This window comes from Microbacterium sp. PI-1, from assembly GCF_004337555.1.
GTDB classification, from domain to species: domain Bacteria; phylum Actinomycetota; class Actinomycetes; order Actinomycetales; family Microbacteriaceae; genus Microbacterium; species Microbacterium aurugineum.
The window spans coordinates 168,739-225,120 of record NZ_SJYZ01000002.1; the positions used below are offsets into that span (position 1 = coordinate 168,739).

Below are 56,382 nucleotides of genomic sequence, written 5' to 3' on the forward strand. Positions count from 1 at the left end.
TGGACCCCGCCCTCGCCTCATCGTCCGTGAGCGACACGGACTCGGTGGGCGGCGTCTGCCCGCGGAGGATACCCAATCCGACAGCCGCCGACAGGACCACGAGTCCCAGCACCACGGCCGCGCCGATGCTCAGCCGCAGCCGACGCCGGAGCGGCGGAGGAGACGGTGCCTGCGGGGATGCCATCCGGCCAAGCTAGACGAGGGCGCGGATCCCCCGAGCGTCCCGAAACATCCACGGTGGACAACCCGTCCCGGGCGTCCACCGTGGAGAAGAGGCGATCAGCCCTTGACGACGAAGCTGACGATCTTGGGCGCCCTCACGACGACCTTCACGATCTCGCGGTCTCCGATGGAACGGATCACACGCTCGTCCGCACGGGCGAGCGCCTCGAGCTCGGACTCGCCGATCCGCGCCGGAACCTCGAGCTGCGCACGCACCTTGCCCCCGACCTGCACGACGGCCGTGACCGTGTCCTCGACCAGAAGCGCCGGGTCGGCGGAGCGCCACGTCACGAGGCCGACAGAGGGCTCGTGACCGAGCATCTCCCACATCTCCTCCGCAGTGTGCGGCGCGATCAGGTCGAGCATCACGGCGATCGTCTCCGCCGCCTCGCGCACGGCGGGGTCCCCTGCACCGGCGGCACCATCGATCGTCTTGCGGGTGATGTTCACGAGCTCCATGAGGCGCGCGACCAGGACGTTGAACTTCGTCTGCTCGACGAGTGCCGGTGCCTCCGAGAGCAACTTGTGCGTGGCACGGCGGAGAGCGGCGTCACCGCCGTCGAAGACCACGTCGACGGGGCTCGACACCTCGCCGGCGACGCGCATCGCGCGTGCCAGGAACTTCTGAGCGCCGGTCGTCGAGACGTCGGCCCAGTCCTTGTCGTCTTCCACGGGCCCGGCGAACGCCAGCCCGACACGCAGGGCGTCGGCGCCGTGGGCGTCGAGCTCCTCCTGGAAGAGCACCAGGTTGCCCTTGCTCTTGGACATCTTCTGCCCGTCGAGCAGCACCATGCCCTGGTTGATCAGGTTCGAGAAGGGCTCGGTGAAGTCGATCAGCCCCATGTCGAAGAGCACCTTCGTGATGAAGCGCGCGTACAGCAGGTGCAGGATCGCGTGCTCGACGCCGCCGATGTAGGAGTCGACCGGCGCCCAGCGGGCCGCCTGCGCGGGATCGAACGCCACGGTGTCGCTGTTCGGCGAGAGGAAGCGCAGGAAGTACCACGAGCTGTCCACGAACGTGTCCATCGTGTCGGGGTCGCGCAGCACCGGGTCGCCCGTCTGCGGGTCCGTCGTACGGACCCAGCTCTCGGCACCGCCCAGCGGCGACGTCCCCTTGGGCTTGAGGTCGAGCCCCTCGACGCTCGGCAGCTTCACAGGGAGCTTGTCCTCGGAAACCGGGATGATGCTCCCGTCCTCGGCATGCAGCATCGGGATCGGTGTGCCCCAGAACCGCTGACGCGAGATCAGCCAGTCACGCAGACGGTAGTTCTTGGCGGCACGGCCGGTGCCCGATGCCTCCAGCTGCTCGATCGCCCGCGCGATGGCGTTGCGCTTGGACAGACCGTTCAGAGCGCCCGAGTTGATCATGCGGCCCTCGCCCGTGAGAGCGATGCCGGTGGCCGCGGGGCTCTGCTCTTCAAGCGCGGCACCGGTGTCGATCGGCACGCCGTCCTCATCGACCTCGATCACGGGCATCGCCCCCGTGACGGGAGCGGTCGTGTCGACGACGACCTTGACGGGCAGATCGAACGCACGGGCGAAGTCCAGGTCGCGCTGATCGTGTGCCGGGACAGCCATGACCGCCCCGTGTCCGTAGTCGGCCAGCACGTAGTCCGCTGCCCACACCGGCAGCTTCTCGCCGTTGACCGGGTTGATCGCGTAGCGCTCGAGGAACACACCGGTCTTCGGGCGGTCCGTGGACTGCCGATCGATGTCGGTCTCCTTCTGCACCTGCTCCAGGTACGTCTGGAAGCGCTCACGCACATCCTCGGAGGCGCCGGCGGCGAGCTCGGATGCCAGGTCGGAGTCGGGTGCGACCACGAAGAACGTGGCGCCGTGCAGCGTGTCGGGGCGCGTCGAGAACACCGTGACCGGCTCCTCGCGACCCTCGATCAGGAAGTCGACGTCGGCACCCACCGAGCGACCGATCCAGTTGCGCTGCATCTGCAGCACCTTGTGCGGCCAGAATCCCTCGAGCTGGTTCAGGTCGTCGAGCAGACGGTCGGCGTAGTCGGTGATCCGGAAGTACCACTGCGTGAGCTTCTTCTTGACCACCTCGGCGCCACAGCGATCACAGCGTCCGTCGACGACCTGCTCGTTCGCCAGCACCGTCTGGTCGTTCGGGCACCAGTTGACCGGACTCTTCTTGCGATACGCCAGCCCGCGCTCGTACAGCTTCAAGAACAGCCACTGGTTCCAGCGGTAGTACTCGGGGTCGGACGTGTGCAGCACGCGGCTCCAGTCGAACGAGACGCCGTACGCCTCGAAGCCCACCTTCTGCTGCGCGATGTTCTGATAGGTCCAGTCCCGAGGGTCGGCTCCCTGACGGATCGCGGCGTTCTCCGCGGGCAACCCGAACGAGTCCCAGCCGATCGGATTCAGGACGTTGTGCCCGCGGTGGCGCCAGAAGCGCGCCACGATGTCGGAGTAGAGGTAGTTCTCCGCGTGGCCCATGTGCAGGTCGCCGGACGGGTACGGGAACATCGCGAGCACGTATCGGCGCGGCCGGGTGTCGTCGTCGCCGCCCGTGAGGAACGTGCCGTTCTCCGCCCAGTACTTCTGCCACTTGTTCTGGATGGCGTGCGCCGACGGGGCCTCGTCGTCGGCAGGGGCGGTGGACAGGTTCTCAGACAACGAACGCACGACCAATCTGAAGGGAAAAGCGGGATCAGTTCAGGATATCGGAACGCCAGGACGCAGGCGTTTCCGCACCGAGGGCGGCGAGCGGCGCCCGCGCCTTGATCGCCACCTCGGCGACCTCGGCAGCGGCGATCGAACCCCAGGTGATTCCGCCGCCCGCACCGACCACCGCCTTCTCTCCGTCGAGGAGGATGCTGCGGATGACCATGGCGAGGTCGAGCACCCCGTCCGCGCCGATGTAGCCGAAGCACCCCGCGTACACTCCCCGCGCGCCGCCTTCGAGTTCGTGCAGCCTGGTCATCGCCGAGAGCTTGGGCGCTCCCGTCATACTGCCGGCGGGGAAGGTCGCGTCGAGAAGGGCGCCGACCGTGGCCCCCGGGTCTGCCCTTCCGCTCACGGTGCTCACCAGCTGGTGCACGGCGGGATAGCTCTCGACCGCCCAGAGCCCTTCCACGCGGATCGTCCCGGGCACGCACACCCGCGACAGGTCGTTGCGCATGAGGTCGACGATCATGACGTTCTCCGCACGCTCCTTGCGGTCGCCGGCGAGTTCTGCGGCGAGCGCGGCGTCTTCGAGGGGATCGGCGCTCCGGGGCCTCGTTCCCTTGATGGGGCGCGTCCGGATCACTCCCCCTTCGGCGTGGAGGAACTGTTCCGGACTGGCGCTCAGCAGCGTGTGGTCGCCGATGCGGACGAAACCGCCGTGGTGGGCGGGAGTCGCTCCTCGGAGGCGGTCGTACACGGCGACCGGGTCATGGGTGCCGGGAACGGTGAAGCGTGTGGTCAGGCACAGCTGGTAGGCGATGCCTGCGCGGATGAGGTCACGGCAGCGTTCGATGAGTGCGAGGTATTCGTGTGGGGTGTGCCTGGGCTCCGCAACACGTGGGGCCGCGGCCGCGCCCGCAAAGGATTCCTCACTGCCGGGACGCTCAGCGGCTTCCGTCGCTGCGTGGACCTCGTCCGTCCAGACCTCGAGGTCATCTGCGGAGGAGAGAGCCCAGGTGTGACGGCGTGCATGATCGAAGGCGACGACATGCGTGACGAGCAACCAGGACCCTCCTGGCGTCTCCTCCGGCTGTGCGACCGGTGCGCCGGACGCCGATGCTCCGCTCTCGTAGTCGAGCCAGCCCACCCACCCCCCGGTGAACGGCGGCCGCGACGGGTCGGTCGAAGGGGCGTCGAGAGGCACGTCCCGCGGGAGGCTCGAACGCTTCCCCGTCCCGATGAAGCTCCAGCCTTCCGTCGCCCGCGCGCCGGCATCCAGCCAGAAGACGTCGATGCCCCGCGCCTCGATCATCCGAAACACGGAAGACGGCTCCACCCAGGTGGGAAGCGGATGAGCAGTCAGCGGTTCGGGCACCTTTCCAGCCTAGGACCGGGCTGCTCCCGTATCCTCATGGGGTGGACGACCTCCTGATCTGGCTCCTCGACACCGTGCAGTCGGTCGATCCGGTCGCTCGCACCCTGATCGCCGGACTCGCTGTCATGCTCGAGACGAGCATCCTGATCGGGCTCATCGTTCCCGGTGACACGATCGTGATCATCGCCTCGATGGGGGTGGCGACTCCCCTGGAGGGCATCGCGATGGGCGTCGCGGTCGTGATCGGCGCCTTGATCGGCGAGAGCATCGGATTCTGGCTCGGGCGCTGGCTGGGACCCCACATCCGTGTGTCCTGGCTGGGACGACGGATCGGCGAGCACAACTGGGTGCGCGCCGAGAACTACCTCGAACGCCGCGGCGGCATCGCGATCTTCCTCTCGCGCTTCCTGCCCGTCCTGCATTCGCTGGTGCCCCTGACCGTCGGCATGAGCGAATACCCGTACCGCAAGTTCCTCGCCTGGACGGCACCCGCGTGCGTCCTCTGGGCGACCGCCTACGTGAGCGTCACCTCCCTCGCGGCGGGCAGCTTCCGGGAACTCGTCGACCGCGTGCACTTCGCGGGGTACATCTTCGTCGGTGTGATCGCCGTGTTCCTGCTGCTGATCTACCTCGGCAAGAAGCTGCTGCAGCGGGCTGAGGCCCGTCACCTGAAGGCTCCGGAGACAGAGGCCGACGCCGACGTGAAAGACTGAGGCAATGGCATCCGCTCCCCCGGCGCCCCGGATCCACTGGTTCGCCCGACTCGAACACCGCCTGCATGTCTGGCGTGAAGGTCGCGCGCGCCGTCGTGGCCGCGTCGCGACCATCCTCCCGTTTCCCGGATACGGGGGTCCCGGCTGGGTGCGTGTCGTGGGTCGCGTGCTGATCGTCCCCCCGCAGCGCCGCACACGCGACGGGGAGCCGGCGAGTGTCCGCGGCTGGCGCAGCTTCGTCGGCATCCCGGTGGGTTTCGCCGCGGTGACCGTGCAGATCGGCGACTCCACGCACCAGGTCGTCGCCGATCGTGGCGGGGTGGTCGACTCGACGATCCACGTCGACCTGGAACCGGGTTGGCAGACGTTCACGTTCTCCGTGGAGGCACAGGAGCCCGTGGAGGCACGAGCTTTCGTCGTCGCCGAGGGCACCAGGTTCGGCGTCGTGTCCGATGTCGACGACACCGTGATGGTGACGGCCCTGCCTCGTCCCTTCATCGCTTTCTGGAACTCCTTCGTGCTCGACGAACACGCGCGCCTCCCCGTGCCGGGGATGGCCGTGCTGCTCGACCAGCTGCTGCGACAGCATCCGGGTGCCCCGATGGTGTACCTCTCCACCGGCGCGTGGAACGTCGCCCCGACGCTGTGGCGCTTCCTCGGACGCCATCTCTTCCCCGCGGGTTCCATGCTCCTCACCGACTGGGGACCCACGCACGAGCGCTGGTTCCGCAGCGGGCGCGAGCACAAGCTCACCAACCTGCGACGTCTCGCGACGGAGTTCCCCGATGTCAAGTGGCTCCTGATCGGAGACGACGGACAGCACGACGAGGCGATCTACTCGCAGTTCATGGACGAGCATCCCGATTCCGTCGCCGGGGTGGCCATCCGTCGCCTGCTTCCCGCCGAGGCGGTCCTGGCCGGTGGCCGCGCCGGCCGTGAGCCCCATTCCGAAGACGTCGCCCCCTGGGTGAGCGCCGAAGACGGCGCCGGGCTGCGCGATCTGCTCGGCGAGGCCGGCATCCTGCACTGACATGTCTCTCGCCCGTCAGGACTGGCTGCTCCGTGAAGAGGCGCATCGCGACCGCGCGGATGCCCTCACCGCTGCCCACCGGGATCGTGCGACCAGGGCCGAGAAGCACCCGCTCTGGGATTTCCTGTTCACGTACTACTCCTACAAGCCCGCACAGCTGCGTCGCTGGCATCCCGGAGCGGGTGTCGAGCTGGCCGACGCCGTCGAACGCCTCGACTGGCGCTGGTACTCCCCCGGACGATCTGCGGGGAGCGCTGTGCCCGATGCCTTCGCGTTCGGCCAGGAGAAGGCGGAGCTGGCGGCTCTCATCGAGAAGATGCTCCGCCGCACGGCATCGCGTCCCGGGCAGTTCGGCTGCTTCGGTCTGCACGAGTGGGCGATGGTGTATCGCGCCGAGGAGCACCGCCACGCGGTTCCGCTGCGGCTGGGGCAGGCCGGGACGGATGCCGTGGTCGAGAATCACGAACTCCGCTGCACCCATTTCGACGCCTTCCGCTTCTTCACCCCCGAAGCGGTCCCCCGCAACCGCACCGCGTTGAGCCGCGACGAGCAGCCTCTGTTCGAGCAGCCCGGCTGTCTGCACGCGGGCATGGACCTGTACAAGTGGGCGACGAAGCTCGGTCCCCTGATCCCCGGCGAACTGCTCCTGGATTCGTTCGAACTCGCGCGAGACATCCGACTCCTCGACATGCAAGCGGCACCGTACGATCTCTCCGCGTGGGATGTGGTTCCCGTGCCCATCGAGACACCCGAGGGAAAAGCAGAGTATGTGCGCAGGCAGCGAGTCTTCGCCGAGCGTGGCACCGCCCTCCGCACCGCGCTGCTGAACGCCTGGCTCGGCGACGGAGCACGCGAGGCCGCCTGAGCACCGGTCAGCCCGCCGGCGTGCAATCGTCGCAGACCGCCCACGGTGCCGCGGCCGCAGCGAGCTCCAGCCGCAGTGCGACGACGCGCGTCGCCGCCTCTTCGAGTCGCTCCGCCGGCAGGGTGCCCTTCTCCACCGCCGTGGCGATGCCCGCCGCCATCGCGCCCGCCGTATTCGCATCGGAACCGGCGATCATCAGCACGAGGTCGTTTCCCGCCGCGATCGCGGCCACTCCGTTCGCGACCGGATCCGCATAGGCGGGATCGCCGGATGACAACAGCATTCCGAGATCATCCGTCACCGCGACCCCGTCGAAGCCGAGCTCCTCCCTGGCGATCTCATGCCACTTCGCGGAAAGAGACGCCGGCGATGCGTCGACGGCCGTGTAGGCGAGGTGGCCGTACATCAGGAGGGATGCCCCGGCGTCGATCCCCGCTGCGAAGGGCACCGCCTCGGTCTCGCGCCACTGGTCGAGTCCCATCGTCGTGCTCGGGATCACATGATGCGAGTCGCCGGGCGCTGCACCGTGTCCGGGGAAGTGTTTGAGGGTGGAGGCGACGAACTGCTCCTGGGCGGTGGTCGCGGCGGACACCCGGTCGGCGGCGCTCGCCGGGTCGGTGCCGAGGGCACGTCCGTAGATGAAGGTCCCGGGATCTGCGGTGACGTCGGCGACAGTTCCGAAGTTCACCGTGATCCCCGCGCGCCCGACCAGCGAACCGCGGGCGGTGAACGCCGAGGTCGTCTCGGCGACCGGGAGGTGCTTCAACGACGAGGACGCCGGGTAGTCATCACCGTGCAGGCGCGACACGATGCCACCTTCCTGGTCGACCGCGATCAGCGGAGGCAGCTCGGGATCCACCGTCAGGGCGGTGGTCAGACTCTGCAGTTCGCCCTCGGTCGCCGGAATGTTGGCACCCATGAGGATGAACCCGCCGAGGCCGGACTCCATGTACGAACGGAGCATCGCCGGATCCGTCCCTGCCACATGCCCCATGACCACGGTGGATGCCTGCTCCGCCACCGACATCCCTCGCACGAGCGCGGTCGCGTGGGCGGTCGAGTCACCGGGCTCAGCCGCCGTTGCGGCGACGGTCGGAGTCGTCGTCGGCACAGCGCTCGACGCCGTAGTCGCCGGTGAGACGCAGAGAACCGTGGTCGCGACGATCGCGAGAGCACCGGCGGCCCATCGTCGGGGTCGGGACATGGTGACTTCTCCGCGGCGCCGCCGTGTCAGCAGCCGAGCGCGTCGGCGATGGGCACCGCCGACGCCGGGTCGCCGTTGCCGAAGCGGATCGTCCGCCCGATCGTGCACGGCCCGTGCAGCGATGCGGCGATGACGGCGGCCACATCGGCTCGAGACACCGCACCCCGCCCCGTGGGGTCGATCTGGATCCGTGAGGTCGGTTCGTCGAAGGTGAGCGCGCCCGGTGCGAGGATCGTGCCCTCGAGCCCGCTCGCGCGCAGGTGTTCGTCCGCAGCCCACTTGGCATCGGCGTAGGGGAAGAAGGAGTCGTCCTCGGGAACGCCGTGGTCCGCCGTCGACCCGAGCCACGAGACCATCACATAGCGCCGCACGCCGGCCCGCTCCGCCGCGTTCATGGAGCGCTTCGCGGCATCGCGATCGACCGCGTACGTGCGCTCCGGGGATCCGCCCCCGGCACCGGCGGACCAGACGACCGCGTCGTGACCGCGGATGATCTCGGCGAGTGCCTCGACGTCCATACTCTCGACATCGGCGACCAGCGCTTTCGCCCCGACGGCTTCGACGTCGGCGACATGGGCCGGGTTGCGGATCACCCCCGTCACCTCATCGCCTCGCTCGACGAGCAAGGGAGCGAGCAGGAGGGCGATGCGGCCGTGGCCGCCGAACACGAGGATGCGTGACATGCCCTCACCCTACGCGCCTGAGCTGACGTCGGCTCGGTCCGGAATCGCCGTCCCCGCGATGAGTGCGAGTACTCGCTCCGTCTCGGCGGCATTCCCCACAGTGATCCGGATGCCGGTTCCCAACCGCCGAACCGAGATCGCAGCCTGAGCTGCCCGTGCTTCGAACGCCTCTGCGTCGCGAGCATCGAACCAGACGAAGTTCGACTGGGATTCCAGAGGGGCTTCCCCTGCCGCCGACAGCGCCGCGTGGATCGCGCGTCGCCCCTCGCGAACTTCCGCCACGTGCTCGGCAAGACCCTCGGCGTCTTCGAGAGCGAGCACCGCCGCACGCTCAGCGAGCGCTGTGACTGCGAACGTCGGTCGGATCCGCCACATCGCGTCAGCAAGCAGCGTCGAGACCATCGCGTAGCCGACGCGCAGACCTGCAAGTCCGAAGGCCTTCGAGAAGGTGCGCAGTACTGCGACGTTCGGGTGCGCTTTGAAGGCCGCAAGCCCGTCGAGAGCGGAGGGATCTTCCACGTACTCGGTGTAGGCCTCGTCGATGACGATGAGCACCCCCGGGGGGACACGACCAACGAAGCGAGTGAACTCCTCCTGCCCGATGACGCCACCGGTCGGATTGTTCGGGGTGCACAAGAACACTGCTCTCGTGCGATCCGTGATCGCCTCGGCCATGGCATCGAGGTCGTTCGCCCCGCTGTCCGTCAGCGGAACGGGAACACCAACCGCCCCGGCGACGGACACCAGTATCGGGTATGCCTCAAACGACCGCCACGGGTACACCACCTCCGGTGGCCCAGGCACCGTTTCGTCGCGCCCGTACCCCCGCCATCGCGGAATAAGAGCATCAAGGAGCAATCGCAGGGCTCCGAGACTGCCGCTCTCGGTGACGATCTGTTCGGCAGGTACACCGAGCCGTGACGCGAGGGCCGAACGCAGTTCGGTGTTGACGGGATCCGGGTAGCGGTTGAATCTGACCTCTTCGAGCAGTCGCGCTCGCAGCCCGATGCTCGGTTCCATGCTTCGTTCGTTCGATGAGAGTTTCACGGCGTCGAGGCCCGGCACCGCTGTCGCCGGCTTGCCCGCACGGTACTCGGGCAGGTCGGAGATCTCGGGGCGGGGCTTTGGTTCGCCGATGGCGCTGGTCATGGTGGCTCCTCAAGTGGGGTCGAACATCCGGGGGAATGCGAACTCCGAGGCTCAGTCGTCAGCGCCTGTGATCAGCTCGTCCGGTACGTACTGGGTACGTTTCGCGAGTGGGTAGTAGACCGCTGCGGTGACGACGATCGCGACGATCCAAGAGACGTCAGCCCCACCCATCGCGTTCGCAAGGGGGCCGGTGTAGAGCGCCTGATTCATGAACGGCATCTGTACGGCGACGCCGAGGAAATAGCATCCGATGGCAACCCGATTGAAGGCGCGGTAGGGACCACTCGAATCGTAGAGAGCGGGGATGTTGACACGCTCTTTGGAGATCAGGTAATAGTCGACGAGGTTGATGACACTCCACGGCACGAACACCGAGAGGAGCGCCAGCACGAAATTCCTGAAGGCACCGAGGAATCCGACTTCATTAGCGAGGATCGCGAAGACGACGGCGAGCACGGTGAAACTCACGATGATTCCCGTGCGCACCGATTGCGAAACACGACGCTGCTTGGTCCACGCGGTGAAAATCGTAAGAATGCACATGAACCCGCCGTACGCATTCAGGGAGTTCACGGAGAGCTTGTTCACCACGATGACCACATACATGATGATCGCGATGAGACCGCCTCCGGCGATTTCACCGAGTGTGCCGACCTGGCTGTTGAGGAAGACTCCAGCTCCCACCGAGCCTGCGATCAGCACGCCGAGCGTCATTGCGAGCTGAGCTCCGATGACGGAACCGAGGAAGGTCGTCCAGAACGTCGAAGCCACGGTCGTCTTGCTCGGCAGGTAGCGGGAATAGTCGGCGACGTAGGGTGCGAACGTCATCTGCCAGCCCGCAGCAAGCGCGACGGCGAGCATGAACGATGCACCGCTGAAATCGACTTGACCGAAGGCGCTGGACACGTCGTATCCCAGAAAAAGTCGTATGGCGACGTAGCCGAAACCTACCGCGCCGATCACGGCAGCGATTCGCCCGATCACGTGGATCAGCTTGTATCCGACAACCGCCACGACCGTCGTGAGAGCACCGAAGACGAGCATGCCGATCATCGGGATCTCGAGCCCGAAGATCAGGTTTATCGCTTGCCCGCACAGCACGATGCTCGTGGCCTGGAAGCCCAGATACATCAAAATGGTGAGGAAGAGCGGAAGCGCAGCCCCCTTCACGCCGAACTGAACACGACTCGAGATCATCTGCGGAACCCCGAGACGTGGCCCTTGCGCGGAATGCAGGGCCATCGTGATGCCGCCGATGACGTTTCCGAGGAATAGTCCGATGATCGCGGCCAAGGCTTCGGTTCCGAATGTGACAGCGAGCGCCCCGTCCACGATCGCGGTGATCTGCATATTCACGCCGAACCACAGGCTGAATTGGTTGCTTGGGTTGCCGTGTCTTTCGCTCTCGGGAACTCGTTCGATCGTTCTGATCTCGCGAGTCATGATCCCCGCAGGGGGCGTTTTCGTCGTGCTGATTTCGGTCACCATTGCCCGTTCCTCCGCCTGATTCAGTACAGCCAGACCACACCTTTTTGTGTGACCCGCGCTCCATTTGCTGCAGTATTGCCCACTGCCTGCGACAAATGTCCGATGAGTCACGCGAGATGTCTGGTATCTCAGACGTTCAGGATTTCGGGGTTCCAGACCGAGGAGGTGCTCAACCGCTGGTGACGCGGGCGTCCGACGATCGCAGTGCTCGCTGGACACCCTTCGCGGCCGAGCGACCGGCACGGTTCGCACCGATCGTGCTCGCCGAGGGGCCGTAGCCGACCAGCTGCACGCGGGGATCGACGACAGCGGTCGTGCCTCGCCCGTTCCGGTCGAGCTGGATACCTCCGGCCGCGCTGCGCAGGTGGAGAGGAGCCAGATGAGTGATCGCGGGGCGGAACCCCGTGGCCCACAGGATGACGTCGACCCGCTCGAAACTCCCGTCCGCCCAGCGCACACCGTCGGGTTCGATCCGCTCGAACAGGGGGCGTCGGTCGGCATACGCTCCGAGACGCTCCGCCTCGCGCTCCTGCGGGCGCAGCATGAGCCCGGTGACGCTGACCACGCTCTGCGGAGGAAGCCCGGCCGCGACGCGCTGCTCGACGACGGCGACCGCTGCGGCCCCCGCCTCGGGGGTGAAGTCGTCGTCCCGCCAGACCGGCTCCCGGCGGGTGACCCACAGGGTCTCGGTGATCGGCGCGAGCGCTCCGAGGAACTGCACGGCGGACGCTCCTCCCCCCACCACGAGCACGCGTTTGCCGATGAAGTGCTCCGGCCCCGGATAGTCCACGGTGTGCAGCTGCTCTCCGACGAACGTCTCCATGCCGGGGAAGTGCGGCAGGAACGGGTGCGACCAGGTACCGGTCGCATTCACGAGCGTGCGGCTCGTCCACTCCCCCTCCCGGGCTCGCACGACGAGCACTCCATCCTGGTCTTCCACGCGCTCGACGTGCACCGGGCGGAGCACGGGAAGCGCATGGGTCTTCTCGTATCGGGCGAAGGAGGCGGGCACGGCCTCGTTGGCGCGTGCACCGTCACGCGGCGGCGGAGTGTCGCCCGGGAGCTCCGCGACACCGTGCACGTCACGCATCGTCAGCGCGTCCCATCGGTGCTGCCACGCGCCGCCGGGCCGCTCGTCGGCGTCGAGGACCACGTGCGAGATCCCGAGCCGCGAGAGGTGGAACGATGCCGAGAGACCGGCCTGCCCTGCGCCGATCACCAGACTGTCGAGGATGCTCACGCCGACTTCAACGTCGCGGTCGGTGCGCTTGTTCCTGCACACTCCTCCCGCACACGAGGACGCGCCCGGGATGCTCACCCGGATTGGTGCTCGCGTCGATTCGTGTAGTACTCTTTTCAAGTTGCTCCGGCTGGTTCGGAACAGCGTCTGGGCCTGTGGCGCAGCTGGTAGCGCACCTGCATGGCATGCAGGGGGTCAGGGGTTCGAGTCCCCTCAGGTCCACCGAAAAACCCCCGGTTCTCCGGGGGCTTCTTCCGTTCGCGGAGCCGTCCTAGCGCGCGTCCTCACGACCGTCAACCCGGTTCAGCCCGCGCACGGTCCGTCGTATCGTCGACACATCTCGACGAAAGGATGCGATCATGTCGAACCCGATCATTCCCCCGATTCCGCCGATCCCCGACGACGAGGACCGCGAGGGAGCACCCACCCAGGAAGTCGACGGTGAGCGCATCCTCGACCCGGACGTGGACGACGCGCTCATCGACAGCGCCGAGGCCGACCGCGTCGCCGCCGGAGCCGACGACGACGCCGACGACACCGAGGTCTGACCCGGCGACCGCCTCCCTCCCGGGCGATCACTTACACCTGGGCCCGTAGACTTACTTTCATGGCATCGGTGGCGGCGACGTGGTCCGGAAGGAGCTCATCGAGCGTCTTCCGAGGCGTGCTGTCGGGCGTGCTGCTCGTCGCTGCGATCATCGTCGGGCTCATCGGCATGCACACCCTGAATCTGCACGGAACCGCGGCGGCGGACGCCCCCGCAGCGGCGGCGATCTCGGGGGGGCACCCCGCGTCGATCTCGGGGGAACACCCCGCGTCGGTGCAACACGGGATCATGCAAGCACCCCCGGCCGGGAGCCCCACCGACACGACCCAGATGTCGTGCCCGGCGTGCGGAACCGACGATCACGTCAGCATGGCGATGATGTGCGTCCTCGGGCTCCTCCTCGCCCTCGTGCTCCTCCTCGTGCCGAGCCTGATCCGAGGCTGGCTCCAGCCACTCCTCCAGTCACGATTCCTTCCTTCCTTCCGCGCACAGGCCTTGCCCCGCGCTCCCTCTCTTCACGTTCTCTGCATCAGTCGCACCTGAGCAGTTGTCGAGCCCGCACTCCTCCGCCGGCTCCCGGCTTCTCACCTCGCGCGGCGCCGTCCGGCGCGCGCGCAACGACCATGCATATTGGAGATATCCCATGAAGATTCGTGCTGCGGCAACAGCCGCGCTCACCGTGTCCGCTGCCCTGCTTCTGTCCGGTTGCGGAACCGGCACCGACGACGTTTCCATGCCCGGCATGGATCACGGATCCGCGTCGCCCTCGACCGGCGTCAACGATGCCGACGTCATGTTCGCATCGATGATGGTCGTCCACCACGAGCAGGCGATCGAGATGAGCGACCTCGTGCTCGATGCGGAGGGCGTAGACCCCGCGGTGACCGACCTCGCCGTGCGAATCAAGGCCGCTCAGGGGCCGGAGATCGACCAACTCCAAGGGTGGTTGGGCGAGTGGGGTATCCGCTCGGACGATCGCGACATGAGCGGGATGGACCACGGGGACGGGATGATGAGCGAGGACGACCTCGCTCAGCTGCGCGCCGCCGACGGCCTCGAAGCATCCCGCCTCTTCCTCGAACAGATGATCGTGCACCATGAGGGCGCCGTCGAGATGGCGCAGGTGCAGGTCGAGGACGGAGACGACCCGGAGGCGATCGCACTCGCCGAGGCGATCATCGAGGCCCAGACCGACGAGATCCAGGAGATGAACGACCTCCTGGCCGCTCTCTGATCCCGCTCAGGGGCCGGTGTCGGCGTGCTCCGCTGACACCGGCCCCACCTCGTACGAAGGACTTCATCGTGAATCAGCCTCTCCGCACGACCACGCCTGTTCTCTCCGCCTCGCGCCGACGGAGATGGAAGCCATCCACGGCATTCGCCGCGCTGGCCGTCGCTGCGATCGCGCTTGCCGGATGCGCGGCTTCCCCTTCCCCCACCGATGTCGACTCAGCGGCGCAGGAGATACTCGCCGCGCACGGCCTCACCGGGCTCGAGGTCGGCGACGTCGTCGAGCGACTGGATGCGATGCCCGTCGCGGACCGGCCGGCCGATCTCCTTGCGTCCGTCGAACCGGACGCACTCGTCCTTCGCGATGCGAACGGCCGTGAAGGCCGACTGCCGTTGCCCCGCGACGCGGTGTATATCTCCGTCGCGCCGTTCCGTGATCAGACCCATGAGTGCCACTTCCACAGCCTCACGACGTGCATCGGCGAACTCTCCGACACCGAGGTGCGGATAACCTTGACCGCTGCTGACGGAACAGTGCTCGTCGACGAGACACGGCGCACTCAGGACAACGGCTTCACGGGTCTCTGGGTGCCTCGGGGCATCGAGGCGACGCTGAGCGTCGAGAGCGCGGGCTTCACCGGAGCGGTACCGATCTCCACCACGTCGCCGGATGACCCCACCTGCATCACCGACCTGCAGCTGCTCTGACCCGGAACGTCGCCGGCAGGGTCTTTAGGTCGCCAACAGCGGCGGCTGACGGGGGATGGAGATCGGCCGTGTCGCTCGATTCGAGTCGCCCAACCGTTCGACGTCCTCGAGCACCTCGAACACCGTCCCGTAGCGTGTCGCGAGCGGCAGATCGCGCAACCACGTGACCTCGACTTCGGTCTCGGCGAGTTCGTACACGCACGCCACCACGTGACGCGGATCGTTCGGCGAGTAGCGAAGGTCGTTGATCACCCACTCCGACGCCGTGATGCGGTTGAGCATGAAACGCGGATCCGGCAGTTCAGACATGTAGGCCCTCCAGGACTTCCTCTCTGAAGAGAGTGCGCCACGCTTGCGTGGCGCGGAAGCCCCTTGACACCACACGCCGAGGGTGCCGTCGGCCTACGACCCGGGCTCGGCAGACCCCGCCGAGGCGACCTGAGCCCGCCACCACGGCGTCTCGATGAAACCGCGCTTCATGAAGACCAGCTCCATCGCCGCGTTCCAGCCTCTGACGCCCTTGAGGTGCGCGATGGTCCCGGTGAGGAAGTCGTGCAGCGTCTCGGTGCTCGGCAGGATGATCTCGCAGTAGAGCGAGTTCTCCTCGAGCGCGGCCGCGAGGAATCGCACGGACACGTGCTGCGCCAGAGTCTGCGCCACGGAAGCGATCCGCGACGGCTCGACCCGCAGGATCAGCAGGGTCTCCGCGCTCATGCCCAACGCCGACGCCGGCACCATGGTCACCGTGGTCAGGCACCCGGCGTTGCGCATGCGCTCATAGCGACGGCGCACACTGCTCTCGTTCATGTCGAGCGTGTCGCCGATCGACTGGAACGACGCGCGTCCGTTGTGGCGAAGCTCCTCCACGATGGCACGATCGGCATCGTCGAAGTGCGTGGGATCACACGTGTTCGGCGCCGGCATGTACGACTGCGGGTCGCTCGCGGCTTCGGCATGGGCGTCGTAGAGCTGTCGCCCCCAGTCGAAGCTCACCTTGTAGGTGTGCACGACCAGGTCGCTGCGCCAGCGTTCGACTCCCGGAATGGCCTGCAGATCCGTGAGCACGTGTGCATAGGTCGCCGAGTCGCCGGGGATGACGACCTCCGCGAAGACGTCGAACTTTCCGGTGACCAGGGTCACGAACCGCACGTACGGCGAGCCGATCAGCGCCTGCGCGACGGTCAGCTGCGATCCGGGCGTGCAATTGATGCGCACGAAGAAGGTCTCGACGTGCCCTTCGCTGCCCAGCGTCGGCACGATGCCCACCCGGACCAGCCCTTCGGCGAGCAGTTGCTGTCCGCGACGGGTCACGGTGGAGACGGGGGCACCCGCGAACTCCGCGATCGACGTCCAACTCGCCCGGCCGTCCTGCTGCAGAGCGACGACGATCCGTCGATCGAGATCGCTCACTTCTCTCGTCAGGTGAACGCTGCTCATCGGGTCGGCGGGTACACCCGGTGCAGGAACGAGCGCACGGTCTTCGTCCACGCCTCTGCCTCCTCGATCTGCGGGGAGTGCCCCGATTTCTCGAACACCACCATCTCGGAGTCCGGGATGAGATCGGCGATCGTCTGGCTACACGATACTGGCGTGATCCAGTCCGTCCGCCCCACCGTGATGAGTGTCGGCACACCGATCTCCGGCAGCCGCGGCTTGATATCGTAGTTCGGGAGGTTCACCGAGAAGGCGTAGTTGTGCGCGCGATAGCGATACGGCGTAGCCCGCACTTTGCGTTCGGTGGCCTCGGGGTCGTAGACGAAGTCGTACAACGGGAGGATCTCGCGCCAGCAGTCCTTCAGGTCCTCGTCGTCGTACACCTGCCCGACGTCGATGCGGTCGAACTTCTCCATGTCGATCGTGACGCGGTCAGAGGCCAAGGCGTTCTCGCGCGCGAGGTGCGCGTTGGAGTTGTCGGGCGACGTGTCGCGCAGCACGATCGCGGCCACGCGCTCCGGATACCGCAGGGCGTATTCCATCGCCATGAACCCACCGTAGGAGCCACCCGCCATCACGATCTTCTCGGCACCGATCCACTCCCGCAGCCCGTCGATGTCCGCAGCCCACTGTTCATGGCTGTAGATCCCCTCGCCCTCGCTCACCCCGCTGCCGCGTGCATCGAACACCACGACGCGGTACTCGTCGGCGAGGCGGCCGAAGCTGGCGCGCGGTTCGGCGCGCGATCCGAGCCCCGGTGCGCCGTGATGGGTGATGATGACCGGCGCACCCTCTGGGCCGAGTACCTCGACGGCCAGGTGGTTTCCGTTGATCTCGACCCATTCGTGGTCACTGGTGGCTGCGGCGAACTCCGGGGACACCGGCGGGGTGGTCGTCATGGTTCTCTGTCTCTCTTTTCGAAATCCGGGCGTCAGAGCGCGATGGTGCAGTCGTCGAGGCTGCGGGGGAAGGAAGTCAACGGCTCGGCACCGGTGTCGGTCACGAGCATGCTGTCGCTGATGCGGTACCCGGCATGCCCCGGAACGTAGATGCCGGGCTCATTCGAGACGACCATGCCCGCTTCCAACAGCGTGGGATCGCCGTCCTCCAACCACGGAGCCTCGTGCATGCCGAGGCCGATTCCGTGTCCCTGGCGGTGGCGGATGAACTCGCCCAGACCCGCATCGCGGATCACGTCGAGGCACAGCCGGTTCGCCTCACTGCATTCGAGCCCGGCGCGGATGGTCTCGCGTCCACGCAACTGGGCCGCATGGATCGTGTCGTGATAGCGGCGTTGCTCCGCTGTGGGCTCGCCCAGCACGAAGGTGCGCTCGCCTTCGATGAAGCGACCACCGACTGCGCATCCCAGCGACAGCATGAAGGTGTCGCCGGCTTTGAGGCGGTTGACCGACGGAAGACCGTGGGGGAACGCGGAGTTCGCGCCCGAATAGACGAGCCCACCGGCGAGCAGCGAGGCCACCACCACGTTGTGATGCTCGGCGTACATGATGCCCGTGCCTGCCGCGGTGACGTGACGTTCGAGCTCAGCCTCGGTCGGCAGGTCTCCCCCGGCGCCGATGGCCTCCGTCACCAGCGCCACACCGGCGTCGAGCATCCGATCGGTGATGCGAGCGGCCTCGCGGTGCAGCACGACTTCTTCGGGGAACTTCACGAAGCGGGTGCGGGTGACCAGGTCCGACCCGACGAGGTCTGCACCGGGCATCGCTTCCCGTGCAGCCACGAGTCGTGAATACGGCATGGTGGAGGTGAATCCCACCATGCCCCGCGGTGTGACCGCACGGGCCAGCACCTCGAACGGTGCGACGACTCCGGGGAACTCGAAGAACGAGACCAGCTCCGCCCGGGAGGACTGGGACTGGGCGTACTCGCGCTCGAGCTCCGGCAGCAGCATGACGACCCTGCCCGTCGCTTCGAGCCAGACCGCCACGGGGCGCTCGGACGGGTGGTGGAAGAAGCCGGTGAGGTACGCGATGTCCTCCGGGCTGTCGGTGAGGAACGCGTCGAAGCCTTCCTCGGCCATGCGCTCGCGCACGCGTGTCTGCACACGGTCGAAGAACTCGGGTGCGAGTCGCTGGTCGAACTCGGTCATCACAGGCTCCTATCGGGCGAGGTGGCGCGGGTTGCGCGCGTCGTTGTAGGCGATCGAGAGCAGCGTGGCCGAGAGCACCAGGATCAGGATCGCGATCGAGGGGAAGAGCGTCAGCCACCAGGCGCTCACCATGGCACCGGCCTGCTGTGCTTCGTAGAGGATGCGCCCCCAGGACCAGGTGGTCGGATCCCCGAGGCCCAGGAAGGCGAGTCCCGCCGCCGAGAGCACCGCCCGCGACGCCGTCACGACCACCGAGACCACCACCACCGGTGTCACGGCGGGGAGGATGTGCTTCGTGATGATCCAGACCGGCGAGGTGGTCATCAGGCGCGAGGCATCGACGTAGGGCAGCCCGACGACGGTCAGCGCCTGTGAACGCACGAGTCGGGTCACTTCCGGCCACGAGAACGCCGCGACGACGAAGATGATCGTCGACGTGCTCGGCCCCACGAGCGCGGCGATGAGGATCATGAGCGGCAGCACGGGCAGCGAGAGCGTCATGTCGACGATCACGCTGATGACACTGTCGAGCTTGCGGAAGTAGGCGCCGAGCACCGCGATGATCGTGCCGAAGACGATGGCGATCAGTGAGGCGGCGACCGCGACGAGCACGCTCTGCTGCGTGCCCCAGATCACTTCGGAGAACACGTCGCGCCCGAGGGCGTCGGTGCCGAACCAATGGTCGCCGCTCGGCGGCCGCAGCACGTCGGGGCCGTAGCTGGCCGGATAGGGCGCGATCAGCGGAGCAGCGAGCGCGACGATGACGAGCAGGATCAGAAGGCCGAGCGAGATCATCCCGAGCGGGTCACGGCGGAACGCGCGCCAGGTGTGCGCGCTCGCCCGTTCGCTGCCCGTGGCGGTCGGTTCACTCGGTGCGAGGGTCTCGGAGGAGGGCATCGGAGCGGTCATGAGGTCTTCACTCTCGGGTCCAGGTAGCCGTAGATGATGTCGGTGATCGTGTTCGCGACCACGACGGTGATGGCGAGCATGAGGAAGGCCCCTTGCAGCACGGGGAAGTCGAGCTGGGTGACCGCCTCGTAGATGCCACGGCCGATACCGGGGTAGGCGAAGACGGTCTCGGTGAGCACCGCGCCCCCGACCAGGAATCCGAGCTGCAGGCCGATCAGCGTGGTCGTGGGAAGCAGCGCATTGCGCAGCGCGTGCTTCCAGAGAATGCGGCTGCCGCGGATGCCGTTCGCCTTGGCCAGGAGGATGTAGTCCTCCCCGAGGGTCTCGATGAGCGTCGACCGCATGGTGAGCACGTAGGAGCCGACTTGGATGAGCATGAGTGACACAGCGGGGAGGACGAGGTGCTGCGCGACGCTGAGGTACCAATCGAACCCGTAGGTGTTGTTGGTGTAGGCACCGCCGATCGGGAACCAGCCGAGGTTCAGCCCGAACACGAACAGCAGGAGGATCGCGACACTGGGGACGAACAGCGACTGTCCCGTGACCCCGACGACCTGCACGGCCCTGTCGATGAACCGTCCCTTGTGGGAGGCGGCGGCGACACCGAGCGGCACGCCGATGACGATGGTGAGCACCAAGGCTGTGACGGTCAGGAGCAGCGTCCACGGCAGCCGTTGCAGGAGCACGTCGGTCACCGGGATCGACTGCGTGAACGAGATTCCGAGGTTGCCCTGCAACAGCTGCCACATGTAGAGCCCGTACTGCACGATCAGGGGCTGGTCCAGCCCGTACTGCTCGAGGATGGTCGCCCGGATGTCGTCCGTCATGTTCGGGCTCGCCAGCGCCAGCGCCGGGTCGCCGGGGAGCAGACGCAGGAGCAGGAACGTCACGGTCACGGCGAACCAGATCGTGAGCAGACCTCGACCTGCGCGACGGAGAATGAACGATGCTCGGGACACCCGGGCGACCTTCCTCGAGAGTGCAGTGGTGGTTACTCGACCGGGTACGCGCTCGCGAGCGAGAGCGGGTTCACGATCGAGAGCAGTTCGCTCGGCTTCGAGATGAAGCCGGCCCATTCATCGCTGGCCGCGAAGAACAGATTCTGCGTGTACATGATGTTGTCGTAGACCTGCTCGTGCACGATCTTGTTCGCCTCGCGCATGATCGAGATCTTCTCGTCTTCATCGAAGGTGACCATGCCCTCCTCGATCAGCGCGTTGAGGTCGGGGTCGTCCACGTGGGTGTAGTTGATCGCTCCGCCGGGGAGATACGAGAGCGCGAAGTTCGTCACCGGGTCGTCCATGATGGCGAAGTTGCCCGCATAGATGTCGTAGTCCCCCTCATTGGTCATCGAGAGGTAGGTGTTGCGCTCCGTGCCCTGCAGCTCGATCGTGATGCCGGCTTCCGCCGCGCTGTCCTTCACCATCTGCGCCCACTGGCTGGTCACGCTGTCCTGCAGCGAGTAGATCAGCCGGAACGAGAGGGGGAACTTGCCGCTCGCGTCCGCCGTGTAGCCGGCCTTCTCCATGAGGGAGCGTGACTTCTCGGGATCGAACTCGTACTCCTTCACCGAGTCGTCGTAGTACTTCGCGAGCACCGGCATCAGCGCACTCGAACCCGTCGAGACGGCCTGCCCCTGGAGCACCACGGTGCGGATCGCGTCGTAGTCGACCGCGTGGGCGAGCGCCTGGCGCACCTCGGTCTTCGCGAGATCGGGCTTGTCCATGTTGTAGACCAGGTGGGCGTACCCGAGTCCCGGCGCCTCGATGACCTGCAGGCCGTCGGTGCTGCTGAGCTGTTCGACCTGCGCCGGCGGCAACGCGTTCGCGATCACGTCGATCTCGCCGCTCTGCAGCGCCAGGATCTCGGTGTTCACGTCGGGATACACGCGGTACACGACCTCTGCGGGTCCGGGCACTCCGCCCTCGACGAGCGGATAGTCCTCCACGCGCTCCAGGGTGTAGTGCTGGCCGACCTGGAAGTCGCTCATGATGAAGGGCCCCATGCCGACCCAGCCGCCGTCGCTGCCGTCGTTCGCGAACTCCGCGATCGACCCCTGCGGCTCGAACACGTGCTGCGGAACGACGACACCCCAGAACCCGATCTCCTCGATGATCGACGAGTCCGGCTGGGTGAGCGAGAGCTCGACCCTCGTGTCCGATACGGCGGTCGCGGTGTCGAGGTTGCCCAGCTGTCCGTAGAACGTGCCGGGTGCCTGGTCGCGCTTGACGGCGTTGAGCGTCCACGCGACATCCTCGGCGGTCAGGGGCTCGCCGTCGCTCCAGGTCAGGTCGTCGCGGATCTCGTAGAAGCCGGTGGTGTCATCCACGTAGCCCCAGTCGGTGGCGACATGCGCTTCCTTGGTGCCGTCGTCACTGATGCTCAGCAGATGCGGATACATCAGGTTCGTGATCCACGAGTCCGTGCGGCTGTTGCCGAGGACCGGATTGAAGTTCACGACGTCCGTCGTCGTGCCGATGCTGATCGTCTCCTCGCTGGGGCCGGAGGAGCCGGACGACTCCCCCGGTTCCGGCGCAGACGGGGCGCACGCGGCGAGACCGACGGCGAGAGCCGCGGCCGCACCGAGGGCGAGGAACTTGCTGTACTTCATCAGACCCAGACCTCCTCGAGTACGCGCAGGGTGTTCCCTCCGACGACGGCGCGAATCTCGTCGTCGGAGTAGTCGTGCTTCACGAGCCAGCCGATGATGTTGTAGAAGGCCTCGGCCGGGTTCTCGATGCCGTCGACGTACGGCTGCTTCTCGTAGTCGACGTTGGCGTGCGCCTGTCCGAGCGACAGGTTCGACGAGAACGCGTCGTGCAGGCCCACGTGATCGCCGAACAGCGTGTCGGGACCGAAGCTGACGTGCTCGAGGCCCACCAGGTCGACGCAGTACTGGAAGTGATCCATGACCGACTCCAGCGAGTGCCGCGGGTGCTGGGGCGAGATCGTCGTGTGCGGGGCCGCCTCGATACCGATCACGCCGCCGCGCTTCGCGCACTCGATGATCGTCTCATCGGTCTTCATGCGGTTCGTCGGCCACAGCCCGCGCGCACCGGCATGTGTGATGAACACCGGCTTGGTGGAGTGGGCGATCACGTCGAGGCACGTCTGGTCTCCGGAGTGGGAGATGTCGATCGCGATGCCGAGCTTGTTCATCCGCTCGACGGCGCGCTCGCCGAAGTACGTCAGACCGCCGTCGCCGCGCTCCTTGAGCCCACCGCCGAGCATGTTCGCCTCGGAATAGGCGATGCCCATCTGACGCACGCCGAAGCCGTAGAGGACGTCGAGGCGGTCGACCTCGTTCTCGATCATCGTCGAGGCCTCGAGAGCGAAGATGTGTGCGACACGGCCGGTCTCAGCGGCGTGGCGGATGTCCTTGATCGACTCGGCCTTGATCACGAAGTCCTGGTGCGCGAGGTCGGCCATGCGCACACCGAGGTCGAACAGCACGTCCTGGTACTTCCATCCGGCGTCACTGGAGATGCAGCAGGTGCCGTCCATGCCGTTGTCGAACACGGCCGTGAGACCCGAGCGGGCCAGGCCCTGGTAGGCGGTGGGTTCGCGGCCCTGGCGGATGTGGTCGCGCAGCTCGCCCATGTCCTCGGGGAACACCTGCACATGCTCGTGCAGGGAGATCACGGTCTCCTCGCGGAGCAGACGCTCGGTGCGTTCCTGCTGGGCGTCGCTCAGCCCGAGGTCATACGCCGGCACGCGGCCGATCTGCGGGGCGTAGCGGAACTCGCGGTAGTCCTTGCCGGCTTCGAGATAGTCGTACGCGGTGTAGCCGGTATACCGGCCAGCTTGTTCGAGCACGAATGCGCTCCTTCGGTTCGATGATGCGGGTGCCACTCCCGATCGACGAGCGGGAGATTCCTCGAATCTGGAGGAATTCGGCACAGAAGTCAACCCTGGTGATTATCTTCGGCTGAAATGTTTCCTGTTCGAAACATTTCAGAGCCAGGATGCTGGCATGATGGCATCCATGGAGAACACATCCGCCCCCCAGAACGCCGTGGTCCTGGACGTGAAGGGACTCACCGTCACCCTCACCGGCGAGGGACGCCGCCACCGCGTGGTCGACGACCTCGATCTCGTCGTGCGACGTGGAGAGGTGTTCGCGCTGCTCGGTGAGTCGGGCTCGGGCAAGTCGATGACCGCACGCGCGATCATGGGGCTCCTCGACGACGGAGATGTCGAGGCGTCGACCATGTCGCTGAGTGGGACCGACCTCCTCTCCCTCTCCGCCGAGCAGCATCGACGCCTGCGTGGCGTGCGCGTCAGCCTGGTCATGCAGGATGCCCTTTCCGCTTTGAACCCGGTCCTCAGCATCGGCGACCAGATCATCGACCTCCTCCGCGCTCATCGCAGCATCGGCCGCCGCGCTGCCGAAGCACGCGCGGTCGAGCTGCTGACCCTCGTCGGTATCCCCACCCCCGACAAGCGCGTGCACGACTATCCGCACCAGTTCTCCGGCGGTCAGCGCCAGCGCATCCTGATCGCCATGGCGATCGCACTGGATCCTGATCTCATCATCGCGGATGAACCGACGACCGCGCTCGATGTGACGGTGCAGGCGCAGATCCTCGACCTGCTGCTCTCCTTGCGCGAGCGGCTGGGGATGGGCATCCTGCTCATCACGCACGATCTCGGTGTGGTGATGGAGGTCGCCGATCAGGTCGCGGTCATGCGCACCGGACGCATCGTGGAGTCAGGGTCCGCCGATGAGGTGCTGACGAAGCCGCAGCATCCGTACACGGTGCAGTTGCTGAACTCGATGCCGCGGGATGTGAGCGCCGCCGCAGAAGACGACGGTGGCGCCCCCATCCTCGAAGGACGCGGCCTGGAGCGCACGTTCCGCTCGGGCAGTGGTCGCCGCGCGCATCGCGTCGCCGCGGTCGCCGGTGTCGACCTCGAGCTCCGACACGGCGAGATCCTGGCAGTCGTCGGCGAATCAGGCAGTGGCAAGTCCACACTGGCGCGCATGCTCGTGGGGCTGGATTCCCCCGACGCGGGCACCCTGCGCTACCGCGATCAGGACGTGACCAAGGGACGACTGCGCGACCGGAAGATCCTGCGACGCGGAGTGCAGATGGTGTTCCAAGACCCGTACCTGTCGCTGAATCCGCGGATGACCGTGCAGCAGATCATCGCAGAACCACTCGCCGCCACTCATGCCGGAACACCGGCGACCCGACGTGCGCGAGTCGCAGAGCTGCTCGAACTCGTGGGCCTGACTCCGGAGATGGGCTCGCGATTCCCCCACCAGTTCTCGGGCGGTCAACGTCAGCGGATCGGTATCGCGAGGGCGCTCGCCCTCGACCCCGACGTCCTGGTGTGCGACGAACCGGTGTCTGCACTGGATGTCTCGATCCGCGCGCAGATCATCGACCTGCTGTGCGACCTGCGTGAACGGCTGGGCATGTCGATCGTCTTCATCGCACACGACCTCTCGCTCGTGCGTCATATCGCCGATCGCGTCGCGGTGATGTACCTGGGCAACCTGGTCGAGATCGGAGACACAGAAGAGGTCTACCGTCGTCCCGAGCACCCGTACACGCGGTCGCTCCTTTCGGCGATCCCCCCGCAGACGCGCGCCGATCGCGGCATGCTCGCCCGCCGCACACGACTGACGGCCTGACCCCGACCCAGCGCCGGGTCAGCGGCTCGGTCGCACCGTGAGGTCGGTGATCTCCGCGTCGCGCGGGAGGTCGAGTGCGGTCAGGATCGTCGTGGCGACGGACTCCGGCGTGATGAAACGCTCGGCATCGTAGTCCTGCCCCTCCTGCTGATGCACGCGCTCCTGCATCGGGGTGGCCGTGCGCCCCGGGTAGATCGACGTGACGCGAACGCCGTGCTGCGCCTCTTCGGCCCGCAGCGCATCAGCGAGAGCGCGGAGCCCATGCTTCGACGCCGCATAGGCGGACCAGCCGGCGTGGGCGCGGAGGCCCGCACCGGAGTTCACGAACACGATCTGCCCCTGCGACACACGGAGGACCGGAAGCAGGAGACGTGTGAGCTCGGCGGGCGCGACGAGGTTCACCGCGAGCTGCTGCTCCCAGAGCGCGGGCGGCAGGTCGGCCACCGCGCCGAGATCGACGACTCCGGCGACATGGATCAGTGAGTCGATGCGATCCGGGAGCTGCTGCTTCGAGAGCGCCCACGACAGACGGCCCGGTTGCGCGAGGTCGCCGACGAGCACACGAACACCCGGTAGCGCCTCCGCGACCTCCCGGGCACGCCCGGCGTCGCGCACGACGGCGACCACGTCATCCCCGCGATCTCGAAGACGACGGGCGAGGACCGCTCCGATGCCGGACCCTGCACCGGTGATGAGGTGCGTGGGCATGTCAGCTGGCGTCTGCGGCGGGCTCGACCACGTCGATCGGAACGACGGGGCAATCCTTCCAGAGACGCTCGAGGCCGTAGTACACGCGCTCTTCCTGGTGGAAGACGTGCACGATCAGGTCTCCGAAGTCCAGCAGGACCCACCGGGCCTCCGCACGACCCTCGCGACGAACACGCTTGTGCCCCGACTCGATCAGACGGTCTTCGATCTCATCGGCGATAGCGGCGACGTTCCGCTCACTGTTCCCGGTGACGAGAAGGAAGATGTCGACGAGCGGGAGGGGCTCGGAGACGTTGAGCGCGACGAGGTCCTCACCGCCCTTGTCGACGGCGGCTTGTGCTGCGAGGCGCAGCATCTCTTCGGCAGTTTCAGGTGATTGCATCAAATCAATTTCGTGGTGAAGGCGATGACGAGAACGACGCCGATCGCGAGGGCGAGGCCGCCGGCGATGATGGCGAGGGTCACCATCAGTCGGTTCCCCTTCTCGGGGGCAGGAGGTCGGATGACCTCACCCGCGGGCTTGATGGTGCTGATCGCCGAACTCGCGGCGATCGGTGTGGGCGAGGACGCCGGCGGGAGCTCCCCGTCGATGAGGACCGCGTCGATGTCCTTGCCATCGGTCGTTCCGAGTGCATGTCCTTGAGAGCCCATGCCCTGCGGGAGCTCATAAGACCCGGTGACCAGGATCTCGCCCGTGGACGCGACGGGCCCCGAGAGCGAGCCCTCCCCCGGCGACGGGGTGAAGATCAGAGCGTTCGGAGCGGAGTGCTGCGAACCGGTGGAGTCGCCGACGGCGAGCAGTTCGTCGAACGACGGACGGAACGGCGCATGTGCATCGGAGGCATCCGCAAGGATTCCCTCGCCGAACGCCGAGTTGACCGTGGGACGCTCCTCGATGGGTTCGTCGTCAGCACCCACATCGGCCAAGACATCCTCATCGGCCGCCTGGTCGTCGCCGTCGGTCGTGAGACCGAGAACGGCTTCGACGTCGTCGGTCACGGGCTGTTCGGCCGGTTCTTCCGTGGCTTCGGCTTCGGCTTCGGCTTCGAGGGGGACGTCGCCCACAGCATCCGCCGCGACGGACGCACTGACCGGCGCCACGGCGACCTCGTCGTCCACATCATCGTCGTCGGCGTCGCCGGGCTCTTCGTTCACGGAGATGAAGGTCGGGATCCCCGAGACGATCTCCGCCGGCTCGTCCGCACCCACCGGCGTCTCAGACGGCTCTTCGACGTCGGCCTCTTCGGTGACCTCCGCCTCGACGACGGGCACCGACGCGGTCCGGACCTTCTCGAGCTCACGCGCTTGGCGCCGGGTCAGCGGGGCTTCACCGCGCTTCGCCTCGACGCTGCCGCCCTCGTCGGCGTCGGGGGCCGACCGCGGTGCCGCGTCCGGTTCCGCCGCGGCGGACTCTCCGACCTCTGCGGGTGCGACGACAGGCGGCAGCGGCGGCGCGGGCGGTGCCGCTTCGGCCGCCGCAGCGGCTTCCTCCGAGGAGATCACCGGGGTGGTACCCGTCAACCGGATCTCTCGCAACTGCTTGCGCGTCAGCGGACCCTGCCCCTGCTGATCCGATGTACTCATGCCTTGCTCCGATACAGATGATGCTTCGCGATGTACTGTACGACCCCATCAGGGACCAGATACCAGACCGGCTGATCGTCGCGAACGCGTTCACGGCAGTCCGTCGACGAGATCGACAGCGCCGGCACTTCCAGTTGGCTGACGTTGTCGCTCGGGAGGCCGTCTGTGCTCAGGACATGTCCTGGCCGAGAGACCGCGACGAAGTGGGCCAACTCCCACAACTCATCATGGTCCCTCCAACTGAGAATTTGCGCCACGGCATCCGCGCCGGTGATGAAGAAGAGCTCCGCATCCGGCCGATCCTTCTTCAGGTCACGCAGCGTGTCGATCGTGTAGGTCGGGCCCTCGCGGTCGACGTCGACCCTGCTCACGGTGAACTGCGGGTTCGAAGCGGTGGCGATCACGGTCATCAGGTAGCGATGTTCGCTCGGCGAGACGCCCGACTTCTGCCACGGGTGGCCGGTGGGGACGAAGACGACCTCATCGAGGCCGAAGGAGTTCGCGACCTCGCTCGCTGCGACCAGGTGGCCGTGATGGATGGGGTCGAACGTACCGCCCATCACGCCGATGCGCGGGGTGCGCGGGGTCGCAGCGTCGCTCATGGGGGCCTAGTGGCCGTGTCCCGCCTCGTGGCCGTCCTTGCCGTGCTTCGCCGCCCAGGCCTCCGCCTTCGCCGAGTGCCGGTTGGCGACGTTCTTGTAAGACAGGGTCACCAGCGCGAGGAAGGCGAACACGATCGCGGCGATGACTCCGAAGATCACCGTTTCGAGCGCGACGTTGCCGTGGTGCTCGGTTTCGGCAGCGGCCATCGCGATCTGTGCGACGAGGTTCATCCTGACTCCGTTTCGTGGCGTGCTGTTCGGGATCCTGTGAGGTACAGCGTCTCCCAGTCTAGCGCTCAGCCGCGGGTCTGCCCCGATCCACGCGCAAGCCATTTCGTGCTGGTCAGTTCGGCGAGGCCCATCGGTCCGCGCGCATGCAGCTTCTGGGTCGAGATGCCGACTTCCGCGCCGAAGCCGAACTCGCCGCCATCGGTGAAACGGGTGGAGGCATTCACCATCACGACAGCCGAGTCCACCTCCGCGAGGAAGCGCTCCGCATTGCGTGAATCCGTCGTGATGATGGACTCGGTGTGACCCGTGCTGTACCGACGGATGTGGTCGAGTGCCTCGTCGAGCGAGTCCACCACCTTCATCGCGATATCGAGGCTCAGGTACTCGGTGGCCCAGTCCTCCTCCGTGGCGGGGATCACATTCGACATCAGACCTGCCACCACGTCGTCACCGTGGATCGCGACCCCCTCACTCTGCAGGGCGCTGGCCACCAGCGGCACGAGCCGCGGCGCCGCCTGTCGATGCACGAGCACCGTCTCCACCGCGTTGCACACGCTCGGCCGCTGCACCTTGGCGTTCACGACGATGTCGCGCGCCCACTCGTCGGGGGCGGTCTCGTCGAGCACGATGTGCACGTTCCCCGCTCCCGTCTCGATGACCGGAACGGTGGACTCCGTCACGACCGCCTCGATCAGGCCGGCGCTCCCCCGCGGGATCAGGACGTCGATGAACCCACGACCGTGCATGAGGGCCTTCGCTCCGTCGCGCCCGAAGTCGTCGACGGTCTGGATCGCCTCCGCCGTGAGTCCTCCGCGCTCGATCGCTCCGCGCATGACCTCGACGAGCACGGTGTTGGACTCGCGTGCAGCACTGCCCCCTCGCAGCACCACGGCGTTCCCGGAGCGGAGTGCGAGCGCGGCGATGTCGACGGTCACGTTGGGACGCGCCTCATAGATCGCGCCGACCACCCCGAACGGCACCCGCACCTGTTCGAGGGCCACCCCGTTGGGCATCCGGTGCCCGCCCACCACACGGCCGACCGGGTCGGGCAGCGAGGCGACCTCACGCACGGCCGCGGCCAGAGCGGCGACGCGCTTCTCATCGAGGCGCAGACGATCGATCAACGACTCCCCGATACCGTCCGCACGGCCACGTTCGATATCGCGACCGTTCGCTTCGATGATGCGCGGCGCAGCTTCCTGGAGCGCGACGGCGATCGCTTCGAGCACCCGGGCCTTGTCGTCGCTCGTGAGGGCTGCGGTGGCTCGGGAGGCCTCTTTGGCGCGCTCCAGGCGCACCTGTGGGGTCTGGTCGGTCATCCGCCCAGTTTAGGAGGTGGCGGGTTCGAACCAGGTTCCTATTTCCGCACCGGAGAGTGCCTGATCCACCAGGTCGGCGCTGGTGACGAGGACGCCGATACCCGAGGCCGCGGCGAGGCGCGCTGCCGAGACCTTGGTGGCGGCGCCGCCGGTGCCGACGCTGTTGACCACGGTCGATCCGAATTCCAGTCCGGTGAGGTCGGCGTCAGGCGCGACGATGTCGATCGGCTCGGCGTCGGGGTCCGTCGGAGGCTTCGTGTACAGCGACTCGATGTCGCTGAGCAGGATGAGCGCGTCCGCCTCGATCAACTGGGCGACCAGGGCGCCGAGGCGGTCGTTGTCTCCGAACCGGATCTCCTGCGTGGCGACCGTGTCGTTCTCGTTCACGATCGGGAGGGTGCGCAGTCCGAGCAGGCGCTCCATCGCACGTCGCGCATTGGAGCGCGAGGTGGGGTTCTCGAGGTCACCGGTCGTCAGGAGCACTTGTCCCGCGACGATGTCGAACGGGCGCAGCGATTCCTGGTACCGATACAGGAGGATGTTCTGCCCCACGGCCGCCGCGGCCTGCTGCGTCGCGAGGTCGGTGGGACGCGCATCCAGCCGGAGGAACGGGATCCCGGACGCGATCGCCCCGGACGACACCAGCACGACCTCGGCACCGCGCGCATGGGCAGCGGCCAACGCCTCGACGATGACGGGGATCCGCCACGACGAGTCACCGCTGATCGACGACGAGCCGACTTTGACGACGATGCGGGACGCGGTCGCGAGATCCGCGCGGGTTCGTGCGGTCACTCGCCGTCCTCGCGGTATGCGGCGAGACGCTGTGCTTCGACCTCGGCACGCGCTTCCGCCTTGGCGTCCATGCGCTCGTAGTACTGCTCGCGGCGCTCCGACGTCGTGCGACGAGCGTTGGGGGCGAGGCGAGGGTCTGTTCCACGGGGAGCACTCATCAGCTCCGCGGCAGAGGACATGGTGGGCTCCCAGTCGAAGACGATGCTGTCGCCCTCGCCGATCACCACGGTCGATCCCTGGACCGCGCCGAGGCGGAAGAGCTCATCCTCGACACCGAGCTTCTCCAGACGGTCGGCGAGGTATCCCACGGCCTCCTCGTTCTGGAAGTCGGTCTGCTGCACCCACCGCACCGGCTTCTCCCCCAGGATGCGGTACACGTTGCCGTACGTGCCACCCTCGACACGGATGGAGAAGTCCTTCTTGGATCCGCGCGGGCGGATGACCACGCGCTCCGGCGGCGTCTCGATCGCCGCTTCCGCGCGGTGCTTCTCGACGAGCTCGCCCAGTGCGAAGGTGAGCGGACGCAGTCCCTCGTGCGAGACCGTGGAGATCTCGAACACCCGGAACCCGCGGGCCTCGAGGTCGGGACGCACCAGCTCAGCGAGATCGCGGGCTTCGGGGACGTCGACCTTATTCAGCGCGACGAACTGCGGCCGCTCGAGCAGAGGGGTCTGCCCTTCGGGAACCTCGTAGGCGCCGAGCTCGGCGAGGATGACGTCGAGATCCGAGATCGGGTCGCGTCCAGGCTCCAGCGTGGCACAGTCGAGCACGTGCAGCAGTGCGGAGCACCGCTCGACGTGACGGAGGAACTCGAGACCGAGTCCGCGCCCCTCGCTCGCACCCTCGATGAGACCGGGCACGTCGGCGACCGTGTAGCGGAAGTCGCCGACCTGGACGACTCCGAGGTTCGGGTGGAGCGTCGTGAACGGGTATTCGGCGATCTTCGGGCGGGCCGCGGAGATGGCACCGATCAGGCTCGACTTGCCCGCGGACGGGTACCCGACGAGAGCGATGTCGGCGACCGTCTTCAGCTCGAGGACGACGTCGCCCTCGTAGCCGGGAGTGCCGAGCAGGGCGAAACCGGGAGCCTTGCGCTTCGGGGTGGCCAGCGCAGCGTTGCCGAGTCCGCCCATTCCCCCCTTGGCGACCACGAAACGCTCGCCGGGGATGATCATGTCGATCAGGACGTCACCTGCGGTGCTCTTCACCACGGTGCCGACCGGGACGGGGAGCTCGAGCGTCTCGCCCAGGAATCCGGATCGGTGATCGCCCATACCGGGGCCGCCGTTGCCGGAGGAGCGGTGCGGCGAGTGGTGGTAGGAGAGCAGCGTGCCGGTCTGCGGGTCCGCCACGAGGACGACGTCACCGCCGTCACCGCCGTTGCCGCCATCCGGGCCGCCCAGCGGCTTGAACTTCTCGCGGTGCACGGAGACGCAGCCGTTGCCGCCCTTACCCGCACGAAGGTGCAGTGTGACGGTATCGACGAACGTGACCATGTCCTGGTTCCCCTGAGTTCCTGTGTTGTTTCGGTGTGCAGATACACGGACGGGGCGAGCCGAAGCCCGCCCCGAACCGGATGACTAGTGTCGCGCTGAGATCACTCAGCTGCAGCGACGATGTTGACGACCTTGCGGCCGCCCTTCGCGCCGAACTCGACCGCGCCTGCGGCCAGAGCGAACAGCGTGTCGTCGCCACCACGGCCGACGTTGACGCCGGGGTGGAAGTGCGTGCCGCGCTGACGGACGATGATCTCGCCGGCGAGAACCTGCTGACCGCCGAAGCGCTTCACGCCGAGGCGCTGAGCGTTGGAGTCACGACCGTTACGGGTTGAGCTTGCGCCCTTTTTATGTGCCATGTCCTAGTCCCCTCGGGCTTACTTGATGCCGGTGATCTTGACGCGCGTGAGCTCCTGGCGGTGGCCCTGACGCTTCTTGTAGCCGGTCTTGTTCTTGTACTTCTGGATGATGATCTTCGGGCCGCGGAGGTTGCCGATGACCTCAGCCGTGACCTTGACCTTCGCCAGCGAGTCAGCGTCGGTGGTCACCGTGGCGCCGTCGACGAGCAGCACAGCGGCCAGCTCGATCTTCTCGCCCTGGGCAGCCTTGACACGGTCGAGCTGAACGATCGTGCCGACCTCGACCTTCTCCTGCCGCCCACCGGCGCGCACTACTGCGTAAACCACTTCATACCTTGTTTCGTTGGGGAGCACGTCGGCTCCGAGAATGTCACGGGAAGACTGTTGCTTGCATGCGTCGCAGGACGACGGGCGCGAACGCAAGGCTCTCCGCCTCAACCGACGAGGAAGACGCGGCATACGCACCAAGGGACTACTTTACCGGATGCGGGTCGGTGTCGCAAAGCCACGCCGACTCCGGCGGTTCTCGCTCGCGTTCAGCGTCCCGACCCGACGGCACGGTCGTAGGCTGACCAGGTGACCGTGCTCGTCGACGCCCCCCTCTGGCCCGCTCACGGACGCCTGTGGGCGCATCTGGTGAGCGATGAGAGCCTCGATGAGCTGCACGACTTCGCGAGGGCGCACGACGTCCCCGCGCGCGCCTTCGACCTCGATCACTACGACGTGCCGCAGGAGATGATCCCCCGACTCGTCGCCGCCGGCGCCCAGCAGGTGCAGGGCAAGGAGCTGGTGCGCCGGCTGATCGCGTCAGGACTCCGAGTCCGCGCCCGCGACCGGCGCTGACGGCTCGGAGTTCACCGACACCGGGGTGCCGGTCAGCGCCGCCGTGCTCACCCGACGGCGTCCTCGACCCTGCCCCGGAGCCTTCGGCTCGGGAAGCGCGTCGAGCACCGAATCGAGAAGCTCTTCCGCAGGGCTCTTGGGCCCCTTGCGATCCCCGCCGCGCTTCTTGCGTGCCTTCTTGGGGCGCTCCGCCGCCACGGGTGCCTCGTCCGCCGCGACCGGCGCCGGCGTCTCCGCCGTCCCATCCGCGGCGGGAGCGATGGTCGACGCCGCGATCTGAGCCAGCGCGGACTTCGCGCCCTCGGTGATGCTGTGGGTGACGTGCGGGGCCGCGGGAGCACTCTGGCTCTGACCGTTCCCGCCGTTGCCGCCGCGCTGGCGACGACCGCCCTGACCGTTTCCGTTGCTGCCGCCGTTGCTGTTGCCCGAGCGGTGCTTCACGACCGGATCATGATGCACGATGACGCCGCGGCCGGCGCAGACCTCGCACGCCTCGCTGAAGGTCTCGAGCAGGCCCAGACCGAGCTTCTTGCGGGTCATCTGCACCAGACCGAGCGAGGTCACCTCGGCGACCTGGTGCTTCGTCCGGTCACGGCTCAGGCACTCGATCAGACGACGGAGCACGAGGTCACGGTTGGATTCCAGCACCATGTCGATGAAGTCGACCACGATGATGCCGCCGATGTCGCGCAGCCGCAGCTGGCGGACGATCTCCTCGGCCGCCTCGAGGTTGTTCTTGGTGACCGTCTCCTCGAGGTTTCCCCCCGAGCCGACGAACTTGCCAGTGTTGACGTCGACGACCGTCATGGCCTCGGTCCGGTCGATCACGAGCGACCCACCCGAAGGCAGCCAGACCTTGCGGTCGAGGGCCTTCTCGATCTGCTCCGTGATGCGGAAGGCATCGAACGGGTCCGTCTCGTCTTCGTACGCCTCGACCCGCTCGAGCAGGTCGGGCGCGACGCTCTCCAGGTAGGCGCGGATCGTCTGCTGCGCGTCCTCCCCCTGGATCAGCATCTTCGTGAAGTCCTCGTTGAAGACGTCACGCACGATCTTGACGAGCAGGTCCGGCTCGGCGTGCAGGAGCGCAGGCGCCTGCTGGCTCTCGACCTGCTTCTGGATGTGCTCCCACTGCGAGGTGAGACGCTGCACGTCGCGCGTGAGCTGGTCTTCGGTCGCTCCTTCGGCCGCGGTGCGGACGATCACGCCGGAGGACTCGGGGAGGACCTCCTTGAGGATGCGCTTGAGGCGCGCCCTCTCGTTGTCGGGGAGCTTCCGGCTGATGCCGTTCATCGACCCGCCGGGGACGTACACGAGGTAGCGGCCGGGAAGGGAGATCTGGCTCGTCAGGCGCGCGCCCTTGTGTCCTACCGGATCCTTCGTGACCTGCACGAGCACACGGTCACCCGGCTTCAGTGCGAGCTCGATGCGCCGCGGCTGATTGCCCGTCTCGACGCCGTCCCAGTCGACCTCACCCGAGTAGAGCACGGCGTTGCGACCGCGACCGATGTCGACGAACGCGGCCTCCATGCTCGGCAGCACGTTCTGGACACGACCCAGGTACACATTGCCGATCAGCGACGCATCCTGGTTGCGGGCGACGTAGTGCTCGACGAGGACGCCGTCTTCCAGTACACCGATCTGCGTGCGACCGTTCTTGGAGCGCACGACCATCTTGCGGTCGACGGACTCGCGGCGCGCGAGGAATTCGGCCTCGGTCACGACCGGGCGACGACGGCCGGCGTCGCGCCCATCGCGGCGGCGCTGCTTCTTCGCCTCGAGACGGGTCGAACCCTTGATGGCCTTCGGCTCCGTGATGTACTCGACGACACGCTGACGCTGGCGCGGCTCGTCGCGCTGGTCATCCCCGTCAGAGCCCCCACGACGGCGACGTCCGCGACCGCGCGGCGCGGACTCGTCTTGCGGCTGATCGCGGTCGGCGATGCGGTCGAAGACGCGCTCGCGACCGGGACGCGCCGGCAGCGGCACGATCTCGGGAGCGTAGAAGTGCAGCTGGGTGGAGACCTGCGAGACGAAGACCTCGGGCAGCAGGCCCAGCGACACAGCGGTCACCGGAGCCGGCGCCTCGGGAGCAGCAGCCTCGGGGGCAGCTGTCTCGGCGGCAGCAGCGGGCGCTTCCTCGACAGGGGGTTCGTCCGTCGAGGGCTTCTCCTCCGCCGGCTCCGTCTTCGCATCCTGCTCGTCCGCAGCGGCGTCGGCCACGGCGCTCTCGTCAGCGTCGGAGGAGCTCTCGGAGTCAGTGCTCTCGGAGTCGGTGCTCTCGGGGTCAGTGCTCTCGGAGTCAGTGCCCTCACGTGCCTCGTCGTGATCGGCGGCGTCGCGTGCGACCGCATCCGCCGCGTCATCGGCGGCGGCCGCGGCGTCCTCGGCGGCGGCGTACCCTGCGGCGACATCGTCCGCGGCAGCGTCCGCGGCGGCATCGGCTGCGTCTGCGGCGGCCTCCGTTGCCGCGGCGTCGTCCCTCGAAGACCCGGTGAGCTCGTCGGCTTCCGGAGCAGCGGGCTCCGTCAGCGCATCCGCGGCGTCAGCCGGGAGATCGAGGGCAGGTACGTTGTTGTCATTGTTCTCATCGGCCATCTCTGGCTTACTCCCTGCACGGAGCACTGGGTGCTCCATGAAATCTCATGCGGTACCCGCGGGTTCCGCGAACTCACTCGGTGTGCGACCGGCTCATGGCTCTGATCGCGTGGGGCATAGGACCCCGAAGTCTGCGTCGACGCGTGTCGCGGCGGGGCCGTTCATCGCGTCACAGGCCATTATCGCACCAAGTGGCCCCGTTCATGGCATCAGGTCGTGACCAGCGCGTTTTCTCCGGCCTGTTGTCGTCCTATCCATAGGCGCCGCTGAGATAATCGCCCGTATGAGCGAGCAGCGCACCCGCCCCGTCTTCTATGCCGTGTGGTTGATCATCGCGAGCGTCATCGGGTGGTTCGCCGCTTTCGAGCTGACCGTCGAGAAGTTCGCACTGCTGGAGAACCCGAAGGAAGCCCTCGCCTGCGACTTGAGCCCCTTCATCCAGTGCAGCACGAACCTGGAGTCGTGGCAGGGATCGGTCTTCGGCTTCCCCAACCCGATCATGGGCCTCACCGGATGGATGGCGCCCCTGGTGGTGGGCGTCGCGATCCTCGCCGGCGCACGGTTCCCCCGCTGGTTCTGGGCGGCGTTCGGACTCGGCATCACGTTCGCCTTCGGCCTCGTGTGCTGGCTCATCGGCCAGAGCCTCTACGACCTTTTCGTCCTCTGCCCTTGGTGCATGGTCACGTGGGCGGTCACGATCCCCACCTTCTTCGCGACGATGGTCCATCTGACCCGCAACGGCACGTTCACCCGGAACGAGAAGGTCATGGCCCGCGCCGACACGCTCATGCCGTGGGTGCCGCTCGCCACGATCGTCGCCTATGCGCTGATCATCCTCCTCGCACAGCTCCAGGGGCTCGACTTCCTGGGCGAGATGAGCAGGATCCTCTTCTGATCCGCGGTCTCCGCAGACGAGAAGCCCGCCCGCCGAGATTCGGCGGGCGGGCTTTTCGTCGGCGTGCGGGCGGACGGACTCAGTCGAACCAGATGCCGAGCTCGCGTGCCGCCGACTCGGGGCTGTCCGAACCGTGCACGAGGTTCTGCTGCACGGGGAGTCCCCAGTCGCGGCCGAAGTCTCCGCGGATCGTGCCGGGCGCGGCGGTCGTCGGGTCGGTGGTTCCCGCGAGCGAGCGGAATCCTTCGATCACCCGGTTGCCCGCGAGACGGATCGCGACGGACGGGCCGGAGAGCATGAACTCCAGCAGCGGCTCGTAGAACGGCTTGCCCTCGTGCTCGGCGTAGTGCTCGGCGAGAAGGTCGCGGTCGGGCTCCACCAGGCGGATGTCGACGAGGGCATACCCCTTCGCCTCGATGCGGGCGAGGATCGCGCCGGTGAGGCCGCGGGCGACGCCATCGGGCTTGACGAGGACGAGGGTTTCTTCGGTGGCCATGTCATTCACTCTCTGTCTGAGTCTCGGTCGTGGGAGCCGCGGAACGTCGTACGTCCAATCGAGCCCCTCCGATGGTCGCATACGCCCACATGCCGCCGAAAATCAGGACGACCAGCAGGATCGCCGGCACGAAGAACGCCGACAGGGCGACGAGGGCCTGGACGACCCATCCGGCGGTGAGCGCCCACGGCTTCGTGATCATGCCGGCGATGAGGATGCACACGAGCGCGAGGACCGCCCCGCCGACGATCCCCCACCACTGCTCGACGCCCTCGGGAAGCTGTCGCAGCCCGAAGATCGTGAGCCCGACCAGGAACACCACGATCGCCTCGAACCCCAGCACGACGGGCGCGAGCTTCTGCACGAGGGTGCGCGGCGGCCGAGGCGAGCGCGCGGCGGGCGCATCGGCGGTCATGCGCGCCACCCCGACTTCCAGTCCTCTTCCTCGGCCAGGGCGATCGCCTCGCCGGCGAGCACGACGGAACCTGCGATGATCACGGCACGACGATCGGAGGATGCGGCCCACTCCCGGGCGGCGTCGGCGGCGTCGGCGAGCGAGTCATGCACGGTCGCGCGCTGTCCGGTCTGCTCGACGAGGTCGGCGATCGCATCCGCGTCGCTCGCGCGTTCGGACTCCGGAGCCGTGGCGAACACGTGCGCGGCCCGTGGTGCCAGCTCCGCGACGATGCCCGCGGCGTCCTTGTCGGCGAGTACGCCGAGCACCAGACCCCACTCATCGAAGTCGAAGCTGTCGTCCAGAGCCTGCGCGAGCGCCTTGGCACCGTGCGGGTTGTGGGCGGCATCGACGATCACGGTCGGCGCGATGCCGAGCAGCTGCAACCGGCCGGGCGACGTCGTGCCCTGCAGGCCGTCGGAGATGATGTCAGGGGCGATCGCCTGGGACGCACCGCCGATCAGCGATTCCACGGCGGCGACGGCGAGTGCGGCGTTGTGACCCTGGTGAGCGCCGTACAGCGGGAGGTACTCCTCGGCGTATTCCCCGGCCAGTCCCCGGACGCTGAGCAGCTGTCCGCCGACCGCGAGCTTCTGCTCGGTGAGGCCGAACTCCTCGCCCTCGAACGCGATGGTCGCGTTGCGCTCGGCCGCCACTCGGCGCAGGACCTCGGCGGCCTCCGGGGGCTGCTGCGCGGATACGACCGCGGCACCTTCCTTGATGATGCCGGCCTTGGTCTGCGCGATCTCCGCGATCGTCCCGCCCAGGCGGTCCGCGTGGTCGATGTCGATCGGCGCGAACACCGCGACGTCGCCGTCTGCCGTGTTCGTGGAATCCCACTCACCGCCCATGCCCACCTCGAGCACCAGCACGTCGACGGGAGCATCCGCCACCGCGACGAAGGCCAGCACCGTGAGCAGCTCGAAGAACGTCAGCGGCGCGTCTCCCGCGGCCTCGAACTCGGCGTCGACGATGTCGACGAACGGCTCGATCTCGTCCCACGCATCCGCCACCGCCTCGTCGGAGATCGGCTCTCCGTCGATCATGATCCGCTCCGTGAAGCGCTCGAGGTGCGGGCTGGTGAACAGACCTGTCCGCAAGCCGTGCGCGCGCAGGAGGCTCTCGATCATCCGTGCCGTCGACGTCTTGCCGTTCGTGCCGGTGAGGTGCACGACGCGATAGGTGCGCTGCGGGTCGTCGAGGAAGGCGAGGATGCGCGCGGTGCGCTCCTTGCGAGGCTGCACCCACCGCTCGCCCGCCCTGCTCAGCAGCGCGTCGTAGACGGCATCCGCCCGTTCCCTGTCACTCATGCGCCTGCTCCGATCCTGGTGACGGCGATCGTGAAGTCGCCACGGTTGGCGTAGGTCCCGCTCGGGATGTCCGCCGTGAACTCGGCCGCGGGGAGCACGGCGTCGTCACGGTGAAGCGCGTGCTCCAACGCGAGGGTCTCCCCCGCGACATCGGCGACCTCGAAGGCGGCTGCCACCGCATCCGCGTCCTCGGCACTCGCGAAACGCAGTTCCAGGCGGATGCGGTCGCTGACGTCGAAGTCCGCGTTCTTGCGGGTCTCCTGCACGGCGCGGATGACGTCGCGGGCCAGTCCTTCGGCCTCCAGGTCGGGCGTCGTCTGCGTGTCGAGCAGGACGAACCCTCCGCTCGGGACGATCGCGAGTGCTTCGCCGTCGGGACGACCCGTCGTCTCGAGCACGAGCTCGTACTCCGCCGGCTCCAGCGCGATGCCGCCGGCGACGACCACGCCGTCCACTTCGTTCCAGTCGCCCGAGCGTGCGGCCTGGATCGCCTTCTGCACGTCCTTGCCGAGGCGCGGACCGGCCGCGCGAGCGTTCACACTCAGTCGGTGGTCGATGCCGTACTCGACCGCGGTCGTGTCCGTGAGCGGCACGACCTCGACGGACTTGACGTTGAGCTCCTCGCGGAGGATGTCCTCGAACTGCCCGAGTGCCCCCGCGAGCGGCGACACGACGGTGAGACGCGCGAGCGGCAGACGCACGCGGAGCTTCTCCTTCTTGCGCAGGGCGTTGCCGACGCTGGAGAGTTCGCGGACCGCATCCATCGCGTCGCGGATCTCGTCCGCGGCCGGGTACTGCGCGTCGTCGGGCCAGTCGGTCAGGTGCACGCTGCGTCCGCCGGTGAGCCCCTGCCACACGCGCTCGCTGACGAGCGGCACGAGGGGTGCCGCCACGCGGGTGAGCGTCTCGAGCACGGTGTAGAGCGTGTCGAAGGCCTCACGGCTCTTCGGATCGTCCGTGACGCCGGTCCAGAAGCGATCACGGGAGCGACGGATGTACCAGTTGGTCAGCACCTCGGCGAAGTCACGCAGACGCGCGGAGGCCGTGGTCGAGTCGAGACCCTCCAGATCCGCACGCACCTCGCGGACCAGATCGCCGAGCCTGGCGAGGATGTAGCGGTCGAGGACATCCGAGGAGTCCGTGCGCCAGGACGCCTCGTACCCGTCGGCGCCGGAGGCGTTGGCGTAGGTCGCGAAGAAGTACCAGGAGTTCCACAGCGGCAGCAGGAACTCGCGGACGCCCGAGCGGATGCCCTCCTCGGTGACCGCGAGGTTTCCGCCTCGCAGCACCGAGCTCGACATCAGGAACCAGCGCATCGCGTCGGAGCCGTCGCGGTCGAGCACCTCGGACACGTCCGGGTAGTTGCGCAGCGACTTCGACATCTTGTAGCCGTCGCTGCCGAGCACGATGCCGTGGCAGCTGACACCCGTGAACGCCGGGCGGTCGAACAGCGCGGTCGAGAGCACGTGCATGACGTAGAACCAGCCGCGGGTCTGGCCGATGTACTCCACGATGAAGTCCGCCGGTGAGTGCGAGTCGAACCACTCCTGGTTCTCGAACGGATAGTGCACCTGCGCGTACGGCATCGATCCCGAGTCGAACCACACGTCGAAGACGTCCTCGATACGGCGCATCGTGCTCTTGCCCGTGGGGTCGTCCGGATTCGGACGCGTCAGGTCGTCGATGTAGGGGCGGTGCAGGTCGATCTCGCCCTCGGGGTTGCGCGGCAGCGTCCCGAAGTCCCGCTCGAGATCCTCCAGGGACCCATAGGCGTCGACGCGCGGGTACTCCGGGTCATCGCTCTTCCAGATCGGGATCGGAGAGCCCCAGTAGCGGTTGCGGCTGATCGACCAGTCGCGGGCGCCCTCGAGCCACTTGCCGAACTGTCCGTGCTTGACGTTCTCGGGCACCCAGGTGATCTGCTCGTTGTTCGCGAGCAGGTCGTCCTTGATGTCGGTGACCCGGATGAACCAGCTCGACACGGCCTTGTAGATCAGGGGGTTCCGGCAGCGCCAGCAGTGCGGGTACGAGTGCTCGTAGCTCTGGAGCCGGATGAGGCGGCCGTTCTCCCGGATCAGGCGCACCAGCGGCGTGTTCGCCTCCATCCACAACTGACCCGCGACATCGGTGACGTTCGGGAGGAACCGGCCACCGTCGTCCAGCGAGAGGATCGTGGGGATGCCGGCAGCGCCCGCGACCCGCTGGTCGTCCTCACCGTAGGCCGGAGCCTGGTGGACGATGCCCGTGCCGTCGCTCACGGTGACGTAGTCGTCGACCAGGATCCGCCAGGCGTTCTCGGTGCCATAGGTCTCGGCGTCGGCGTAGTAGTCGAAGAGGCGGTCGTACGTGACGTCCTGCAGCTGCGCGCCACGCACGGTCGCGTCCACCGCGTCGAGCGCGTCCTCGGTGCTCTCGTAGCCGAGGTCCTTGGCATAGCCGCCGAGGAGGTCACGGGCGAGGAGGTAGCGATGTGCGGACGACTCGATGGCGGCATCCTCGGTCCCCGCCGTCTGATGGACGTCGGCGGCACCTGCCGGTCCCGCGGGGAGCACCACGTACTCGATGTCGGGACCGACGGCGAGCGCGACGTTGGTCGGCAGGGTCCAAGGCGTGGTCGTCCAGGCGAGGGCACGGACGCCCGTGAGTCCGAGCGCTTCGGCCTTGGCTCCCGTGAGCGGGAAGGTCACCGTGACGGACGGATCCTGGCGCATCTGGTACACGTCGTCGTCCATGCGCAGCTCATGGGCGCTGAGCGGCGTCTCGTCTCGCCAGCAGTACGGCAGGACGCGGTATCCCTCGTATGCGAGGCCCCTGTCGTACAGGGTCTTGAACGCCCAGAGCACGCTCTCCATGTACCCGAGGTCGAGCGTCTTGTAGCCGCGGTCGAAGTCGACCCAGCGCGCCTGGCGGGTGACGTAGTCCTGCCACTCGCGCGTGTACGTGAGCACCGAGTCCTTCGCCTTCGCGTTGAAGACGTCGATGCCCATGTCCTCGATCTCCGACTTCTCGGTGATGCCGAGCTGCTTCATGGCCTCGAGCTCGGCCGGCAGACCGTGGGTGTCCCATCCGAAGACCCGATCGACCTTGTGGCCGGTCATGGTCTGGAAGCGCGGGAAGACGTCCTTGGCGTAGCCGGTCAGGAGGTGTCCGTAGTGCGGCAGGCCGTTCGCGAACGGCGGACCGTCGTAGAACACCCATTCCGGTGCGCCCTCACGCTGCTCGATCGAGGCGCGGAAGGTGTCGTCGGACTTCCAGAACGCGAGCACCTCTTCCTCGATCTGCGGGAAACGGGGGCTGGGCGCGACGGAGTCGGCGGCGGGGCCGAAGGAGGAACGGGGGTAGGTCATCGTGTCTCGCAGTGTTCGTCGTGGCGGATGCTCCTGCGAGGACGACCCTCACGGACCGCGGTACCACCTCGCGTGCCACGCCGTGCGACGCGACCACTCTCACTGCGGCTGTGACGGGCCTGCCCCGCTCGGTTCTACTGAGCGCCGCCCGGGGGCTGCACCGTTCTTCCGAGAGCTCCCCGGTGATGGCCGGATCGATGCTCGTCCCTCCAGTGTACGCGGCATCCGACCTCCGACGCTGTCCGTGGCAGCACCTACCCTCGAAGGATGGCCCGCACCTCGGAATCACCGGCCCCGCCCCGCGTGACCGCTCCCGACCTCCCGTCCGTCCTCGAGGAGGCCGCCGCTGCGCGCAGTGCCGACATCCTGGGGTCGAGCCTCGAGCTCACCGGCACCGTCGACCTCGCCTATGCGACGCTCGAACAGTGCGCCGTGAGGGCCGATGCCGACGCCGTCGATCTCACCGGAGCGACCGTCATCGACGTCGACATGTCGGGCGCGCGGATCGCCTCACTCCGCCTGCGTGACGCCGGAGTGCGGCGGATGCGGATCAGCGGAGGACGCATCGGCACGCTCGACCTGAGTGAGGCGCGTATCTCGGAACTCGACCTGCGCGACGTGCGCATCGACTACCTGAACCTCGGCGCGTCGAAGGTCACCGACCTCGAGATCTCGGAGTGCACCATCCGCACGATCGACATGCCCCAGGCCGAGCTCACCCGCGTGCGGTTCACCGCCACGTCGACCGAGGAGGTCGATTCCCGAGGCATGCGGGCGAAAGACCTCGATCTGCGCGGCCTCGACGCCGTCGCGTTCCTCGATGCCAACAGCCTCCGCGGGGCCACCCTCACCTCGTTCCAGGTGCAGCAGCTCGCTCCGGTGATCGCGGCGGGCATCGGCATCCAGATCAAGGACTGACGGCCGATCAACGACCGGCAGCGCCGCCGGCATCGAGCAGCTCCCGAGTGAACGGGTGCCGAGGCGTCGCGAACACCTCCGCGGTGGTGCCCTGCTCGACGATCCGCCCGTCCTGCATCACCAGCACCTCGTCTGCGACCGCTCCGACCACGTCGAGGTCGTGCGAGACGAAGATCATCGTCAGCTGCCGTTCCTGCTGCAACCGTGCGAGCACCCGCAGCACCCGCTCCCGCACCGACGGATCGAGCGCCGAGACGGGTTCGTCGAGCACGAGCACCTGCGGATCCGCGGCGAGCGCCCTCGCGATGGCCGCGCGTTGCCGCTGCCCGCCGGAGAGCGCGCTCGGACGCCGCTCGGCGAGTTCCGGTGCGAGATCGACCTCGGCGAGGAGCCCGGCTACGCGCGCCGGCCGCTGAGCGCGAGGCACTCCCCCCGCTTCCAGCGCCTCACGCAGCGAACGGCCGATCGTCCAGCGCGGGTCGAAAGCCCCGAGCGGATTCTGGTGCACGAGCTGCACCCTGCGCTCCGTGGTCCACTGCAGAGAGCCGGAGTCCGGTGCGTCGACGCCGACGATCATGCGGGCCAGCGTCGTCTTGCCCGACCCCGATTCGCCGACGACGCCGAGCGTCCGCCCGTCTTTCAGCGTGAACGAGGCGTCGATGACCGCAGGCACCGTGCCGAAGCTCCGCGACACCCCGTCCGCGATCAGCACCGGCGGCGAGTCGGCGGGGACCGAGGCCCGCGGGTCGTGGATCGTGGCCGCAAGGAGCTGCTTCGTGTACTCGTGCCGTGGATTCTCGAGCACCTCGGCCACCGGCCCGGACTCCACGATGACGCCGCCCCTCATCACCAGGACGCGGTCGGCGATCCGGCGGACGGCCGCGAAGTCATGACTGATGAACACGAGAGCTGTTCCGGCATCCGTGATCTCGCGCAGCAACCCGAGGATCCGCGCCTGCACGGTCGCGTCGAGAGCGGTCGTCGGCTCATCCGCCACCAGCACGGCCGGAACCGCAGCGAGCGCGGAAGCGATGAGCGCGCGCTGCCGCAGGCCCCCGGAGAGTTCGTGCGGGTGCTGGCGGGCACGGTGGTCGGGATCCGGCATCCACACCTTCCGCAGGAGATCCCGCACCCGAGCCGCCCGCTCCGCGCGTCCGCGGATGAGCCGATGAAGGAGCAGCGGCTCGGCGATCTCGGTCCCGATCCGTCGCAGAGGATCGAGAGAGACCAGTGCATCCTGGGAGACGAGGGCGATCCCGGCGCCGCGCACCGCACGCCACGCGTGCTCCGTGAGCCCGGCGGTGTCCGTGCCGTCCACGATGAACTCATCCAGCGCGACGTCGGCCTCCGCGGGAGTCAGACCCAGCAGTGCGCGTGCCGTGAGGGACTTGCCCGCCCCGGACTCCCCCACGATCGCGATGCACTCTCCGCGGTCGACGGTGAAGGACACGTCGTCCACGACCGGCTCACCCTCGAAGGAGATGCGCAGACCCCGCACCTGCAGTGCAGCGCTCATGCCGTCCTCCCGTCTCCGCGCGCGCGGAGGATGCGCCCGACGACGGTCGCCGAGACGACGGTGAGGGTGATCGCGATACCGGGGAAGACCGAGATCCACCATGCCTGCCCGAGCACGTTGCGGCCGCCCGCCAGCATCAGTCCCCACTCCGGTGTCGGCTCGGACGGCCCGAGCCCGAGGAAGCTGAGCCCCGCCGCGGCGAGGATGCTCGACCCGATGCCGATCGTCGCCAGCACGCTCAGCGCGCCGAGCACACCGGGAGCGACGTGTCGCAGGAAGGCCGTCGCTCGCGGCACCCCGAGGATGCGCGCAGCCTCCACGTGCTCGGCGGCCCGGAGGGTCTGCGTCTGCATCCGTGCCAGTCGGATGTACACGGGAACCGCCGCCAGCGTCACCGCGATCGCGATGTTCACCGTCCCCGGGCCGAGCACCGCGACGACGACGAGCGCGACGAGGAATTCGGGAAAGGCCATCAGGATGTCGTTCACCCGCATCACGGTGGCGTCGACGCCCCGCGGCGCGACCCCCGCGAAGGCTCCGAGGAGCAGACCGACCGTGAGGGCGACGACGGTCGCGAGCAGTCCGATGCCGAGAGAGCGTCCGGCTCCGTACACGACCCGGGAGTAGACGTCGCGCCCGCTCTGGTCGGTGCCGAACAGGTGCTCCGTGCTCGGCGGGAGCAGGGCGGAGCGCACCTCCGTCTGGAGAGGGTCGTGGGTCGCGAGGGCAGCGGGCCAGAGCGCCGAGAACGCGATCACGGCGAGGACGGCGACGGCGGCCCACAGCAGCACGCGTTGCGCCCGCTTCATCGGGTGCCTCGACGGGTGCCTCGAGACGGAGCCGCTACCACCCGGGGATCGATAAGCGGATGCACGAGCTCGACGACGAGGTTCACCACGACGAACGCCAGGGCGCTCAGCAGGATGATGCCCGTGATGACGGGAAGATCGCGATCGTTGATCGCGGCGAGCGTGACCCTGCCCAAGCCCGGGCGCGCGAACACGGTCTCCACGAGCACGGCACCCCCGAGGACGGATCCCGTGAGGTACGCGGTCAGGGTGACGCCGGAAGCCGCGCCGTGTCTGAGCCCGTGCCGCAGCGTGAACCACGAAGGGCTCGCACCACGGGCCCGGACCGTCTCGGCGAACGGCATGCGCTCCGCCTGCATCAGTCCGTCGCGCAGCACCTGACTCAGCAGCGCAGCCACGGGAAGCGCCAGAGTGATCGCCGGAAGCACGAGGGTGGCGGGGTTACGGGCACCCGACACCGGGAACCAGCCCAGCCCGAACGCGAAGACACTGAGCAGGACGAGCCCGATCCAGAACACCGGCGAGGAGAGGATGACCAGCTCAATGCCGGCGGCGACCGTGCGTCCGACCTGCCCTCGGACGAACACCGCCACGGCGAGCGCGAGGACGACGGCGATCACGAGCGCCAGCACGGACAGCTGCACCGTCGCACCGAGTTGACGCCCGATCACCTCCGTCACGGGCATCCGCAGCTGGTACGACTCCCCCAGGTCGCCCCGCGCGAGCTGACCGATGAAGCCGAGGTACTGCTCGAACGGTGGTCGATCGAGCCCGAGATCGGCCCTGATGCCCTCCTTGACCGCTTCACTCACCTGCGCCTGCGGCCCCAGCATCACCGACACCGGGTCTCCGGGGATCACCCGGAACGCGAGGAAGGCCACGGTAGCCGCACCCCACAGGACGAGCACGACGGAGGCGGCGAGGCCGGCGATGCGGACGAGAGCAGTCTTCACCACTCGTGCCCTCCGCTCAGCCGGTGGTTCAGCCGACCGTCACATCGTAGAACAGCGGCCGACCGTAGAGGTCGTACTGCAGGCCCTCGACGCGGTCGCCGACAGCCGTGATCGCCGAGGGGCTGTAGAGCGGCACGATGGCCGTGTACTCGGCGTTCCACTGCTGCAGCTGCGTGTACAGCTCATTGCGCTGATCCTGGTCGCTGGTCGCCACGGCCTGCTCCAGCAGTGCGTCGATCTGCGGGTCGCTCACCTGCGACGCGTTCTGGAATCCGTCGGTGTGCAGGTGGCTGCGCAGCAGATCGGGGTCGACGCCCGAGAAACCCCAGTCGGTGAGGTCGAAGGTCTTCGGCTCGTACTGCTCGTTGTACGCCCCGGGCTCGAGCACCTCGCGCTCGACCTCGAAGCCGATCCCCTTGAGATCGGACTGGATCGCGTTCGCGAGAGCGGCACGGTCATCCGGCACCGGGGTCCAGGCGATCCATCGCACCGAGAGCCGCTCGCCGTCCTTCATCCGGATGCCGTCGGTGTCGCGTGCGGTCCACCCGGCCTCGTCGAGGAGCGTGTTCGCGGCGTCCTGGTCGAACGGCCAGCTGCCCTCAAGCGACGCGTCGTAGCCCGGGGTCGTCGAACCGAGGATGCTCCATGCACGCGGGAACTGGCCGAAGTAGATCTCTTCCACGGCGGCGTCGATGTCGATGCCGCGAGCGAACGCCTGACGCACCTTCTCGTCGGCGAACACCCCGTACTTCTCGTTCAGGTAGAGCGAGTACGGCAGACCGGGGTACTCGATCGAGTCGACCGTGATGCCGTCGCCGAGGTCTTTCGCGAGGTTCGGCGGGATGTTGCTGGCGAGGTCGGCCTCACCGCTCGTCACCACGCCGGTGCGGACGGCGGCCTCCGGCTGGATCTCCACGCGGAGCGTCTCGAACTTCGGGGCCTTCGTATCGTGCGGCCCCCACGCGTAGTCGTCGTTGCGGGTGTAGACGATCTCCTGATCCGGGGTGTACTCGGTGAGTTCGAACGGACCGGTGCCGACGGTGATGTCGGGCCCGCCCGCCTTCAGCTTGTCCGCCGAGGTCTCGAGGACGGCCGGCGAGTAGAAGCCCAGCTGCGGCGTGCTCGCGGCCTGCAGGAAGGGTGCGTACGGCTGCGTGAAGGTCACCGTCACCGTGTGCTCGTCGACGACTTCGGTGCCTTCGTAGAAGTCGGCGCCGAGCATGCTGGCCGCCTGCGCGGACGCGGTCTCGGGGTCGACGATGCGGTCGAAGTTCGCCTTGACCGCGGCGGCGTCGAACTTCTCACCGTCGGTGAAGGTCACGTCGTCGCGGAGAGTGAACGTGTACTCGGTGCTGTCGTCCGAGACGGTCCAGTCCTTCGCGAGCCAGGGTGAGAAGGATCCGTCGTCCTCCTGGAACACGAGCGAGTCGAGCACCGCCCGCTGCACCATGCCGGAGACGTCGAGCTGACTCACCTGCGGATCCATGTGCCCGGCCGAGAGGTTCGCCCCCTCGATGGACCAGACGAGCTCTCCGCCGTCCCCGTCGGAACCGGGGGTGGCGCAGGCGCTCAGCACCAGAGCGGTGGTGGCGGCGAGCGCGGCGAAGGGCAGCAGGCGGCGCGCGGGGTGTGCGGGCATGACGATTCCTCAGAAAGAGCGGGTCGGGGTGATCCCATCCTACGGCGAATTGTTGGACTGGGTCGATATGCCAGGTCGGCCGCTCTCCGGGACGCTCGGTAGACTGATCGGCACACCCACACTCAGGCACGCTCACACAGTGCCGCATACATCGTTCGAGGAGACCTTCCATGCCTGCATCCGAATCGACGCAGAACCAGATTCCCGACAAGCCCGTTCTCGAAGGCCTCGAAGCGAAGTGGGACTCCGCGTGGGCGGAGCAGGGGACGTACCTGTTCGACCGCCTGCGTGCGGCACAGGCCGGCCGTGAGGGCGTGTACTCGATCGACACCCCGCCGCCGACGGCCTCCGGCAGCCTGCACATCGGCCACGTGTTCTCGTACACCCACACCGACGTGAAGGCGCGATACGAGCGCATGCGCGGCAAGACCGTGTTCTACCCGATGGGCTGGGACGACAACGGCCTGCCCACCGAGCGCCGTGTGCAGAACTACTACGGCGTGCGCTGCGACCCGTCCCTCCCCTACACCCCGGACTTCGTCCCGCCGTTCGAGGGCGGCGACAACAAGTCGAGCCGTGCCGCCGACCAGCAGCCGATCAGCCGTCGCAACTTCATCGAGCTCTGCGAGCGCCTCACGATCGAGGATGAGAAGCAGTTCGAGGCGCTGTTCCGCCAGCTCGGGCTGAGCGTGGACTGGACGCAGACCTACCGCACGATCTCGGACGACACGATCCGTCAGAGCCAGCTCGCGTTCCTCCGCAACATCGAGCGCGGCGAGGCCTATCAGGCCCTGGCCCCGACCCTGTGGGACATCGACTTCCGCTCCGCGATCGCGCAGGCCGAGCTCGAGGACCGCGACCAGCAGGCGGCCTATCACACGATCGAGTTCCCCTTCGCCGACGGCTCGGGATCGATCGCCATCGACACCACCCGCCCGGAGCTGCTTCCCGCCTGCATCGCTCTCGTGACACATCCGGAAGGGCCACACAAGCACCTCATCGGCACCAAGGTGAGGACGCCGTTCTTCGGTGCGGAGATCGAGATCCACGGTCATCACCTCGCCCAGCCCGACAAGGGCACCGGCGCGGCGATGGTCTGCACCTTCGGTGACGTCACCGACATCGTGTGGTGGCGCGAGCTGCGGACCACCGAGGACCAGCCGCTGCCGAACATGACCACGATCGGCCTCGATGGTCGCTTCCTGCCCGAAGCACCCTCCTCTGTCGCGAACAGCGACGCGATCGCCTGGTACGCCGAGGAGCTCGCGGGCAAGACCGTCTTCAGCGCGCGCAAGGCGATCGTCGAGAAGCTGCAGGCGACCGGCGACATGACCGCGGTCGGCAAGCCCTTCAACCACGCCGTGAAGTTCTTCGAGAAGGGCGACCGTCCGCTCGAGATCGTCTCCACGCGCCAGTGGTACATCCGCAACGGCGCCCGTGACGGCGAGCTGCGCGACAAGCTCCTCGCACACGGTCAGGAACTGGCCTGGCACCCGGAGTTCATGCGGGTGCGGTACGAGAACTGGGTCGGTGGCCTGACCGGCGACTGGCTGGTGTCCCGTCAGCGCTTCTTCGGCGTGCCGATCCCCCTCTGGTACGCCCTCGACGAGAACGGGGAGCGCGATTACGACCGCGTGCTCACCCCGGATGCGGCGACGCTCCCGATCGACCCGACGACCGATGTGCCGGCGGGGTACACCGAGGACCAGCGCGGTGTGCCGAGCGGGTTCGAGGCCGAAGCGGACATCCTCGACACCTGGGCGACATCGTCGCTCACGCCGCAGCTGGCCGGGGGCTGGCAGCGCGACGAGGAGCTCTGGCAGCTCACTGCGCCGTTCGATCTCCGCCCGCAGGGACAGGACATCATCCGCACCTGGCTCTTCTCCACGATGCTGCGTTCCACGCTCGAGGATGACCGGACGCCGTGGCGCAACGCCGCGATCTCCGGCTTCATCGTCGATCCCGACCGCAAGAAGATGTCGAAGTCGAAGGGGAATGTCGTCACACCCGCCGACGTGCTCGACGCCCACGGCTCGGACGCGGTGCGCTACTGGGCCGCATCGAGCCGCCTCGGCATGGACGCCGCCTTCGACCCGCAGAACCCCACGCAGGTGAAGATCGGCCGCCGTCTGGCGATCAAGGTGCTCAACGCCGCGAAGTTCGTGCTGTCGTTCCCCGTGCCGGAAGGCGCGCAGGTGACCCACGCGCTGGATGCGTCGATGCTGACCGCGCTCGACGACGTGGTCATCGAAGCCACGAAGGCCTTCGACCGGTATGACGCCGCGCGGGCCCTGGAGCTCACGGAGGCGTTCTTCTGGACGTTCTGCGACGACTACCTCGAACTGGTCAAGGAGCGTGCCTACGACCAGACCGACGTGGGGCAGGCCTCCGCGGCACTCTCGCTGCGCCTTGCGCTCTCGACGCTGCTCCGTCTGCTCGCCCCGGTGCTCTCGTTCGCGACCGAAGAGTCCTGGTCGTGGTTCGAGGAGGGTTCGGTGCACACGGCCGCGTGGCCGACGCCCCTCGGCATCGACGGCGATCCGGCGGTCCTCGCCGCCGCGAGCGAGGCGCTGATCGGCATCCGTCGTGCGAAGACCGAAGCCAAGGCGTCGCAGAAGACCCCGGTGTCCCGCGCCGCGATCTCCGCGCCTTCCGTGAAGCTCGACGCACTCCGTGCAGCGGCGGACGACCTGCGTGCGGTCGGTCGCATCGCCGAGCTCGAGTTCAGTGAATCGGAGGAGTTCGCGGTGACGGCGATCGAGCTCGCCCCGGTCGAGGCATCCTGATGCAGCTCGGTACGCGCTGGGCCGCAGGGTCGGAAGCTCCGGCCTCGGTGCCCGCGTCCCTCCGGGCCGCCATCGCCGAGGTGGAGTCGAAAGGTCTCACGGGCCACTGGACGCTCACGTGGCTCGAGGGCCGCGCGATCGCAGAGCTCGATGCCGGCTGGGAGGTCTTCCAGGACCGCTCCGGCGAGATCATCGCGCGCCCCTTCGAGGACTGACCCGAGACCCCCGTGCAGCGCCGAGACCCCCTGCTGGCCGCGTAGGCAGCAGGGGGTCTCGGCATTCACCAGGGGCGTCGGCGCGTGTCCGGAACAGTCAGCGGCGGGGAGCCCCCAGCTGCGCGAGCAGGTGGTCCACCGCGCGGGGATCGTGTCGGCGCGCCTGCTGTTCGCGAAGGAGGTCGAGCGCGAGCACGCGCTTCTGTGCACGTCGGGCGATCCGGTGCTCGACGTAGACCGTGAGGCGGTCGGCCAGCTTCAGCAGCCCCCGCTCGGTCTGCGTCGGCGCCGTCAGGTGAAGTGTCGCACTGGTCATGATTCCTCCACAGCATCGTCGGTCGAACCCTGCACCGCGGTCGACGGCGTCGGCAGGTCGAAGAGTTCCGCGCGGAGCGATACCCGCCGCACGTCGGGTCCGGTCTGACCTCGGTAGCGCTCGATGGCACTCTCGACGATCGCCTCGAGCTCCTGCCGAAGGGACATCGCCTGGTCGGGAGTCATGTCGAGGTGGGTCGTGATCGTGATTCCCACCTCGCTCCAGGCCTCGGGCACCTCCGACTGCGGGCGGTTCAGGTACGACATCAACGTCTCGTGACGCAGGCGGAAGAACTCCGAGGTCACGATCTGTGCCGCCGCGCGGTTGGCCGGCGACGTCATGTCATCGGGCCCGGGCACGTCGATGCGCCCCTTGGGCCGCTCCCACCAGCGCTCCCGTGCGGTGCCCCGCCCCTCGACCTCGCGGATCAGGTCATGGGCGGCGAGAGCGCGGAGGTGATAACTCGTGGATCCGGAGGTCTCTCCGACGAGGGCCGCGAGTGAGCTGGCGGTCTGCGGGCCGCGTGAGGCGAGCAGGTCGAAGATCTTCACTCGGAGCGGATGCGCCAGAGCCTTCAGCGCACCGGCGTCGAGGGTGCGTACCTGCGTCTCGTTCGTCATGCATGCAAAGATACTCTTGCAAAGACTTCTTTGCAAGTTTTCCTTTGCACTCCCGTCTAGGCCACGGCAGCACGGGCCGCGACGAACGCCGCGACACATCTCTCCACCTGCTCCGGCGTGTGCGCCGCCGAGAGCTGCACCCGTATCCGCGCCAGGTCGCGGGGGACGACCGGGAAGCTGAAGGCGGTGACGTAGACCCCCCGCTCCTGCATCTCGCGAGCGATCCGCGCTGTCTTCGCGGCATCCCCGAACATCACCGGGACGATCGGATGCTCACCGGGAAGCAGGTCGAATCCCTCGGCTTCCATCCGCTCGCGGAAGAGTGCCGCGTTGCTGCGCAGACGCGACCGGAGGTCTGCCGAGCCCTCCACGAGATCGAGTGCGGTCAGGGTCCCGGCGACGATCGCGGGCGCGAGCGTGTTCGAGAACAGGTACGGGCGCGAACGCTGACGCAGCAGCGCGACGATCTCCGCATGCGATGCGACGTAGCCGCCGGATGCTCCGCCCAGGGCCTTCCCGAATGTTCCGGTGTAGATGTCGACGCGGTCGGCGACCCCGCACAGCTCCGGCGTCCCCCGCCCGTTCTCGCCCACGAACCCGACGGCATGGGAGTCGTCCACGAACACCAGGGCGTCGTAGCGCTCGGCCAGGTCGCAGATCGCAGCGAGGGGTGCGATGTAGCCGTCCATCGAGAAGACCCCGTCGGTCACGATGACCCTGTGCCGCGCATCCGACGCCGCCCGCAGCTGCTCCTCGAGGTCGGCCAGGTCACGGTTGCGGTAGCGAAGCCTGCGCGCCTTCGAGAGCCTGATGCCGTCGATGATCGACGCGTGGTTGAGCTCGTCCGAGATGATGGCGTCCTCCGCGGAGAAGAGCGTCTCGAACACTCCCCCGTTCGCATCGAAGCACGACGAGTAGAGGATCGCGTCGTCCGTCCCGAGGAAGTCGGCGAGACGGCGTTCGAGCTCGAGATGCTGCTCCTGCGTACCGCAGATGAAGCGGACGCTCGCGAGCCCGTAGCCCCATTCCTGCAGTGCCCCGGTCGCCGCATCCAGGATGCGCGGGTCATCGGCGAGGCCGAGGTAGTTGTTCGCGCAGAAGTTCAGCACCTCCGCGCCGTCCGCCGTGATCTCGGCACTCTGGGGGCCGCGAATGCCACGCTCATGCTTGGTGAGCCCGGCCTCCTCGATGGCCGCCAGCTCTCCCGCCACGTGGTCCTTGAAGGTTCCGTACATCACAACTCCGTCCAGTCGAGGATGATCTTGCCTGTTCCCGCTGACTCCGCCGCAGCGAAGCCTCTTCGCCAGTCGCGCACCGGGACGACGTCGGCGATCACACGTCCGATGGCATCGCGCAGGGTCGCGCTCGTCTGGAGCATCGCCCCCATCGCGTTCCAGGTCTCGAACATCTCGCGCCCGTAGATCCCCTTGATCGTGAGCATGTGGGTGACCAGCTTGCCCCAGTCGATCTCGAAGCCGCTGCTCGGCAGACCGAGCATGGCGATGCGCCCGCCGTGGTTCATGTTGTCGATCAGCGCCGGGAGCGCCGATGCCGCGCCGCTCATCTCGAATCCGATGTCGAAGCCTTCCCGCATGCCGAGGGCGTGCTGCGCGTCGCGGATGTCCCGCACCGAGACGTCGACGACCTCGTCGGCGCCCATCCGGCGTGCCATCTCCAGCCGCGGGGCGCTCACATCGGTCGCCGCGATGAAGCGGGCTCCGGCGTGCCGGGCGACGGCGATCGCCATGAGTCCGATCGGACCGCAGCCCGTCACCAGAACGTCTTCGCCGACGAGCGGGAAGGTCAGCGCCGTGTGGACGGCGTTCCCCAGCGGATCGAAGATCGCTCCGAGCTCCGGCGTCACATCGGCGTGATGCACCCAGACGTTCGCCGCGGGCAGCGCGAGGAACTCCGCGAAGGCGCCGTCCCGCTGCAGCCCGAGGCCGATCGTGCGGATGCACATCTGACGACGACCTGCTCGACAGTTGCGGCACGTGCCGCACACGATGTGCCCTTCTCCCGAGACGCGGTCCCCGACTGCGATGTCGTGCACCGAGGGTCCCACCTCAACGACCTCGCCGTAGAACTCATGGCCAGGGATCAGCGGGGCGGCGATCGCCGAGGCCGCCCAGTCGTCCCAGCGGAGGATGTGCAGGTCGGTGCCGCAGATCCCGGTGCGCAGGACCCGGATCACGACCTCATCGGGGCCGGCGGTCGGGTCCGGACGCTCGACGAGCTCGAGCCCGGCACCCGGTGCATCCTTGAACAGTGCCTTCATGCTTCCGATCCCAGCGCATCCGACCATGTAGAGCAATCGCCATCGTCTGCAGTGATCATTTAGCAAATGCTAATGTTTTGCGGATGGAGCTCCATCAATTGCAGATCCTGCGCGAACTCGGCGCGCTCGGAAGCGTCACGGCCGTGGCCGACGCCCTCCGGGTCACCCCCTCCGCGGTCTCGCAGCAGCTCACGGCACTCCAGAGAGGCTTCCCCACACCCCTCACCAAGAAGCAGGGACGGACCCTCTCCCTCACTCCCGCGGGCGCGGTCCTCGCAGCGGCGGCGACCGAGGCGATCGATGCCATGGCCGCAGCCCGGCATGCCGTGGAGGAGTTCGAGGACTCCCCGACCGGAGTCGTCAGCGTCAGCGGATTCCACAGCGTGGGGCAAGCGCTGTTCGGACCCTTGTTGCGCGAGTTCACGGGCGACGCGTCCGCACCGAGCGTGCAGGTCACCGACGAAGATGTCGCACAGAGCGAGTTCCCCGCATTGACAGCGCGCTACGATCTCGTCCTGGCGCATCGCATGGAGCATTCGGCACCTTGGCCGACAGCGGGGATGCGGAGTCTGACGCTCGTACGCGAGCCCCTCGACGTCGCCGTGTCGAAGTCGCACCCGCTCTCCACCCGGTCGAGCCTCATACCGGCCGATGTCGCTGGGGAACGGTGGGTCACCAGCCGCATCGGCTACTCCCCCGACGACGTGCTCCGCGCCGTGTCCGCCGTCGCCAGCCGGCCCGTCGAGATCCATCACCGCATCAACGACTACGGTGCCGTCTCCGCCGTGGTCGCCGCCGGCGGGGTGCTCGGGATGCTGCCGCGATACACGTCGCGCAGTGTGGACGACCGGGACATCGTGCGCATCCCGCTCGAAGGGGTGAGCACCCATCGGATGATCGACGTGCTCGCACGTCCGGAGAACCTGCGTCGACGCTCGGTCCGCACGGTCGTAGAAGCACTGCGGCGGGTGATGACGCGCCTGAGCGAAGACGGTTCCTGAGCCTGCGCAGGTCGATGGATAGGCTCGGAGGATGACCGACGCCACGAACCCGTTGCTGCAGCCGTCGCCCCTCCCGTACGGCCTCCCCGACTACCCGGCGATCCGGCCCGAGCACTATCTCCCGGCGTTCCAGGCGGGGTTCGACGAGCAGCTCCGCGAGATCCAGCGCATCACGATGGTCCGGTCGATGCCGACGTTCGAGAACACCGTGGAGGCTCTGGAGCGCTCCGGCGAGTTGCTCGACCGCGTCGCACACGTCTTCTACACCGTGAGCTCAGCAGACGCGACGCCGGAGATCCAGGAGATCGACGAGCAGCTCGCGCCGCTCATGGCCGCACACCAGGACGCGATCACGCTCGACGGCGCCCTGTACTGGCGGATACGGCAGGTGTACGAGCAGCGCGATGCTCTGGACCTCGACGCCGAGCAGCGGTATCTGGTGGAACGCCATCACCGGGAGATGACGCACGCGGGCGCGGGCCTGGATGACGAGGCCAAGACGCGGCTGACCGCGCTGAACCAGCGGCTGTCCACTTTGACCAACACCTTCGAGCGCAACCTGCTCAACGACACGAACGACCTCGCCGTCGTCTTCGACTCCGCGGCCGAGCTGGAGGGTCTGAGCAGCGGTGAGCTCTCGGCGGCCACACGTGCGGCGGCCGACCGGGGGCTGGAGGGGAAGTTCCTCATCACGCTTCCGCTCTTCACCGGGCACCCGGCGCTGGCCCAGCTGCGCGTGCGAGAGTCTCGACGTCGCATCATGGCGGCATCGCTCGCACGCGCTTCCCGAGGGAACGCGAACGACAACCGTGCCGTGCTGACCGAGATCGTGCGGCTGCGCGCGGAGCGAGCGGCTCTGCTGGGGTACGAGTCGCATGCCGCCTACGTCACCGCCGACGAGACGGCCGGTACTCCGGACGCTGTCGAGCAGATGCTGCGTCGCCTCGCCGGCCCCGCAGCGCGGAATGCGCGCGAAGAGCGGGCGGCGCTCCAGGCGATCGTCGACGAGACCGAGCCTGCCCCGTTCGCCGTCGAAGCCCACGACTGGGCGTTCTACACCGAGCGGGTCCGCACTGCGCGCTACGACATCGACTCCCGTGCCCTGCGCCCCTGGTTCGAAGCGG

The 56,382-nt window shown here is 67.7% G+C and carries 54 protein-coding genes and 1 tRNA gene (2 of these 55 cut by a window edge); 16 read left to right on the forward strand and 39 right to left on the reverse strand.

Going from position 1 to position 56,382, the window contains the following annotated elements; genetic code table 11:
* The 3 genes from E0W80_RS02740 to E0W80_RS02750 form a co-directional block, all read right to left on the reverse strand.
* Positions 1–184: the 5' portion of a ComEA family DNA-binding protein gene (locus E0W80_RS02740; protein ID WP_131491206.1), read on the reverse strand. Its footprint begins 419 nt before the window's first position; only the first 184 of its 603 coding nucleotides appear in the window; the start codon lies at positions 182–184; the stop codon falls past the left edge of the window.
* 95 nt (positions 185–279) lie between these two features.
* Positions 280–2,856 (reverse strand): leucine--tRNA ligase, encoded by a 2,577-nt coding sequence (gene leuS / locus E0W80_RS02745; protein WP_131491207.1) that lies wholly within the window; start codon positions 2,854–2,856, stop codon positions 280–282.
* Between the two features lie 34 nt (positions 2,857–2,890).
* On the reverse strand, positions 2,891–4,222 hold the full coding sequence (locus tag E0W80_RS02750) for an anthranilate synthase component I family protein (protein ID WP_240740440.1): 1,332 nt from the start codon (positions 4,220–4,222) through the stop codon (positions 2,891–2,893).
* A gap of 41 nt (positions 4,223–4,263) precedes the next feature.
* Between E0W80_RS02750 and E0W80_RS02755 the strand changes: the two genes are divergently transcribed.
* The 3 genes from E0W80_RS02755 to E0W80_RS02765 are packed head-to-tail and all read left to right on the forward strand — an operon-like array spanning position 4,264 to position 6,830.
* The gene (locus E0W80_RS02755; protein ID WP_047519906.1) at positions 4,264–4,935 is read left to right on the forward strand and encodes a DedA family protein; all 672 of its coding nucleotides are present in this window, start codon (positions 4,264–4,266) and stop codon (positions 4,933–4,935) included.
* Between the two features lie 4 nt (positions 4,936–4,939).
* Complete coding sequence (locus E0W80_RS02760; RefSeq protein WP_131491208.1) at positions 4,940–5,965, forward strand: phosphatase domain-containing protein; 1,026 nt, start codon at positions 4,940–4,942, stop codon at positions 5,963–5,965.
* A 1-nt stretch (position 5,966) separates the two neighbouring features.
* Positions 5,967–6,830, forward strand: a complete 864-nt coding sequence (locus E0W80_RS02765; protein ID WP_131491209.1) for a 3-methyladenine DNA glycosylase — start codon at positions 5,967–5,969, stop codon at positions 6,828–6,830.
* Positions 6,831–6,837: 7 nt separating this feature from the next.
* On the opposite strand, the gene E0W80_RS02770 is transcribed toward E0W80_RS02765, so the two are convergent.
* The 5 genes from E0W80_RS02770 to E0W80_RS02790 form a co-directional block, all read right to left on the reverse strand.
* Positions 6,838–8,034 (reverse strand): glycoside hydrolase family 3 N-terminal domain-containing protein, encoded by a 1,197-nt coding sequence (locus E0W80_RS02770; RefSeq protein WP_240740441.1) that lies wholly within the window; start codon positions 8,032–8,034, stop codon positions 6,838–6,840.
* 26 nt (positions 8,035–8,060) lie between these two features.
* On the reverse strand, positions 8,061–8,717 hold the full coding sequence (locus tag E0W80_RS02775; protein WP_131491210.1) for an SDR family oxidoreductase: 657 nt from the start codon (positions 8,715–8,717) through the stop codon (positions 8,061–8,063).
* Between the two features lie 9 nt (positions 8,718–8,726).
* A complete protein-coding gene (locus E0W80_RS02780; protein WP_131491211.1) occupies positions 8,727–9,866 on the reverse strand; it encodes an aminotransferase class I/II-fold pyridoxal phosphate-dependent enzyme in 1,140 nt (379 codons plus the stop codon).
* Positions 9,867–9,917: 51 nt separating this feature from the next.
* A complete protein-coding gene (locus E0W80_RS02785) occupies positions 9,918–11,354 on the reverse strand; it encodes a cytosine permease (protein ID WP_131491212.1) in 1,437 nt (478 codons plus the stop codon).
* Positions 11,355–11,523: 169 nt separating this feature from the next.
* A complete protein-coding gene (locus E0W80_RS02790; protein WP_131491213.1) occupies positions 11,524–12,594 on the reverse strand; it encodes an NAD(P)-binding domain-containing protein in 1,071 nt (356 codons plus the stop codon).
* Between the two features lie 149 nt (positions 12,595–12,743).
* Here E0W80_RS02790 and E0W80_RS02795 point away from each other — a divergent pair.
* The 5 genes from E0W80_RS02795 (at position 12,744) to E0W80_RS02815 (ending at position 15,079) form a co-directional block, all read left to right on the forward strand.
* Positions 12,744–12,816, forward strand: a tRNA-Ala gene (locus E0W80_RS02795).
* Between the two features lie 137 nt (positions 12,817–12,953).
* On the forward strand, positions 12,954–13,142 hold the full coding sequence (locus tag E0W80_RS02800) for a hypothetical protein (RefSeq protein ID WP_131491214.1): 189 nt from the start codon (positions 12,954–12,956) through the stop codon (positions 13,140–13,142).
* Positions 13,143–13,201: 59 nt separating this feature from the next.
* On the forward strand, positions 13,202–13,684 hold the full coding sequence (locus E0W80_RS02805) for a DUF6153 family protein (protein ID WP_131491215.1): 483 nt from the start codon (positions 13,202–13,204) through the stop codon (positions 13,682–13,684).
* 100 nt (positions 13,685–13,784) lie between these two features.
* Positions 13,785–14,375, forward strand: coding sequence for a DUF305 domain-containing protein (locus E0W80_RS02810; protein ID WP_131491216.1), 591 nt, complete (start codon positions 13,785–13,787; stop codon positions 14,373–14,375).
* A 68-nt stretch (positions 14,376–14,443) separates the two neighbouring features.
* A complete protein-coding gene (locus tag E0W80_RS02815; protein WP_194239254.1) occupies positions 14,444–15,079 on the forward strand; it encodes a CueP family metal-binding protein in 636 nt (211 codons plus the stop codon).
* A gap of 24 nt (positions 15,080–15,103) precedes the next feature.
* Here E0W80_RS02815 and E0W80_RS02820 read toward each other — a convergent pair whose 3' ends face one another.
* The 8 genes from E0W80_RS02820 to E0W80_RS02855 all read right to left on the reverse strand — a co-directional run bounded on the left by E0W80_RS02820 (position 15,104) and on the right by E0W80_RS02855 (position 23,348).
* Positions 15,104–15,388 carry a hypothetical protein gene (locus E0W80_RS02820; RefSeq protein ID WP_131491217.1) on the reverse strand — a complete coding sequence of 95 codons (285 nt, stop codon included), beginning with the start codon at positions 15,386–15,388 and terminating at the stop codon, positions 15,104–15,106.
* 93 nt (positions 15,389–15,481) lie between these two features.
* Positions 15,482–16,489 (reverse strand): Lrp/AsnC family transcriptional regulator, encoded by a 1,008-nt coding sequence (locus E0W80_RS02825; RefSeq protein ID WP_227991675.1) that lies wholly within the window; start codon positions 16,487–16,489, stop codon positions 15,482–15,484.
* Positions 16,490–16,512: 23 nt separating this feature from the next.
* Positions 16,513–17,412 (reverse strand): alpha/beta hydrolase, encoded by a 900-nt coding sequence (locus tag E0W80_RS02830; RefSeq protein ID WP_131491219.1) that lies wholly within the window; start codon positions 17,410–17,412, stop codon positions 16,513–16,515.
* Positions 17,413–17,444: 32 nt separating this feature from the next.
* Positions 17,445–18,623, reverse strand: a complete 1,179-nt coding sequence (locus E0W80_RS02835; RefSeq protein WP_131491220.1) for a Xaa-Pro peptidase family protein — start codon at positions 18,621–18,623, stop codon at positions 17,445–17,447.
* Between the two features lie 9 nt (positions 18,624–18,632).
* Entirely contained in the window at positions 18,633–19,532 is a 900-nt protein-coding gene (locus E0W80_RS02840; protein WP_194239255.1) for an ABC transporter permease, read from the reverse strand.
* The gene (locus E0W80_RS02845; RefSeq protein WP_131491221.1) at positions 19,529–20,491 is read right to left on the reverse strand and encodes an ABC transporter permease; all 963 of its coding nucleotides are present in this window, start codon (positions 20,489–20,491) and stop codon (positions 19,529–19,531) included. The genes E0W80_RS02840 and E0W80_RS02845 overlap by 4 nt, the downstream gene beginning before the upstream one ends.
* A gap of 32 nt (positions 20,492–20,523) precedes the next feature.
* Positions 20,524–22,143, reverse strand: coding sequence for an ABC transporter substrate-binding protein (locus tag E0W80_RS02850; RefSeq protein ID WP_047519886.1), 1,620 nt, complete (start codon positions 22,141–22,143; stop codon positions 20,524–20,526).
* Positions 22,143–23,348, reverse strand: a complete 1,206-nt coding sequence (locus tag E0W80_RS02855; protein ID WP_131491222.1) for a membrane dipeptidase — start codon at positions 23,346–23,348, stop codon at positions 22,143–22,145. Before E0W80_RS02855 ends, E0W80_RS02850 begins: the two co-directional genes overlap by 1 nt.
* Before the next feature lie 169 nt (positions 23,349–23,517).
* Between E0W80_RS02855 and E0W80_RS02860 the strand changes: the two genes are divergently transcribed.
* Complete coding sequence (locus E0W80_RS02860) at positions 23,518–25,173, forward strand: ABC transporter ATP-binding protein (RefSeq protein ID WP_165875376.1); 1,656 nt, start codon at positions 23,518–23,520, stop codon at positions 25,171–25,173.
* 18 nt (positions 25,174–25,191) lie between these two features.
* Here the strand turns inward: E0W80_RS02860 and E0W80_RS02865 are convergent, their stop codons facing one another.
* From E0W80_RS02865 to rplU, 10 genes are all read right to left on the reverse strand, one after another.
* Positions 25,192–25,881 carry an SDR family oxidoreductase gene (locus E0W80_RS02865; RefSeq protein WP_131491224.1) on the reverse strand — a complete coding sequence of 230 codons (690 nt, stop codon included), beginning with the start codon at positions 25,879–25,881 and terminating at the stop codon, positions 25,192–25,194.
* Position 25,882: 1 nt separating this feature from the next.
* Complete coding sequence (gene rsfS, locus E0W80_RS02870) at positions 25,883–26,263, reverse strand: ribosome silencing factor (protein ID WP_047519881.1); 381 nt, start codon at positions 26,261–26,263, stop codon at positions 25,883–25,885.
* Positions 26,263–27,465: a hypothetical protein gene (locus E0W80_RS02875; RefSeq protein ID WP_131491225.1), complete on the reverse strand. Its 1,203-nt coding sequence runs from the start codon at positions 27,463–27,465 to the stop codon at positions 26,263–26,265. The genes rsfS and E0W80_RS02875 overlap by 1 nt, the downstream gene beginning before the upstream one ends.
* Positions 27,462–28,067, reverse strand: a complete 606-nt coding sequence (nadD, locus tag E0W80_RS02880; RefSeq protein WP_047519877.1) for a nicotinate-nucleotide adenylyltransferase — start codon at positions 28,065–28,067, stop codon at positions 27,462–27,464. The genes E0W80_RS02875 and nadD overlap by 4 nt, the downstream gene beginning before the upstream one ends.
* A gap of 6 nt (positions 28,068–28,073) precedes the next feature.
* Entirely contained in the window at positions 28,074–28,298 is a 225-nt protein-coding gene (locus E0W80_RS02885; protein ID WP_047519875.1) for a hypothetical protein, read from the reverse strand.
* Between the two features lie 65 nt (positions 28,299–28,363).
* Positions 28,364–29,617, reverse strand: a complete 1,254-nt coding sequence (locus tag E0W80_RS02890) for a glutamate-5-semialdehyde dehydrogenase (protein WP_131491226.1) — start codon at positions 29,615–29,617, stop codon at positions 28,364–28,366.
* A 9-nt stretch (positions 29,618–29,626) separates the two neighbouring features.
* The gene (proB, locus tag E0W80_RS02895) at positions 29,627–30,412 is read right to left on the reverse strand and encodes a glutamate 5-kinase (protein ID WP_047519871.1); all 786 of its coding nucleotides are present in this window, start codon (positions 30,410–30,412) and stop codon (positions 29,627–29,629) included.
* Positions 30,409–31,908, reverse strand: coding sequence for a GTPase ObgE (gene obgE, locus E0W80_RS02900; protein WP_131491227.1), 1,500 nt, complete (start codon positions 31,906–31,908; stop codon positions 30,409–30,411). The genes proB and obgE overlap by 4 nt, the downstream gene beginning before the upstream one ends.
* Positions 31,909–32,009: 101 nt before the next feature.
* A complete protein-coding gene (gene rpmA, locus E0W80_RS02905) occupies positions 32,010–32,267 on the reverse strand; it encodes a 50S ribosomal protein L27 (protein WP_017202370.1) in 258 nt (85 codons plus the stop codon).
* A gap of 18 nt (positions 32,268–32,285) precedes the next feature.
* The gene (gene rplU, locus E0W80_RS02910) at positions 32,286–32,594 is read right to left on the reverse strand and encodes a 50S ribosomal protein L21 (RefSeq protein WP_028501602.1); all 309 of its coding nucleotides are present in this window, start codon (positions 32,592–32,594) and stop codon (positions 32,286–32,288) included.
* 249 nt (positions 32,595–32,843) lie between these two features.
* On the opposite strand from rplU, the gene E0W80_RS02915 reads away from it, so the two are divergent.
* Positions 32,844–33,110 carry a DUF4031 domain-containing protein gene (locus tag E0W80_RS02915; protein ID WP_047519866.1) on the forward strand — a complete coding sequence of 89 codons (267 nt, stop codon included), beginning with the start codon at positions 32,844–32,846 and terminating at the stop codon, positions 33,108–33,110.
* Here the strand turns inward: E0W80_RS02915 and E0W80_RS02920 are convergent.
* The gene (locus tag E0W80_RS02920) at positions 33,075–35,705 is read right to left on the reverse strand and encodes an Rne/Rng family ribonuclease (protein WP_131491228.1); all 2,631 of its coding nucleotides are present in this window, start codon (positions 35,703–35,705) and stop codon (positions 33,075–33,077) included. The genes E0W80_RS02915 and E0W80_RS02920 overlap by 36 nt on opposite strands.
* 283 nt (positions 35,706–35,988) lie before the next feature.
* Between E0W80_RS02920 and E0W80_RS02925 the strand changes: the two genes are divergently transcribed.
* Positions 35,989–36,600, forward strand: a complete 612-nt coding sequence (locus E0W80_RS02925) for a vitamin K epoxide reductase family protein (RefSeq protein ID WP_131491229.1) — start codon at positions 35,989–35,991, stop codon at positions 36,598–36,600.
* 79 nt (positions 36,601–36,679) lie between these two features.
* Here the strand turns inward: E0W80_RS02925 and ndk are convergent, their stop codons facing one another.
* From ndk to ileS, 4 genes are read right to left on the reverse strand one after another with little or no spacing between them, the layout of a single operon-like run.
* Entirely contained in the window at positions 36,680–37,096 is a 417-nt protein-coding gene (ndk, locus tag E0W80_RS02930) for a nucleoside-diphosphate kinase (RefSeq protein ID WP_047524000.1), read from the reverse strand.
* A 1-nt stretch (position 37,097) separates the two neighbouring features.
* Positions 37,098–37,511, reverse strand: coding sequence for a DUF4233 domain-containing protein (locus tag E0W80_RS02935; protein WP_240740442.1), 414 nt, complete (start codon positions 37,509–37,511; stop codon positions 37,098–37,100).
* A complete protein-coding gene (locus E0W80_RS02940; RefSeq protein WP_131491231.1) occupies positions 37,508–38,860 on the reverse strand; it encodes a folylpolyglutamate synthase/dihydrofolate synthase family protein in 1,353 nt (450 codons plus the stop codon). The genes E0W80_RS02935 and E0W80_RS02940 overlap by 4 nt, the downstream gene beginning before the upstream one ends.
* Entirely contained in the window at positions 38,857–42,207 is a 3,351-nt protein-coding gene (gene ileS, locus E0W80_RS02945; RefSeq protein ID WP_131491232.1) for an isoleucine--tRNA ligase, read from the reverse strand. The genes E0W80_RS02940 and ileS overlap by 4 nt, the downstream gene beginning before the upstream one ends.
* 267 nt (positions 42,208–42,474) lie before the next feature.
* Here ileS and E0W80_RS02950 point away from each other — a divergent pair, with 267 nt between their 5' ends.
* Positions 42,475–43,125, forward strand: a complete 651-nt coding sequence (locus E0W80_RS02950; RefSeq protein WP_131491233.1) for a pentapeptide repeat-containing protein — start codon at positions 42,475–42,477, stop codon at positions 43,123–43,125.
* Between the two features lie 7 nt (positions 43,126–43,132).
* Here the strand turns inward: E0W80_RS02950 and E0W80_RS02955 are convergent, their stop codons facing one another.
* The 4 genes from E0W80_RS02955 to E0W80_RS02970 are packed head-to-tail and all read right to left on the reverse strand — an operon-like array spanning position 43,133 to position 48,042.
* Positions 43,133–44,641 (reverse strand): ABC transporter ATP-binding protein, encoded by a 1,509-nt coding sequence (locus E0W80_RS02955; protein ID WP_131491234.1) that lies wholly within the window; start codon positions 44,639–44,641, stop codon positions 43,133–43,135.
* Positions 44,638–45,450: an ABC transporter permease gene (locus tag E0W80_RS02960; protein ID WP_131491235.1), complete on the reverse strand. Its 813-nt coding sequence runs from the start codon at positions 45,448–45,450 to the stop codon at positions 44,638–44,640. Before E0W80_RS02960 ends, E0W80_RS02955 begins: the two co-directional genes overlap by 4 nt.
* Entirely contained in the window at positions 45,447–46,403 is a 957-nt protein-coding gene (locus tag E0W80_RS02965) for an ABC transporter permease (protein ID WP_240740443.1), read from the reverse strand. Before E0W80_RS02965 ends, E0W80_RS02960 begins: the two co-directional genes overlap by 4 nt.
* Before the next feature lie 28 nt (positions 46,404–46,431).
* Entirely contained in the window at positions 46,432–48,042 is a 1,611-nt protein-coding gene (locus E0W80_RS02970) for an ABC transporter substrate-binding protein (RefSeq protein WP_131491237.1), read from the reverse strand.
* A 170-nt stretch (positions 48,043–48,212) separates the two neighbouring features.
* Between E0W80_RS02970 and valS the strand changes: the two genes are divergently transcribed.
* Complete coding sequence (gene valS, locus E0W80_RS02975) at positions 48,213–50,828, forward strand: valine--tRNA ligase (protein WP_131491238.1); 2,616 nt, start codon at positions 48,213–48,215, stop codon at positions 50,826–50,828.
* The gene (locus E0W80_RS02980) at positions 50,828–51,043 is read left to right on the forward strand and encodes a hypothetical protein (RefSeq protein WP_047524009.1); all 216 of its coding nucleotides are present in this window, start codon (positions 50,828–50,830) and stop codon (positions 51,041–51,043) included. Before valS ends, E0W80_RS02980 begins: the two co-directional genes overlap by 1 nt.
* A 97-nt stretch (positions 51,044–51,140) precedes the next feature.
* On the opposite strand, the gene E0W80_RS02985 is transcribed toward E0W80_RS02980, so the two are convergent.
* The 4 genes from E0W80_RS02985 to tdh are packed head-to-tail and all read right to left on the reverse strand — an operon-like array spanning position 51,141 to position 54,257.
* Positions 51,141–51,359, reverse strand: coding sequence for a hypothetical protein (locus E0W80_RS02985; protein ID WP_131491239.1), 219 nt, complete (start codon positions 51,357–51,359; stop codon positions 51,141–51,143).
* Entirely contained in the window at positions 51,356–51,979 is a 624-nt protein-coding gene (locus E0W80_RS02990; RefSeq protein ID WP_131491240.1) for a helix-turn-helix domain-containing protein, read from the reverse strand. The genes E0W80_RS02985 and E0W80_RS02990 overlap by 4 nt, the downstream gene beginning before the upstream one ends.
* A 56-nt stretch (positions 51,980–52,035) precedes the next feature.
* Positions 52,036–53,214, reverse strand: a complete 1,179-nt coding sequence (locus E0W80_RS02995; protein ID WP_131491241.1) for a glycine C-acetyltransferase — start codon at positions 53,212–53,214, stop codon at positions 52,036–52,038.
* Entirely contained in the window at positions 53,214–54,257 is a 1,044-nt protein-coding gene (tdh, locus tag E0W80_RS03000) for an L-threonine 3-dehydrogenase (protein ID WP_131491242.1), read from the reverse strand. Before tdh ends, E0W80_RS02995 begins: the two co-directional genes overlap by 1 nt.
* Before the next feature lie 83 nt (positions 54,258–54,340).
* On the opposite strand from tdh, the gene E0W80_RS03005 reads away from it, so the two are divergent.
* Together E0W80_RS03005 and E0W80_RS03010 are read left to right on the forward strand one after the other, a co-directional pair.
* Positions 54,341–55,258: a LysR family transcriptional regulator gene (locus tag E0W80_RS03005; RefSeq protein WP_131491243.1), complete on the forward strand. Its 918-nt coding sequence runs from the start codon at positions 54,341–54,343 to the stop codon at positions 55,256–55,258.
* 31 nt (positions 55,259–55,289) lie between these two features.
* On the forward strand, positions 55,290–56,382 hold the 5' portion of the coding sequence (locus E0W80_RS03010) for a M3 family metallopeptidase (protein ID WP_131491244.1). The gene runs 974 nt beyond the window's last position; only the first 1,093 of its 2,067 coding nucleotides appear in the window; it begins with the start codon at positions 55,290–55,292; the stop codon falls past the right edge of the window.

What these genes read in the sequence shown, in the direction of transcription:
- E0W80_RS02885 (WP_047519875.1), bottom strand. Translation starts at nt 28,298, where the DNA reads ATGAACCTCGTCGCACAGATCGCGATGGCCGCTGCCGAAACCGAGCAC.
- E0W80_RS02920 (WP_131491228.1), bottom strand. Translation starts at nt 35,705, where the DNA reads ATGGCCGATGAGAACAATGACAACAACGTACCTGCCCTCGATCTCCCG.
- E0W80_RS02985 (WP_131491239.1), bottom strand. Translation starts at nt 51,359, where the DNA reads ATGACCAGTGCGACACTTCACCTGACGGCGCCGACGCAGACCGAGCGG.
- E0W80_RS02820 (WP_131491217.1), bottom strand. Translation starts at nt 15,388, where the DNA reads ATGTCTGAACTGCCGGATCCGCGTTTCATGCTCAACCGCATCACGGCG.
- ndk (WP_047524000.1), bottom strand. Translation starts at nt 37,096, where the DNA reads ATGGCCACCGAAGAAACCCTCGTCCTCGTCAAGCCCGATGGCGTCGCC.
- E0W80_RS02775 (WP_131491210.1), bottom strand. Translation starts at nt 8,717, where the DNA reads ATGTCACGCATCCTCGTGTTCGGCGGCCACGGCCGCATCGCCCTCCTG.
- E0W80_RS02785 (WP_131491212.1), bottom strand. Translation starts at nt 11,354, where the DNA reads ATGGTGACCGAAATCAGCACGACGAAAACGCCCCCTGCGGGGATCATG.
- E0W80_RS02935 (WP_240740442.1), bottom strand. Translation starts at nt 37,511, where the DNA reads ATGACCGCCGATGCGCCCGCCGCGCGCTCGCCTCGGCCGCCGCGCACC.
- E0W80_RS02780 (WP_131491211.1), bottom strand. Translation starts at nt 9,866, where the DNA reads ATGACCAGCGCCATCGGCGAACCAAAGCCCCGCCCCGAGATCTCCGAC.
- E0W80_RS02835 (WP_131491220.1), bottom strand. Translation starts at nt 18,623, where the DNA reads ATGACCGAGTTCGACCAGCGACTCGCACCCGAGTTCTTCGACCGTGTG.
- E0W80_RS02765 (WP_131491209.1), top strand. Translation starts at nt 5,967, where the DNA reads ATGTCTCTCGCCCGTCAGGACTGGCTGCTCCGTGAAGAGGCGCATCGC.
- E0W80_RS02990 (WP_131491240.1), bottom strand. Translation starts at nt 51,979, where the DNA reads ATGACGAACGAGACGCAGGTACGCACCCTCGACGCCGGTGCGCTGAAG.
- ileS (WP_131491232.1), bottom strand. Translation starts at nt 42,207, where the DNA reads ATGACCTACCCCCGTTCCTCCTTCGGCCCCGCCGCCGACTCCGTCGCG.
- E0W80_RS02940 (WP_131491231.1), bottom strand. Translation starts at nt 38,860, where the DNA reads ATGAGTGACAGGGAACGGGCGGATGCCGTCTACGACGCGCTGCTGAGC.
- E0W80_RS02860 (WP_165875376.1), top strand. Translation starts at nt 23,518, where the DNA reads ATGGAGAACACATCCGCCCCCCAGAACGCCGTGGTCCTGGACGTGAAG.
- E0W80_RS02840 (WP_194239255.1), bottom strand. Translation starts at nt 19,532, where the DNA reads ATGACCGCTCCGATGCCCTCCTCCGAGACCCTCGCACCGAGTGAACCG.
- E0W80_RS02760 (WP_131491208.1), top strand. Translation starts at nt 4,940, where the DNA reads ATGGCATCCGCTCCCCCGGCGCCCCGGATCCACTGGTTCGCCCGACTC.
- rsfS (WP_047519881.1), bottom strand. Translation starts at nt 26,263, where the DNA reads ATGCAATCACCTGAAACTGCCGAAGAGATGCTGCGCCTCGCAGCACAA.
- E0W80_RS02830 (WP_131491219.1), bottom strand. Translation starts at nt 17,412, where the DNA reads ATGACGACCACCCCGCCGGTGTCCCCGGAGTTCGCCGCAGCCACCAGT.
- valS (WP_131491238.1), top strand. Translation starts at nt 48,213, where the DNA reads ATGCCTGCATCCGAATCGACGCAGAACCAGATTCCCGACAAGCCCGTT.
- E0W80_RS02995 (WP_131491241.1), bottom strand. Translation starts at nt 53,214, where the DNA reads ATGTACGGAACCTTCAAGGACCACGTGGCGGGAGAGCTGGCGGCCATC.
- E0W80_RS02865 (WP_131491224.1), bottom strand. Translation starts at nt 25,881, where the DNA reads ATGCCCACGCACCTCATCACCGGTGCAGGGTCCGGCATCGGAGCGGTC.
- rpmA (WP_017202370.1), bottom strand. Translation starts at nt 32,267, where the DNA reads ATGGCACATAAAAAGGGCGCAAGCTCAACCCGTAACGGTCGTGACTCC.
- tdh (WP_131491242.1), bottom strand. Translation starts at nt 54,257, where the DNA reads ATGAAGGCACTGTTCAAGGATGCACCGGGTGCCGGGCTCGAGCTCGTC.
- E0W80_RS02955 (WP_131491234.1), bottom strand. Translation starts at nt 44,641, where the DNA reads ATGAGCGCTGCACTGCAGGTGCGGGGTCTGCGCATCTCCTTCGAGGGT.
- nadD (WP_047519877.1), bottom strand. Translation starts at nt 28,067, where the DNA reads ATGAGCGACGCTGCGACCCCGCGCACCCCGCGCATCGGCGTGATGGGC.
- E0W80_RS02980 (WP_047524009.1), top strand. Translation starts at nt 50,828, where the DNA reads ATGCAGCTCGGTACGCGCTGGGCCGCAGGGTCGGAAGCTCCGGCCTCG.
- E0W80_RS02850 (WP_047519886.1), bottom strand. Translation starts at nt 22,143, where the DNA reads ATGAAGTACAGCAAGTTCCTCGCCCTCGGTGCGGCCGCGGCTCTCGCC.
- E0W80_RS02875 (WP_131491225.1), bottom strand. Translation starts at nt 27,465, where the DNA reads ATGAGTACATCGGATCAGCAGGGGCAGGGTCCGCTGACGCGCAAGCAG.
- E0W80_RS02950 (WP_131491233.1), top strand. Translation starts at nt 42,475, where the DNA reads ATGGCCCGCACCTCGGAATCACCGGCCCCGCCCCGCGTGACCGCTCCC.
- obgE (WP_131491227.1), bottom strand. Translation starts at nt 31,908, where the DNA reads ATGGTCACGTTCGTCGATACCGTCACACTGCACCTTCGTGCGGGTAAG.
- E0W80_RS02810 (WP_131491216.1), top strand. Translation starts at nt 13,785, where the DNA reads ATGAAGATTCGTGCTGCGGCAACAGCCGCGCTCACCGTGTCCGCTGCC.
- E0W80_RS02960 (WP_131491235.1), bottom strand. Translation starts at nt 45,450, where the DNA reads ATGAAGCGGGCGCAACGCGTGCTGCTGTGGGCCGCCGTCGCCGTCCTC.
- E0W80_RS02800 (WP_131491214.1), top strand. Translation starts at nt 12,954, where the DNA reads ATGTCGAACCCGATCATTCCCCCGATTCCGCCGATCCCCGACGACGAG.
- E0W80_RS03005 (WP_131491243.1), top strand. Translation starts at nt 54,341, where the DNA reads ATGGAGCTCCATCAATTGCAGATCCTGCGCGAACTCGGCGCGCTCGGA.
- E0W80_RS02890 (WP_131491226.1), bottom strand. Translation starts at nt 29,617, where the DNA reads ATGACCGACCAGACCCCACAGGTGCGCCTGGAGCGCGCCAAAGAGGCC.
- E0W80_RS02770 (WP_240740441.1), bottom strand. Translation starts at nt 8,034, where the DNA reads ATGTCCCGACCCCGACGATGGGCCGCCGGTGCTCTCGCGATCGTCGCG.
- E0W80_RS02925 (WP_131491229.1), top strand. Translation starts at nt 35,989, where the DNA reads ATGAGCGAGCAGCGCACCCGCCCCGTCTTCTATGCCGTGTGGTTGATC.
- E0W80_RS02805 (WP_131491215.1), top strand. Translation starts at nt 13,202, where the DNA reads ATGGCATCGGTGGCGGCGACGTGGTCCGGAAGGAGCTCATCGAGCGTC.
- E0W80_RS02970 (WP_131491237.1), bottom strand. Translation starts at nt 48,042, where the DNA reads ATGCCCGCACACCCCGCGCGCCGCCTGCTGCCCTTCGCCGCGCTCGCC.